Origin of the sequence: Tangfeifania diversioriginum (genome assembly GCF_900141875.1) — a bacterium.
Classification (GTDB): Bacteria; Bacteroidota; Bacteroidia; order Bacteroidales; family Prolixibacteraceae; genus Tangfeifania; species Tangfeifania diversioriginum.
Window position 1 is genome coordinate 57,672 of record NZ_FQZE01000016.1, and the last position, 55,531, is coordinate 113,202.

General features: G+C 42.9%; 40 protein-coding genes (1 of these 40 running past the window's edge). 18 read left to right on the forward strand and 22 right to left on the reverse strand.

Annotated features, from left to right (window positions below; translation table 11 throughout):
* Together BUC07_RS11365 and hypD are read right to left on the reverse strand one after the other, a co-directional pair.
* A protein-coding gene (locus BUC07_RS11365) for a glycyl-radical enzyme activating protein (protein WP_073169476.1) crosses the window boundary here: on the reverse strand, nt 1–835 show its 5' portion. 71 nt of this gene lie to the left of the window's left edge; only the first 835 of its 906 coding nucleotides appear in the window; it begins with the start codon at nt 833–835; the stop codon falls past the left edge of the window.
* Nucleotides 836–1,051: 216 nt separating this feature from the next.
* Nucleotides 1,052–3,511 carry a trans-4-hydroxy-L-proline dehydratase gene (gene hypD / locus BUC07_RS11370; protein ID WP_073169478.1) on the reverse strand — a complete coding sequence of 820 codons (2,460 nt, stop codon included), beginning with the start codon at nt 3,509–3,511 and terminating at the stop codon, nt 1,052–1,054.
* A 294-nt stretch (nt 3,512–3,805) separates the two neighbouring features.
* Here hypD and BUC07_RS11375 point away from each other — a divergent pair, with 294 nt between their 5' ends.
* From BUC07_RS11375 to BUC07_RS11405, 7 genes are all read left to right on the forward strand, one after another.
* Nucleotides 3,806–4,210, forward strand: coding sequence for a DoxX family protein (locus BUC07_RS11375; RefSeq protein WP_073169557.1), 405 nt, complete (start codon nt 3,806–3,808; stop codon nt 4,208–4,210).
* Between the two features lie 242 nt (nt 4,211–4,452).
* Nucleotides 4,453–4,947 (forward strand): hypothetical protein, encoded by a 495-nt coding sequence (locus BUC07_RS11380; RefSeq protein ID WP_139279551.1) that lies wholly within the window; start codon nt 4,453–4,455, stop codon nt 4,945–4,947.
* A 241-nt stretch (nt 4,948–5,188) separates the two neighbouring features.
* A complete protein-coding gene (locus BUC07_RS11385) occupies nt 5,189–6,334 on the forward strand; it encodes a glycoside hydrolase family 130 protein (RefSeq protein ID WP_073169482.1) in 1,146 nt (381 codons plus the stop codon).
* 105 nt (nt 6,335–6,439) lie between these two features.
* Nucleotides 6,440–8,854, forward strand: a complete 2,415-nt coding sequence (locus BUC07_RS11390) for a hybrid sensor histidine kinase/response regulator (RefSeq protein WP_073169484.1) — start codon at nt 6,440–6,442, stop codon at nt 8,852–8,854.
* Between the two features lie 55 nt (nt 8,855–8,909).
* Nucleotides 8,910–10,253, forward strand: a complete 1,344-nt coding sequence (locus BUC07_RS11395; protein ID WP_073169486.1) for a sigma-54-dependent transcriptional regulator — start codon at nt 8,910–8,912, stop codon at nt 10,251–10,253.
* 229 nt (nt 10,254–10,482) lie between these two features.
* Complete coding sequence (locus BUC07_RS11400) at nt 10,483–11,412, forward strand: Cbp1 family collagen-binding glycoprotein adhesin (protein ID WP_073169488.1); 930 nt, start codon at nt 10,483–10,485, stop codon at nt 11,410–11,412.
* Nucleotides 11,413–11,453: 41 nt separating this feature from the next.
* Nucleotides 11,454–12,416: a DUF4382 domain-containing protein gene (locus tag BUC07_RS11405; protein WP_073169558.1), complete on the forward strand. Its 963-nt coding sequence runs from the start codon at nt 11,454–11,456 to the stop codon at nt 12,414–12,416.
* 186 nt (nt 12,417–12,602) lie between these two features.
* Here BUC07_RS11405 and BUC07_RS11410 read toward each other — a convergent pair whose 3' ends face one another.
* Nucleotides 12,603–14,282 carry a DEAD/DEAH box helicase gene (locus tag BUC07_RS11410; protein WP_073169490.1) on the reverse strand — a complete coding sequence of 560 codons (1,680 nt, stop codon included), beginning with the start codon at nt 14,280–14,282 and terminating at the stop codon, nt 12,603–12,605.
* Between the two features lie 258 nt (nt 14,283–14,540).
* Here BUC07_RS11410 and BUC07_RS11415 point away from each other — a divergent pair, with 258 nt between their 5' ends.
* From BUC07_RS11415 to BUC07_RS11430, 4 genes are all read left to right on the forward strand, one after another.
* On the forward strand, nt 14,541–15,335 hold the full coding sequence (locus BUC07_RS11415) for an outer membrane beta-barrel protein (protein ID WP_139279552.1): 795 nt from the start codon (nt 14,541–14,543) through the stop codon (nt 15,333–15,335).
* 3 nt (nt 15,336–15,338) lie between these two features.
* Nucleotides 15,339–16,103, forward strand: coding sequence for a creatininase family protein (locus BUC07_RS11420; RefSeq protein ID WP_073169494.1), 765 nt, complete (start codon nt 15,339–15,341; stop codon nt 16,101–16,103).
* A gap of 80 nt (nt 16,104–16,183) precedes the next feature.
* Entirely contained in the window at nt 16,184–16,906 is a 723-nt protein-coding gene (gene pepE / locus BUC07_RS11425) for a dipeptidase PepE (RefSeq protein WP_073169496.1), read from the forward strand.
* 136 nt (nt 16,907–17,042) lie between these two features.
* Entirely contained in the window at nt 17,043–18,629 is a 1,587-nt protein-coding gene (locus BUC07_RS11430; protein WP_073169499.1) for an aspartate:alanine exchanger family transporter, read from the forward strand.
* A gap of 11 nt (nt 18,630–18,640) precedes the next feature.
* Here BUC07_RS11430 and BUC07_RS11435 read toward each other — a convergent pair whose 3' ends face one another.
* The 3 genes from BUC07_RS11435 to BUC07_RS11445 form a co-directional block, all read right to left on the reverse strand.
* A complete protein-coding gene (locus BUC07_RS11435; protein WP_175552521.1) occupies nt 18,641–20,092 on the reverse strand; it encodes a glycoside hydrolase family 32 protein in 1,452 nt (483 codons plus the stop codon).
* A gap of 61 nt (nt 20,093–20,153) precedes the next feature.
* On the reverse strand, nt 20,154–20,801 hold the full coding sequence (locus tag BUC07_RS11440; RefSeq protein WP_073169502.1) for a response regulator: 648 nt from the start codon (nt 20,799–20,801) through the stop codon (nt 20,154–20,156).
* A gap of 5 nt (nt 20,802–20,806) precedes the next feature.
* Nucleotides 20,807–22,327: a response regulator gene (locus BUC07_RS11445; RefSeq protein WP_073169504.1), complete on the reverse strand. Its 1,521-nt coding sequence runs from the start codon at nt 22,325–22,327 to the stop codon at nt 20,807–20,809.
* Nucleotides 22,328–22,649: 322 nt separating this feature from the next.
* Between BUC07_RS11445 and BUC07_RS11450 the strand changes: the two genes are divergently transcribed.
* The 5 genes from BUC07_RS11450 (at nt 22,650) to BUC07_RS11465 (ending at nt 30,269) form a co-directional block, all read left to right on the forward strand.
* Nucleotides 22,650–25,103: a T9SS type A sorting domain-containing protein gene (locus BUC07_RS11450; RefSeq protein ID WP_073169506.1), complete on the forward strand. Its 2,454-nt coding sequence runs from the start codon at nt 22,650–22,652 to the stop codon at nt 25,101–25,103.
* Nucleotides 25,104–25,156: 53 nt separating this feature from the next.
* Complete coding sequence (locus BUC07_RS21470; protein ID WP_262509496.1) at nt 25,157–25,279, forward strand: hypothetical protein; 123 nt, start codon at nt 25,157–25,159, stop codon at nt 25,277–25,279.
* Nucleotides 25,280–25,535: 256 nt separating this feature from the next.
* Nucleotides 25,536–28,010: a T9SS type A sorting domain-containing protein gene (locus tag BUC07_RS11455; RefSeq protein ID WP_073169508.1), complete on the forward strand. Its 2,475-nt coding sequence runs from the start codon at nt 25,536–25,538 to the stop codon at nt 28,008–28,010.
* A 268-nt stretch (nt 28,011–28,278) separates the two neighbouring features.
* On the forward strand, nt 28,279–29,181 hold the full coding sequence (locus tag BUC07_RS11460; RefSeq protein WP_073169510.1) for a prephenate dehydrogenase: 903 nt from the start codon (nt 28,279–28,281) through the stop codon (nt 29,179–29,181).
* Nucleotides 29,178–30,269 carry a chorismate mutase gene (locus BUC07_RS11465; protein ID WP_073169512.1) on the forward strand — a complete coding sequence of 364 codons (1,092 nt, stop codon included), beginning with the start codon at nt 29,178–29,180 and terminating at the stop codon, nt 30,267–30,269. The genes BUC07_RS11460 and BUC07_RS11465 overlap by 4 nt, the downstream gene beginning before the upstream one ends.
* A gap of 53 nt (nt 30,270–30,322) precedes the next feature.
* On the opposite strand, the gene rnpA is transcribed toward BUC07_RS11465, so the two are convergent.
* From rnpA to BUC07_RS11530, 13 genes are all read right to left on the reverse strand, one after another.
* Nucleotides 30,323–30,736 carry a ribonuclease P protein component gene (gene rnpA, locus BUC07_RS11470; RefSeq protein WP_073169513.1) on the reverse strand — a complete coding sequence of 138 codons (414 nt, stop codon included), beginning with the start codon at nt 30,734–30,736 and terminating at the stop codon, nt 30,323–30,325.
* A 63-nt stretch (nt 30,737–30,799) separates the two neighbouring features.
* Nucleotides 30,800–31,549 carry a uroporphyrinogen-III synthase gene (locus tag BUC07_RS11475; RefSeq protein WP_073169516.1) on the reverse strand — a complete coding sequence of 250 codons (750 nt, stop codon included), beginning with the start codon at nt 31,547–31,549 and terminating at the stop codon, nt 30,800–30,802.
* Between the two features lie 14 nt (nt 31,550–31,563).
* Complete coding sequence (locus BUC07_RS11480) at nt 31,564–32,436, reverse strand: DUF4271 domain-containing protein (protein WP_073169518.1); 873 nt, start codon at nt 32,434–32,436, stop codon at nt 31,564–31,566.
* 36 nt (nt 32,437–32,472) lie between these two features.
* Complete coding sequence (locus BUC07_RS11485; RefSeq protein WP_073169520.1) at nt 32,473–33,582, reverse strand: acyltransferase family protein; 1,110 nt, start codon at nt 33,580–33,582, stop codon at nt 32,473–32,475.
* Between the two features lie 111 nt (nt 33,583–33,693).
* Nucleotides 33,694–36,297 (reverse strand): sodium:solute symporter family protein, encoded by a 2,604-nt coding sequence (locus BUC07_RS11490; protein ID WP_217652684.1) that lies wholly within the window; start codon nt 36,295–36,297, stop codon nt 33,694–33,696.
* Nucleotides 36,298–36,427: 130 nt separating this feature from the next.
* On the reverse strand, nt 36,428–37,591 hold the full coding sequence (locus tag BUC07_RS11495) for a n-acyl-d-glucosamine 2-epimerase (protein WP_073169524.1): 1,164 nt from the start codon (nt 37,589–37,591) through the stop codon (nt 36,428–36,430).
* A 230-nt stretch (nt 37,592–37,821) separates the two neighbouring features.
* A complete protein-coding gene (locus BUC07_RS11500) occupies nt 37,822–38,751 on the reverse strand; it encodes a dihydrodipicolinate synthase family protein (protein WP_073169526.1) in 930 nt (309 codons plus the stop codon).
* Between the two features lie 46 nt (nt 38,752–38,797).
* Entirely contained in the window at nt 38,798–39,469 is a 672-nt protein-coding gene (locus BUC07_RS11505; RefSeq protein WP_073169528.1) for a D-alanyl-lipoteichoic acid biosynthesis protein DltD, read from the reverse strand.
* Nucleotides 39,456–41,597 carry a GDSL-type esterase/lipase family protein gene (locus BUC07_RS11510; RefSeq protein WP_073169530.1) on the reverse strand — a complete coding sequence of 714 codons (2,142 nt, stop codon included), beginning with the start codon at nt 41,595–41,597 and terminating at the stop codon, nt 39,456–39,458. The genes BUC07_RS11505 and BUC07_RS11510 overlap by 14 nt, the downstream gene beginning before the upstream one ends.
* The gene (locus tag BUC07_RS11515) at nt 41,594–43,570 is read right to left on the reverse strand and encodes a family 20 glycosylhydrolase (RefSeq protein ID WP_073169532.1); all 1,977 of its coding nucleotides are present in this window, start codon (nt 43,568–43,570) and stop codon (nt 41,594–41,596) included. Before BUC07_RS11515 ends, BUC07_RS11510 begins: the two co-directional genes overlap by 4 nt.
* Before the next feature lie 6 nt (nt 43,571–43,576).
* A complete protein-coding gene (locus tag BUC07_RS11520; protein ID WP_083578217.1) occupies nt 43,577–45,208 on the reverse strand; it encodes a sialidase family protein in 1,632 nt (543 codons plus the stop codon).
* Nucleotides 45,209–45,336: 128 nt separating this feature from the next.
* Entirely contained in the window at nt 45,337–46,899 is a 1,563-nt protein-coding gene (locus BUC07_RS11525; RefSeq protein WP_073169537.1) for a RagB/SusD family nutrient uptake outer membrane protein, read from the reverse strand.
* A 27-nt stretch (nt 46,900–46,926) separates the two neighbouring features.
* Nucleotides 46,927–50,265, reverse strand: coding sequence for a SusC/RagA family TonB-linked outer membrane protein (locus tag BUC07_RS11530; RefSeq protein ID WP_073169540.1), 3,339 nt, complete (start codon nt 50,263–50,265; stop codon nt 46,927–46,929).
* Between the two features lie 152 nt (nt 50,266–50,417).
* Between BUC07_RS11530 and BUC07_RS11535 the strand changes: the two genes are divergently transcribed.
* Nucleotides 50,418–51,128 carry a FadR/GntR family transcriptional regulator gene (locus BUC07_RS11535; protein WP_073169542.1) on the forward strand — a complete coding sequence of 237 codons (711 nt, stop codon included), beginning with the start codon at nt 50,418–50,420 and terminating at the stop codon, nt 51,126–51,128.
* 4 nt (nt 51,129–51,132) lie between these two features.
* On the opposite strand, the gene BUC07_RS20935 is transcribed toward BUC07_RS11535, so the two are convergent.
* Genes BUC07_RS20935 through queD form a run of 3 tightly spaced genes read right to left on the reverse strand, consistent with a single transcriptional unit; the run spans nt 51,133 to nt 54,535 of the window.
* On the reverse strand, nt 51,133–51,300 hold the full coding sequence (locus BUC07_RS20935) for a hypothetical protein (protein ID WP_175552522.1): 168 nt from the start codon (nt 51,298–51,300) through the stop codon (nt 51,133–51,135).
* Nucleotides 51,301–51,302: 2 nt separating this feature from the next.
* Nucleotides 51,303–54,074 (reverse strand): DNA polymerase I, encoded by a 2,772-nt coding sequence (polA, locus tag BUC07_RS11540; RefSeq protein ID WP_073169544.1) that lies wholly within the window; start codon nt 54,072–54,074, stop codon nt 51,303–51,305.
* Between the two features lie 11 nt (nt 54,075–54,085).
* The gene (gene queD / locus BUC07_RS11545; RefSeq protein WP_073169546.1) at nt 54,086–54,535 is read right to left on the reverse strand and encodes a 6-carboxytetrahydropterin synthase QueD; all 450 of its coding nucleotides are present in this window, start codon (nt 54,533–54,535) and stop codon (nt 54,086–54,088) included.
* 319 nt (nt 54,536–54,854) lie between these two features.
* Here queD and BUC07_RS11550 point away from each other — a divergent pair, with 319 nt between their 5' ends.
* Entirely contained in the window at nt 54,855–55,322 is a 468-nt protein-coding gene (locus BUC07_RS11550; protein ID WP_139279553.1) for a hypothetical protein, read from the forward strand.
* Nucleotides 55,323–55,531 lie beyond the last annotated feature (209 nt).

Consider the following 55,531-nt stretch of genomic DNA (forward strand, 5'->3'; position numbering starts at 1 on the left):
TTGGTTCGCCCATTTCTCCCTCATCATATGGAACTTCCAGTTTTTTATATTTCCCTGAGGCAATGTTGTGGTACGGCAGCAGGTTTACCACAGGTTTTTTCCCAGGAAAAGCAGAAACAAATCCAGCCATTTCCCGGATTTCTTCCTCGCTGGTATTCACATTTTTAATGAGCGGAATCCGGATGTTAATATTCGCTTCTTTTTCTGCCAACAGTTTTAAATTTTTCAGGATTAGACGGTTATCAACGCCTGTCCATTTTTTATGCTGAACCGGGTTCATTAGCTTTAAATCAAAAAGAAAAAGATCCGCGTGTTTGGCCACTTCCAGCAACGTTTCAGTGGAAGCAAAACCAGAGGTATCTACTGCGCGATGCAAGCCTTTCTCCCCGCATGCTTTCAGCATTTCAATTAAAAATTCCGGATGCATCAGCGGTTCGCCGCCCGAAAAAGTAACACCGCCGCCCGACTGGTCGATGTGTACCCGCTCCTTTTCAATAATCGCCAGAAGTTCCTCCACCGAATACAATTTTCCCGACATCTCGATGGCTTTGGAAGGGCAGGCTTCCGCGCATTTTCCGCAAAGTGTACACAATTCATAATCGGTAACAATTCCTTTGGGAGTTAGCGTGAGTGCATCTTCCGGACACACTTCAATACATTCCTGCGCTCCAATACACTTTGATGCGGTGTAGAGCTTTTGTACCTCCGGCGACTGGCTTTCCGGGTTGTGGCACCATTTGCACCGCAGCGGGCACCCTTTCATAAAAAGGGTAATCCGGATGCCCGGGCCATCGTTGATGGAGTAGCGGCGTATGTCGAAAATGAGTGGAATCATGTTTTAGTAGTGAGATGTTAGTAATGAGTAGTGAGAAAAAAATCCAAAATACAAAAACCAAATTTCAAAAAAGCTCCAAAATCTGAAATACAAAATTTCCAAATTCTTGCTGATTGTTTTTGACATTGGATTTTGATTACTGAGATTTATTTGTTTTTTGGAATTTGAAATTTGGTGCTTTAATTCTCATTACTCACTACTCTGTACTTTATCTGTCTAAAAATTTTCATTCTCCGTCCTGTCAATTATTTCCTGCTGCAGGTCGGCATTCATGTCGTTGAAATAGTCGCTGTAACCGGCCATTCGCACCATTAAATCTTTGTAGTCTTCGGGACAAGCCTGTGCGGCCAGCAAAGTAGCGGTGTCAACAACATTAAACTGAATGTGGTGGCCTCCCAACGTAAAATAGCTGCGGATGAGGTGACCCAGTTTTTCCACGTCTTTTTCGCGTTTTAGCAAACTCGGCACAAAACGCAGGTTCAGCAGAGTTCCGCCCGATTTTACCTGGTCGAGTTTTCCGAGTGACCGAATGACGTTGGTTGGCCCGTGGGTGTCGCAACCGTGCGACGGCGATGTTCCATCGGAAATGGATTTGCCCGAGAATCGTCCGTTTGGAGTGGCGCCCAGCATTTTTCCAAAATAAACATGACAGGTGGTGGAAAGCATGTTTAAATGATACTGCCCGCCTTTTACGTTGGGTTTTCCATCGATGGCAGCAAGCAAATCATTGTACACACACACTGCAATTTCATCTGCATATTCATCGTCATTGCCAAAAAACGGGGTGCGGTTGATGATGCGCTGCCGCAATTTTTCTTCGCCTTCGTAATTATTTGAAATGGCATTCAGCAGTGTTTCCAGGCTAAATGTTTTGTCCTCAAAAACATGTTTTTTCAGCACCGAAAGACTATCGGTAACCGTTCCCAAACCGGTGCACTGAATGTAGTTGGTGTTGTACCGTGGTCCGCCATTGTAGTAATCTTTTCCTTTCTGAATACAGTCGTCGATAACCACCGATAAAAACGGCGCCGGAGCATATTTGGCAAACATCTGGTCGATGTAGTTGCTCACCCTGATTTTCTGATCAATTACAAAATCCAGCTGTTTCAGAAATGCGTTATATAAATCTTCAAAATTTTGGAAGTTATGCGGATCGCCAGTTTTAATTCCTGCCACTTTTCCAGTTAATGGATTAATCCCATTGTTGAGCGTAATTTCCAGAATTTTCGGAACATTCAGATAACCGGTTAACAAATAAGCTTCTTTTCCGAACGCACCCACTTCAATGCATCCGCTGCACCCGCCTTCGCGGGCATCCTGAATCGATTTTCCCTGTCGCAGCAATTCCTGAATATACGCATCCGGATTAAAAACCGACGGGTAGCCATGACCCCGCCGAATCACTTTGCAGGCAGCATTCAGAAAGCGATCCGGTGTTTTTGCACTGATGTGCACCGAGTTGCCGGGTTGCAAAACATGCAGCTCTTCAGCCACTTCCAGCATGATGTAGGAAACTTCGCTCACGCCATCAGAACCATCGGGTTTCACACCACCAATGTTGATGTTGGTAAAATCGTTGTAGGTTCCACTTTCGCGGGCGGTAATTCCCACTTTGGGAGGTGCAGGGTGGTTATTCACTTTTATCCAGAAACAACTGATTAATTCCTTAGCTTCATCGCGTGTGAGTGTTCCTTCAGCCATCTCTTTTTCATAAAAAGGTTGCAGGTGCTGGTCGAAATGACCCGGATTCATGGCATCCCAACCGTTTAATTCGGTAATGGTTCCCAGGTGCACAAACCAGTACATTTGGATGGCTTCCCACAAATTTCGTGGTGCACGGGCAGGTACCCTGCGACAAACTTCGGCTATTTGTTTCAACTCTTTTTTTCGTTCCGGATCGGTTTCTGTTTCAGCCATTTTTTCGGCCAACCCTGCATGCCTTTCAGCAAAAATAATGGCGGCATCGCACGAAACAGCCATTGCTTTTAGCTCTTCCAATTTTTCGGTTGCTTCAGGATCATTTAGAAAGTCAAGGCGCTGAATGTGTGCTTCAATCTCTTTTTTGAAATCGAGCAAGCCCTTTCGGTAAATTTTCCCATCGAGTGCGGTGTGGCCAGGTGCGCGCTGTTCCATAAATTCGGTAAACACGCCGGCTTCATAAACAGCTTTCCATTCTTGTGGCACATGACTAAAAATCCGTTCACGCATAGTGCGTCCCTTCCAATAGGGAATCACTTCACGTTCATAAGTATCAATATCTTCCTGTGAAATGGTGTACCGTTGCTGATCACGCGAATTTAACACGTAAAAGTCTTCCACGCTGTGGCAGGTAAGTTCCGGGAAGGTCGGTACTGATTTAGGTGCCGGACCGCGTTCCCCAACAATCAGTTCCTCTTTGCCAATATATATTGTTTTTTGTTTGCAGATTTCCATGAAGTTGAGTGCGCGCATCATGGGCACAGAGTATTTTCCTTCGTTTTCTTTATAAAAACGGGTGGTAATCAGTGCGCGTTCAATGGAAAGCGATTCCTGTGTTTCCACGCTTTGTTTGCGCAGCTTCCGGATACGATCGTTCATTCCCGGTCCGTTGTTTTGTTTTTCAGTTGAACTGAAATTGGAAACAGCACCAGCGGGCCGTTCCGGGATCTTTTCGGTTTTTATTGTTGAAGATGTCATTTCAAAAAATAATTTGAAAAATTGAAGAAAGGTTTATAAAAAAGCAGGTAAAATGCGACAGAGTTATTTCCCTCTCACCCCTTAGGGAAGGCAGGGAATGGGCTGTAAAACATCCTGCAACTGAACAGGCAGCGGTATGAGCCGGGAAGGTTTGTTTTATGTGGTTTTTCAGTCATCTGATTTTTTGTTTTTTAACCTTGTAAATTTACACAATTGGCAGGGAAGTTCAAAAAATCAGTTTCAGAAATGATGAACCCAGCCGGTTATTATTTGTTTAACCAAAAAATATTAAACATGAAACAACAAAATATTCATTTCGGATTGTTAATACTGAGACTTACGCTTGGTGTCCTGATGCTTTTTCATGGATACACAAAAATTATTAACGGCGTAGAAGGAATTGAGAACACACTCATTGACAAAGGACTTCCCGGATTTATTGCTTATGGCGTTTATGTGGGCGAGGTAATTGCTCCGTTGATGCTGATTGTGGGCTTTCGCACCCGGCTGGCGGCATTTTTGTTTTCTTTCAATATGGTAGTAGCAGCAATACTGGCCCACCCTAACGATATTCTTGCACTTACCGATTACGGAACCTGGGCAATCGAAACCCTCGGGCTTTTCCTGTTTGGCGGACTGGCACTGGTTTTTATGGGCGGTGGAAAATTTGCCATTTCCAGTAAAAGCTGGTGGGATTGAAATCATTGTATGGATTTAATCAAACAGAAAGAGCTAGCTGCCGTGGAATTCAAGTTCTTCGTATTCCACTATAACACACCAAAATTCATGTCATGTTGTCCAATCGAATTGCAGGAACCAAGACTGAAATAAACAGGCGATAGCAACCGGAATAATGAAATCCCGCAGCAATAACCCAAATTTTTATATCCTTTTTTCAAATAATGTTCTACTTTTATATTTCATAAAAAATCAAAAACCCAATGAAAAGGACAAAAATTTTACTTCTGTGGCTTATGACATCCGGTTTATTTCTAAGTAGTTGTTCCATCTCGAACCGGACAATGAAAACGCCCAACTATCACATTGAATTTTATAAGTCGGATTTTGAATACTCCAAACAGGTGGAAGCCGAAGCCACATCGGTCAGGGTTTTGGGGATTGACTGGAAGCGTTTATTTAAATGGGAAAATGGCGAAATTGAGTCGGATCGTTTTAAAAGCGAACCGGCGCAATCGGAAATTACGACCAATTTTGTAACTGATAATATTGTTGGAACTCTTACTGCAGTAGTGCCGGTGATAGGCGATTACGGAAAAGGGAAAGTGAGTTCATACGCCTTATACAATTTAATGCAGAAGAACCCGGGCTACGATGTGGTAATTTACCCGCAATACGAAACCAATAAGTTTATTGTGCCTTTGTTTTATTCCAAACGCACGGTTAAAGTTACAGCACGCTTGGGACGTATCAAGTAATTAATAGCCGACAATCACTTAAAACTTAGCCCGGATTATTCACAAATAATCCCTATCTCGCGATAGCGACTAAGATCCAGTAATCCCGAGTTCTTGGGACAACTTCATCTAAGTCGGTCCGCCAATTGGCGGATGAACTTTATTCATATTTTCAAAATTTATGAATAGTTCAAGTTAGATTTTTAATCGTTTTATCAACGGGAATAATCCTTATCTTTACTGAAAATCAAACTAAACGACCATGAAACAACTATCAATCTTTCTCCTCGGTCTTTTTATTCTAACTGGTTGCAACACTCAGAATTCGTCTGATAACCAACCGGAATACAACGAAAACTGGACGTTCACCGATTTTGAAAAAGTGGACAGCCTCAACCCGATTCTGAAACCTTCAGCCGATTTGACTTTTGTTTGCCCGATAAACAACCAGTCGATTCGGTGGGAAGAACGAAACGTGCTGAATCCTGCAGCAATCGTAAAAGACGACAAAGTTTACCTTTTTTACCGGGCACAGGATGTCAGTGGTACTTCGCGCATCGGGCTGGCGGTGAGCAGCGACGGACTGCATTTTGATAAGCAACCTGAGCCGGTTTTTTACCCGGACAACGACGAGATGAAACAGTTGGAGTGGAATTACCTGAAAGATGCAGATTATGAATTCTCGGAAGAGCCCTCCTCAAAATTATTCGACGGAACTGAAGACCCGCGGATTGTGGAAAGTGAGGACGGAAAATACATCATGACTTACACTGCATACGACGGCAAAAACGCCCGGCTTTGCCTTGCTTCCTCCGGGGATTTGCAAAACTGGACCAAACATGGCCCGGTTTTAAGTGACGAAAAATATGAAGATACCTGGTCGAAAGCAGGTGCTATTGTGGTGAAACAGCAGGGAAATAAAATGATTGCCACTAAAATCGATGGCAAGTACTGGATGTATTTTGGCGACACCGATCTTTTTATGGCCAGCTCCTACGACCTGATTCACTGGGAAGTAGCTGAAGATGCCGAAAACGATGAAATGATTGAAGTGCTGCACCCGCGCCCCGGTTATTTCGACAGTCGGCTGGTGGAACCCGGACCGTATGCGCTGCTGAAAGACGAAGGAATTTTACTGATTTACAACGGAAGCAATGCCGCCAATTTCAACGATCCTGATTTGCCAAAATTCACCTACGCAGCAGGGCAGGCGCTGTTTGATAAAAATGCACCCTGGAAAATGATCGCCCGCACTGAAAGCTACTTTATTCACCCCGACAAAGCTTACGAGAAAGTAGGCGAAGTAAACGAAGTGTGTTTTGTGGAAGGACTCGTCAACTTTAAGAATAAATGGTTTTTGTATTACGGCACCGCCGACTCAAAAATAGCAGTGGCTGTTCATCGATAAAAAATCGAGCTTATCCTTTTTAAAAGAGTTTGGGAATAGCAGTAATAAAACACTCAAACAAATCATATTTACTAACGTTAGATTGGTACCAACTGGCTTTTAAAAATGGCAAAATTCAGAATTGAATCACAAATTACCCTGCTGGCAGTAATAATTGCCGCAGCAGTAATTACTTCAGGTTACTTTGCGTGGAAGAACCTTTCCCAAATTGTGGAATCTATTCACCAGGAAGCCAGGCCTGACAATAAATTGTTCCTGATAAAAGATATTGCCACCGATCTTTCTGCCATCGAAAATATTGTCAGGCTGTATGTGCTTACCAATAATGAAGAAAATTTAAAACCTTACGAAGAACTCCAGGTTGGTATTACCAACAAAATTCATGAATTGTACATGCTCACACCCCCAAAAACCGATGAATGGATCCAAATAGATTCAATTCGCAACCTGGCGGTAAGCAAAGTTCAACTCTGGGAAAAAGTGCTCAATCTGCACAAAGAATCGGAGGGGATTCAACCTGAATTTTCTGAAATCTATTCACAGCTTGAGCAACAAAGGTTTGATACCATCAAAAATGAAACAGTAAAAGAAGGATTTTTCCGCAAATTATTAGGAAAACAAAAAATTATAGTTGACACCACCATTGTGGAGCGTAACCTTGAAAAGGACGAAATCAGGGATCAAATCCGGAAGCTCGAAAATGAAATTACAGAACGCGGTGAAGAGACCAACCTGCTAGAATCGAACCTTATCAATAAGAACATCCAGATTACCAATAAGTTAAACGCATTAATTGCGCAGGCAGAGCAGGAGGAAACCAACAGCCTGATTGAAGAAACGCTTGAAGCCGATCGGCTGGCCAATTTAACCTACAAACGGCTGGCAGTATTTTCAATTGCAGCTGTATTGCTTTTACTGCTGGTACTTTACCTGCTTTTCAACTACCTGAAAAAAGCCCGTGTTTATGAGCGGGGACTGAAAAAGGCACGCCAGGAAGCCGAAAACCTGGCACAAGCCAAAGAAAAATTTGCAGCAAACGTAAGCCATGAAATGCGTACGCCGGTAAATGCCATTTATGGCCTGGCAGAACAACTGCTGAAACGAAAAAACAACGACAATTTAAATAAACAGATTTCGGTACTTGCCCAGTCGGCGCAGCACTTAAACCACATTATAAACGACACGCTTGACTTTACCAAAATACAAACCAATAAACTAAAACTCGACACCATTCATTTTTCGCCGGAAAAAGTTTTTGATGAAGTGGTGGCACTACAAAAATACAACGCAGCCCAAAAGAACATTTCATTGAAATACCACTCTTCGGAAAACCTGCCCGAAGCGTTGATTGGCGACCCGCTGCGGCTCAAACAAATTCTGATAAACCTGATAGGGAATGCCATAAAATTTACCGATAAAGGGGAAGTTGTTTTTTCAACAAAATCAGAAAAACAAGAAGACAGTTTGTGCAAACTGCAAATGGAAATCCGCGATACCGGCATTGGTATTTCGAAAGAAAACCTGGAAATTATTTTCGATGAATTTGTTCAGGCAGAAAACCCGGAGGGCAAAAAATACAGCGGCACCGGGCTGGGTCTGGCCATTGTGAAAAAACTGGTTGAGCTACAGGGAGGTGCTGTGAAAATTGACAGCAAACCGGGAACCGGAACCACCGTAAAAATCAATATTCCATTTCCGGAAGGCGATGAAAACAAAATAAAAGAAGTGGAATTCGATTCACCGGAAATTAACGATCAATTTAAACAACTCCGGATATTAATTGCCGACGATGAGGAATTCAACCGCTTCCTTTTTAAGGGAATTTTTACCAAGTGGGGAATTCAACACGAGGAAGCAACCAATGGCGAAGAAGCAGTGAAAGCCGCGTTAAACAATACGTTCGACATTATTCTGATGGATATGCGCATGCCGAAAAAAAACGGAATTGAAGCCACCAAAGCAATTTTAAAAGAAAAACCGGATGCGAAAATAATTGCCATTACCGCAACCAACGAAGAGAACGAACAAAAAGCCTGTCTCGAGGCGGGAATTCTTGATTTTATTCCCAAGCCATTTTCGGAAATGCAACTGTTTGCAACCATTCATTCCACCCTCAATTTGGAAGAAACCAGTTTAAAGCCCTCAGCAAAAACGGAAAGCATTGCTGAAATGGAACGGATGGCAAATGGCGACAACGAATTTCTGAAAGAGATGATTTCCATTTTCATCCGCTCAACTGAAAAAGGTATTGACAAAATGGAAACTGCGCTGAAAAAAAGCGATTGGAAAACCATTTCGGAAACAGCCCACCAAATTGCCCCGCAATGCAAACACACCGGCGATGTTGAATTGTACAATAAAATAAAAAACCTGGAAAAACTGACTGCTGAAACACCTGTAAATGAGACAAAAACAGAATACGCTTTTCAGCAAATTGCTAAAAAACTGGAAAAAATAAACCGCGAATTCAGCGATTATTTGAAAAATGATAATAATTTCACTCTTCGGGATAAAAACTAAGAAACTTTCAATGTGCTAAAAAGCATGAATAGTAACCCAAAAATCCGGTGCAAAAATGAATGAAAAACCGTTTAAAATATTTGTGGTAGAAGACAATGAATGGTACAACAAATTGCTGGTGCACAACCTTTCGCTGAACCCGGACTACGAGATAGAATCCTTTTCCACCGGCAGAGAGCTCATTCTGAATTTGCACAAATCCCCCGATGTAATTACGCTGGATTACCGCCTGCCCGATATTAAAGGGCTGGAACTGCTGAAAAAAATAAAAGCCGTAAATGAAGATATCCAGGTCATTCTGATTTCGGAACAGGATGATATTGAAGTGGTGGTAGAACTGTTAAAGCACGGTGCCTACGACTATATTGTAAAAACCGACCACATTAGGGAAAGATTGCTGAATACCGTGCATAACATCAGGAAGGGCGTTCGGTTGCAACGCGAAATTTTATCGCTGCGAAAAGAGGTAAAAAAGAAATACGGCTACGAAAACACTATTATTGGGAGCAGTGCGGCCACCAAACGCATTTACGATCTGATTGAAAAAGCCACCCGCACCAGTATTTCAGTAACCATTACCGGCGAAACCGGAACAGGCAAAGAACTGGTAGCCAAGGCAATTCACTACAATTCAAAACGATCGGCCAAACCATTTGTGGCGGTTAACATGGCTGCCATTCCCCGCGACCTGGCCGAAAGCGAACTTTTTGGCCATGAAAAAGGTGCTTTTACCGGAGCCAACATCCGGCGCATCGGGAAGTTTGAGGAAGCCCACGGCGGCACACTCTTCCTCGACGAAATAGCAGAAATGGATATTTCCCTTCAGGCCAAACTTTTGCGGGCGTTGCAGGAAAAAGAAATTGTAAGAGTTGGAAGCAACAAACCGGTAAAAACCGATTGCCGCATTATTGTTGCCACCAACAAAAAACTGCAGGATTTGGTGATGGAAGGTAAATTCAGAGAAGACCTGTACTACCGCCTTTTTGGTTTGTCGGTTGAACTGCCCCCGCTGCGCGACCGCGGAAAAGATATCATCACTCTTTCAAAACATTTTATAAAAGAATTTTGTGCCGAAAATGACTTCCCCCTGAAATCGCTTTCAAAAACAGCCATCGACAAACTGCTGTCCTACTCCTATCCCGGCAACATCAGGGAATTGAAATCGGTTATCGAACTGGCTGTTACTGTTACTGACAGTGACGAAATCACCGCCGACAATATTATTTTGGGGAACGAAGCACTCATTCCTGAAAACATTGACAAGGAAATGACGCTGCGTGAATACAACATCCGGATTGTAAAAAGCTATCTCAAAAAATACAACGACAACAACCTTGTGGCCGATAAATTGGGCATTGGAGTAGCTACTGTTTACCGAATGCTCAAAGAAGAAAAATAGCCCCTTTTTCAATCAAATTGCACCTCTCATTCATTTCATTTTGATAGAAATCTATCAAAATGATAAAAATTCCACATTCAACAAAAAACGATTAACTGCCTGACTTCAAAAACGATATGCGTTATTTTATTCAATGGCACATAAGTTGGCAAACTATAAAATGCCGGGAACAATAAAAATCACCGGTTAATTAAAAATGTGAACTAAAAAAAGTCAGGAGGAAAAAGTTATGAAAACTGAAAAGAAATCATTACTGACAAAAGTAGCGGTAGGTGTACTATTTGTTTTAGCAGTTGTGGTAGGAATTATTCTTATCAGCAACAAAAATTCAGAAATTGAAAAATTAAATGAACAATACACCAACCTCGATGACATGTACAAAGAACGAGATTCGCTGGTAAATGACATGGCGAAAACGTTCGACGAGATTGAAGAAAACCTGACGTTTGTACAAAACAAACGAAATCAGTTGAGAATTGATAACGAAGAAGGTGCCCGCAATGAAAAAGAAGCCATTGTGGATGACATTAAACTCATGAACACCATGCTGGAAGAGAGCAGCAAAAAGATTGACAGTCTGAACAAAAGACTGGAATCTTCCGGTATTCAAATCAATTCGTTTAAAACCCGTATTGCCCGGCTCACAAAAGAAGTGGAGCAGCAAAATGCCAACATTGCCAAACTGGAAAAATCGCTTGAAAAACGCGACAACCAGATTCAGGAACAGATAACACAAATTACTGAACTGGACCAGAAAGTGGAGGTACTTGAAACTGACATTTTGCAGAAAGAAGATTCACTGGAGGAGGCCTCTCAAATTTTAACCCAAAAGGAAAACGAGTTGAACAAAGCCTATTTTGCTTCAGGAACATTTAAAGAATTAAAAGAAAACGGAGTTGTAACGCGCGATGGGGGATTTCTGTTTATCGGGCGCAACGAAAAACTTCAGGACGACCTGAATGAAAGCTATTTCACTGAGCTCGATAAAAGAAACACCGATATCTTCCCTATTTTCTCGAAAAAAGCGGAAGTAGTTTCTGAACATCCCGACAGCTCGTATCGTTACATTTACGATGAAAACCAGATTGCCTATTTGAAAATTGAAGACCCAGAGGAATTCTGGAAAATCACCAAATATGCAGTCGTCCAGGTAAAATAGATTGTTAAAACATTCATACAATTAAATTAAAAATGAAAATTATGAAGAAAAGAAAATTATTATTCCCGGCTATTTTTATCATCTTGTTTTCAGCTATTGTTATTGGCTGTTCCGATGAAGATGATACTCCGGATGAAACAAAAGGACAACTCTCAGTAAAAATTACCGACGCACCATCTGACGATGCCGACATTGAGGGAACATTTGTAACCGTTTCCGATGTTAAAATCGATGGCCAGTCGGTTGAAGGTTTCACAAAACAAACGATAGAAATTTCGGCATATCAGCAGGGAAACGCCAAGCTGCTCATCAGCGACGAAGTGGAAGCCAAGTCGTACAACTCCATTTCGCTGGTACTGGATTATGAATCAGATGAATCGGGTAATGCACCCGGATGCTATGTTTTAACCGGCGACAGTAAAAAACATGACCTGGCAGCCGAATCGCAGGCCCAGGCTGAAATCACTGTCCAAAAGCCTTTTAATGTAGATGCCAATTCACAAACCTCGCTGGTGGTTGACTTCGATTTACGAAAAGCCGTAGCCCGCAACAACGAAAGTTCTTCAGACAGCGACTACAGGTTCGTTTCCTCAGCAAAAATAGAGGGTGCGTTCCGCGTGATCAATGAAGAAAATTCGGGCGAAATTCACGGACAAGTGAACAGCTCAATAGTCACCGAAGGCGAACAATACGTGTTCATCTACAAAAAAGGTGAATACAATGCGGCTGCTGAAACACAGGGAGAAGGCGACAGCAATATTCTTTTCGCCAATGCGGTAACAAGTGCGAAAGTTGAATCGGACGGAAGCTACAAACTTTCGTTCCTTGAAGAAGGCGATTATGAAGTTCATCTCGCTTCTTACGAGAATGATGAGGAAAAATCATTTTTCAAAGCCCTCTTAGAAGCAAACAGTGCGATTTCGGGACTTCTGTTGAATGACCTCTCTGTTTCAGCCGAATCTTCAATTGAGCTGGATATCAGCATCCTCGGATTTTTAAATTAATAAATTTCCTTGAAATATTTTAAACAATGTTTGCCCAAAACCTGCGGGGATTTCCTCGCAGGTTTTTTTGTTCTGTTAATACCGGCTTAAAATACCCCCCTCAATTTCAGCACATCGCTGTTTGTCAGGCACAAAAAAAGCCGGTAACATAAGTTATCAGCTTTAATATTCGAATTATTTTAAACTCTATTTCCCTTTGGCAAGATCAATTCCAATGCGCTGCCCTTTGAATTTGGCATTTTTCATCGATTTCACAATTTGCTTCTCGTAACGTTTGTCCACCTCGAAAAATGAAAAATTCTTCATTACCTCGATGTCGCCAATTTCGGCGCTTTTATTGGGCAGGTGCTCGTTTACAAGGTCGATAATTTTTCGTTTGTTGATGCCGTTTTTCTTACCCATGTTGAAAAAGAACCGTGAAAAATCGTAATCGCCGCGGCCTTTTTTACTGCGGCCTCCACGGTTGCTTCGCCCACCACGTTCACTACGTCTTCCTCTTCCTTCAGAATAGCGCGATTCATCGTGGCTTGTACGAGATTCATCCACATTGATATCGGGTGCATTTTCGTAATACTTCAGAAAACGATTAAACTCTACCGAAACAAAGCGTTTGATTAAATCCTCGCGCTCGAGCCAGGAAAGCTTTTTGTAGATAACAGGCATGAAAGACTCTATCTCCGTTTCTTTTACTTCCACTTTTTCCACCCCGTCAATCAGGTTAAACAGCTGTTTTTCGCAAATCGCTTTTCCTGACGGAACCTGTTGCTGAATAAATTTCTTATTCACTTTTTTCTCTACCTGCCGCAGTTTGCCTTTTTCGCGAAGGTGAATTAAAGTCACCGAAATTCCTCGTTTACCGGCCCGGCCTGTTCGTCCGCTGCGGTGAATATAAATTTCAGGATCGTCCGGAAGATTATAGTTGATAACGTGCGTGAGATCATTCACATCCAGCCCGCGTGCAGCCACATCGGTAGCCACCAGCATTTGCAGGTGTTTGCTGCGGAACCGCGCCATCACATGGTCGCGTTGGGCCTGCGAGAGGTCGCCGTGCAGCGCATCGGCATTGTAACCGTCGTGCATCAGTTTATCAGCCACATCTTTGGTTTCGGCGCGGGTACGGCAAAAAATAATTCCGTAAATGTTCGGATTCAGGTCGGCAATCCGTTTCAGCGCATTGTAGCGGTCTTTTGCATGAATTAAATAGTAATGATGTTCCACATTCTCAGCCCCGGTGTTTTTCTTGCCCACCGAAATTTCGAAAGGATTATTCATGTATTTATTCGCAATGGAAACAATTTCCTTTGGCATGGTTGCCGAAAAAAGCAACGTTTGTTTTTCGGCCGGAGAGGTTTCCAGTATGGCATCCAAATCATCTTTAAAACCCATGGAAAGCATCTCGTCGGCCTCATCGAGTACCAGCCAGCTAATTTCGTTTACTTTCAGCTTTTTACGCTTGATTAAGTCGAGCGTTCGGCCCGGTGTGCCCACAACAATCTGGGCACCGCGTTCCAGCTGGTTAATTTGCTTTTTAATGTCAGCTCCTCCGTAAACAACGGTGATGTTTATTTTGGAAAGATGACTGGCGTACTTCTCCAGATCGTTGGCAATTTGAAGTGCTAATTCCCGCGTTGGACTTAAAATTAAAGTTTGGGTTGCTTTTTTGGTGGTGTCAATTTGTTGCAAAATTGGTAACCCGAATGCGGCAGTTTTGCCGGTTCCGGTTTGTGCCAGGGCTACCAGGTCCTGCTTGTCATTCATTAAAAAAGGAACTACTTTTTCCTGTATTGGTGTGGGCTGCTCAAATCCAATTTCCTCAATTGCCAATTGAATTTCGGTATTGAGCCCCATTTCATTAAATAATGTCATTTAAAAACGTGTAAAATTTGTGGGCGCAAAGGTAACCTTTTTTAATGAATCTCAGGTATTTAAACAAATTCATTTGCAGTATTAACAAATTCATAATTCACTGTTAATTTACAACTGTGTTTCACGGGTCACTTCTGTATTTTACACTGAAATTGGCCTTTTTTCAACCGAAATAGGTTACTTTTGTTTGATGTAATATTCAATTTCAAGTTGAATTTTATGAACAAAATATTGCCATTGAAAACAAAATCAATCATTGTGAGGCTATTTTTATGCGTAGCCCTGACTTCCGGTATGGTCACCAATTTGTGGTCGCAGCAATCAGACACCATTGTTCCCGTGCAGAAAGATCCGGAAAAAATCCTGCGGAAAATCGATATCCGTAAAATGAACCAGATGGGTTTTAATTTTTGGCAGGATAATTTTAGCGGGCACTGGGCCGGTGTCGATTTCGGGTTCAACACATTTTTAAACCCCGATTATTCCGGCTACAACACTGATTTCATGGAAAACGATCTGCTCCGTTCCAATTCAACGTATATCAATTTAGTTGAACAGAATATCGGGCTTCAGCGAAACCGCAACACTATTGGACTGGTTACCGGCCTGGGGCTCCACCTGCAAAGTTACCGGCTCGATAAAAGCACCACCATTCGCCAAACCGAAAACGGGATTATTGAACCGGAAACGCTTTATTTCGATCAGAACCAGAAATCAAAACTTTCCATTGCATCGTTGATGGTTCCGCTACTTGCCGAATTTCAAATACCGGTAAACCATTATAAAAACCGGTTTTACATTTCTGCAGGACTGTTTGGAGAAGTCAGGATAAGTAGCCATACCAAAATTAAGTACCGCGCCGAAGGAAAAAAGGAAAAACTTAAAGTGCCGGGGCAATATGCCATTCATAATTTTAAATATGGCATTATGATGAGAACCGGCTATCGGTGGGTAAATATATTTGCCACCTACGACTTAGTCCCGCTGTTTGAGAAAGGGAAAGGCCCTGAGCTGACACCTTTTACAATTGGTATAACATTAATTAAATTTTAAATCATGAGACCTTATATTTTAGAAGAAACCAACTGGAAACAGATTAAAAATCAGAAATACGAAGTTGCCGTTCTGCCCTGGGGGGCTACTGAGCCGCACAACTATCATTTACCGTATGGAACTGATTCGCTGGAAACAGCCCGCATTGCAGCCGATGCAGCTAAAAAAGCCTGGGATAAAGGTTCAAAAATAATGGTACTTCCTGCTATTCCGCTGGGCATTCAAAACATGGGGCAGATTGAACTCCCGTTTTGTTTGCACACCCGTTTGTCCACTCAGCAAATGATTCTGGAAGATATGCTGAGTGCACTTTATAACCAGGGAATCCGAAAATTTGTGTTATTGAATGGCCATGGCGGCAACGACTTTAAACAAATTGTGCGCGACCTTCAACCCGAATTCCCCGACATGTTTATTTCCATTGTGGAGTGGTTTAAAATGTTTCCCCTCGCGCAACATTTCGAAGAAGAAGGCGACCATGCCAACGAAATGGAAACCAGCGTGATAATGCACTATTCCCCTGAACTGGTGCGTCCTTTGGAAGAAGCGGGCGATGGGAAAGCAAAAAAATTCAAACTGAAAAGCCTTCAGGAAAAAGTGGCCTGGGCACCACGCCACTGGGGAAAAGTTTCGGAAGATACCGGTGTGGGAAATCCGAAAAAAGCTTCGGCCGAAAAAGGGAAAAAGTTTTTGGATGATGTTACCACAAAAATTGGAGATTATTTGGTTGAACTGGACGAATGTGATTTGGATGATTTGTACGAATAAATCAGTAAAACCCAATAATTATCATTGAAAATTTCATTGGTTTTTCGGTACTTGCATCTTAAAATAAAACATGTACAATCATGAAACTACTATTGATAAGCAACTCAACCATGGCGGGGGAACCCTACCTGGATTATCCGAAATACGAAATACGAAAATTTTTGGGTGAAAAACCGGTTACAGCAGTTTTCATTCCCTATGCTGCCGTTACATTTTCGTTCGACGAATATTGCGAAAAAGTAGAAGAACGTTTTGCTGAAGTTGGCCACCACATTGTTGGAGTTCACACTTTCAAAGACCAGCCAAAAGCCATTGAAGAAGCTGAAGCCATTGTGGTTGGCGGGGGAAACACCTGGCAACTGGTACGCATGCTTCACGACAAAAAACTGATGAACCCGATTCGTGAAAATGCATTTAACGGCTCTCCATACATTGGCTGGAGTGCCGGTGCAAACATTGCATGCCCCACCCTGCGCACCACCAATGATATGCCCATAATCGATCCGCACGGATTCGACTGTGCCGGCTTGATTCCTTTTCAAATAAATCCGCATTACCTCGATGCAAATGCCGAAGGCCATGCTGGTGAAACACGGGAACAGCGCATAATGGAGTTCACAGAAATAAACCCTGACATGTATGTGGCGGGACTACGCGAAGGCACTATTCTTAAACTGGAAAACGAAAAACTAAAATTGATTGGTGAGCGCTCCTGCCGCATATTTAAAAAAGGCAAAGAACCTGTTGAGTTAGCTCCGGACGATGATTTCAGCTTTTTAATGGAAACCGGGTTCCTGGCCTGAAACAACAATTTTAATTCAGGCAAAAATTTGACCATAAGCCTTTATTAAGTTTTCAATCCGTTTTGTTCCTCTTTTTCACTGTTTTTAACTGGTAATGAACAATTCACTATCTTTGCAGTGAAAAACAGGAACAATAATGGATCTTCTTTCTAACAGCTATTTTGCACTTTTCCTAATCGTTGCGTTAGGCTTTATTCTCGGCCGGGTAAAACTTTTTGGCCTTACGCTGGATGTTTCCGCGGTGATTTTTGTTGCACTGGTTTTTGGGCACTTTGGAGTAATTGTCCCTACCGATTTTCAATACCTCGGCCTGGTGCTTTTTATTTTTACCATTGGAATTCAGGCCGGACCGGGTTTTTTCGAGTCGTTTAAAAAGGAAGGACGCCAACTCGCTTCTTTTGCTACCATACTTATACTGGTTGCCGGATTGATTACCGTGGGAATTGTTTTCGCCTTCAAAATTGATAAAAATATTGCCATTGGGTTATTTACCGGAGCGCTGACCAGCACACCGGGGCTTGCCGCTGCAATTGATTACACTGGTTCGCCGCTGGCCTCTATCGGCTACGGTGTGGGTTACCCGTTTGGAGTGATTGGCGTGATTGTATTCATCAGGTTTTTACCCAAATTAATGGGTTACTCATTAAAAAAGTCGGAAGAAGATTACCAGTCGAAAATTAAAGAAGAATTCCCCGAAATAGTCCGCCGCAACTTTGTTATTGATAACGAAAACGTGGTAGGAAAAACCATTGGAGATTTGCGCATTCGGTACATGACAAAAGCTGTGGTATCGAGGGTTTTGCACGACGGAAAGGCCGTAACACCTTCACCTGAAACGATACTCCGCAAAGGCGACCTGATAAAAGCCGTAGGAACCGAAGAGGCCCTGAAAAGAGTTGAACTGCTGATTGGAGAGCCCACCGAAGAGGAAATTCCGCTGGATCCCAACTACGATGTACGTTCGGTTTTAGTGACCAATAAAGAAGTGGTGAACAAAACCATCGGGCAAATTAACCTGCTGCACACCTACAATGCTACCATTACACGAATACGCAGGTCGGGGATTAACATTGTTCCTTCACCAAATTCAAAATTGCAGTTTGGCGATAAACTGATTATTGCCAGCAGCAAAGCCAATATGGGAATGGTGGCCAACATTTTTGGAAACGACCAGAAACGACTTTCGGATACCGATATTTTACCGGTTGCGCTTGGAATTATTTTAGGCGTTTTGGTAGGAAAAATAAATATTGCACTGGGCAATTTCTCTTTCAGCCTGGGGCTTACAGGAGGCGTATTGGTTGTTGCGCTGGTACTGAGCCGATTGGGGAAAACCGGCCCAATAATCTGGACTATGAGTGGTGCCGCCAATCAATTGTTGCGCCAACTCGGGCTCATATTTTTCCTGGCTGCAGTAGGCACAAGCGCCGGTGCCGAAATCGTTTCAATTTTTGAACAGTATGGATTCAAACTGTTTTTGCTCGGTGGCATTATAACCCTTATTCCCATGATTATTGCTGCGATTGCCGGAAAATGGTTTTTCAAGATGAATGTGTTAAGTATGCTCGGTGCGCTTAGCGGAAGTATGACAAGCACACCCGGCCTGGCTGCTGCCGATTCCATGACTGAAACCAACGCCCACTCAATTGCCTACGCTACAGTGTATCCGGTAGCCATGGTACTGCTTATAATTATTGTACAGTTGATTTCTCTGATTGGCTGACGTTGAATTTTTCAATCTGTTTGCCAGGCTGATTCAACCTCGTAAATTGAAAGTTTATCCACTCCAACTTCTCCTCCGTTATTGAAAAATATTAAATCGTCAGACTTTTCGCCTGGTGTAAAACAATTGGAAATAACGGTTTGCCCCCCGTTTGCATATACTTCAACAGAGGCCCTGTCAATCAGAATTTCCAGTGTGATTTTATTATCGATTGGAGCCAGCGGCGCGGTTGAGCCCAACACCGACAGTGTACCACGTTTTACGTTGTATAAAAGCTCGGTTCCCGGGTCATTTCTGCCTGCCCGAATCATAAAGCCAAAATTATTGCAGGTTTTAATATCAAATTCACCGTAAATGTGCAGGCAGTCCCCACTTACTCTTTTAACCAGGTTTTTGTTAATGCCCGGAATCAGGTTTTCTTTTTCCCATTGATAGGCTTTCCCGTGCAGCAGTTCAATTTCTTTTACAGGACGGCGGGTAACTTTATAACCAAAATTAAATTTTGTGAGTTCCAGTTCAGCCGGAAAAGTCATTTGCCCGTTAAACGGCATATCAGGAAATTCGCCACCGCGCATCCATGCTATCTGGATTATTCGGCCATCTTCTTCCGGAATGTTGCTCCAGGTTTGAGTAGCGTAATAATTTTTACCAAAATCACCTCGCATTTTAGCCGACTCAGGTGAAAATTCTTCGCCATCAAAATTACCAACCATGTAGCTTCCGTCGCCATCAAACAGCACCCATTTGGTTTCTTCAGGCCGGTTCGACACTTTCATGGGCACAAGGTCGGGACATTCGTAATACCCGTACACATGGCTTTTCCACTCCCAGTCAACCAAATTTTCAGAAACATAAAACGAAACTCCTTTCGACTTTTCTTCTTCTGAAGTTTTTCGGTACAGTGCCATCACGTATTTCCCGGTAGGTTCGTGCCAAACCACTTTAGGATCGCGTGCATCGTCGGTTTCATCATAAGGAATAATGGGATTCCCCTCGTATTTCTCCCACGTGCGGCCACGGTCGGTGCTGTATGCAATGCGCTGGCCGCAATGCTGGCTGGTGTAAAAAGCCACCAGCGTTTTTACATCGCCGGTTTGTTTCCCCAAAAGGTTATTTTTATCTACAATTGCTGACCCGGAAAAAGCGGTACAACGTTCTTTGTCTTCTGAGTTTTCATCGGGATACAATGCAATTGGCAGATGTTCCCAGTGTACCAAATCGGTGCTTACTGCATGGCCCCAGTGCATGTAACCCCACTCTTTGCCCTTCGGGTTGTACTGGTAAAAAAGATGATACTCGCCATCGTAGTAAACCAATCCATTGGGATCGTTGTGCCAGTTTTTTTCCGGTGTAAAATGAAACTGGGGCCGGTAGAGCTCATCGTAATAGTTTTTATCGGATTTAAATGAAGCAAGTAAAAGCAAAAATAGAAGTATTAATGCGCTGTTTCCTGTAGTTTTCATCTTCCTGTGTTTAACGTCTGCATTTCTCATCTTTTTGGGGTTAAAATACAAAAATTACCAATCACTGCAATTGAATTAGCCCTTCCTTGATGGCATATTTAACCATGTCGGCATTGCTTTTCAGATCCAGTTTTTCATAAATATGCTGTTTGTGCGTACCCACAGTTTTCACGCTTATAAACAGCTTTTCAGAAATTTCGCGGGTTGATTTTCCCTCCGCATAAAGTTTGAGGATTTCCAACTCCCGTTCCGAGAGTTCGTCCTGGTTACCTGCAACTTCCACTGCAGGATCGAGGTAGCCTTTAATGACCATTTCGGTAATATCGTCGCTCAAATATTTTTTGCCTTCAACCACCGACTTTATTGCTTCAATAAGCTGGCGGTAAGTACAATTTTTGAGCAGGTAACCATCGGCTCCGGCTTCCAAAACACCTTTTACGAATTGCCTGTCGGAATGCATGGACACAGCTATTATTTTAATTTCCGGCTGTTGTTTTTTTATAATCCGGGTGGCTTCAATTCCGTTCATCTTGGGCATGCCAATATCAATTAAAACCACTTCGGGATTTAAAGTTTTCACTTTTTCGGTAGCCTCTTTACCATCTTTGGCTTCGCCAATAACTTCAATATCGGGTGCAGAAGAGATCAAATTCATCAGTCCTTCTCTGAATAACTGATGATCGTCTGCTATTAAAACTTTTATTGCCATAATTTTTAATCTTCACTGATTGGAATAACTATTGATGCTTCAGTTCCTTTTCCTTCGTCAGAATTAATTTCCAAATTTCCTTTAATATTGTCGAGTCGCTCGGTAATACTAAGCAACCCGAAACCTCCTTTTAGCGTTGCTTTTGGGTTGAGTTTTGTTTTAAACCCCACCCCATTATCTTTCACTGTAATATAGTAATATTTTTTGTCTTTTTTCACTTCCAGTTCAATCAAATTTGCATTGGCATGTTTAATTGCATTATTTAATAACTCTGTTACTATACGGTATAAAAATATGTTGAATTCCTTTTGAATGTCAATTTCAGCGTTCTCACCCACCAATTCTGTTTGAATTCCGTGCTTATCCTGAATTTGTTCCAGCTTCCATTTAAATGCCGGAATCAGCCCCAATTCATATAAAATTGGAGGACTAAGATCGTAAGTAATGGTTCGCGATTCGGAAATTGCCATATTCAACATTTCCGATGTGTCATTAATTATCTTTTTCACATGTGGCGAGTAATCTTCCTGCACAATAGACGAAAGTTTAATATAAGCAAGCGAAAGGGTTTGGCCGAGGCTGTCGTGCAGGTTTTCTGCAATTCGCCTTCGTTCTTTTTCCTCGGCCAGGGTTAATTCGGTATTCAGGTTTTTAAGTTTTTTCTGGTAGTTTTTAATTTGTTTCATGCTCTTTTTCAGGGCAATTTCAGCTTGTTTTCTTTTGGTGATATCGTAACAAACCCCTCTGAAACCATAAAAACGGCCTTTTTTATCGAATGCAGAAAAACCGCTCACCGACAGCCAGGTTTTACTTTTATCGAACAGCTCAATTTCGATTTCGGAGTCATTAAAGCTCGATTTATTTAAAAAGCTGGATTTTATTATGCTCTTTTTTGAACTGCTGTTATTAAGCTGAAACAAATCGAGGTAACTTTTCTCGCCAACAATTGAATCCGGTTTTACGCCCAGTATTTTTTCAATTACCGGGCTAACATAAGTAAAGACACCTTTCGAATCTACCTCCCAGTAAAACTCCAGGGCATGCTCCGAAATCTGAAGAAAGCGCTCTTCACTTTGCAAAAATTTGTTGGTTTGGTTTTTTATTAACAGCTCGAGGCTTTCATTTCTTTTCCTCAGCAAATCTTCTACTTTTTTGATGCGGAGCACCACATCAATTTGCGCGCGCAATTCATCCTGGCTGAACGGTTTTGAAATAAATGCATCGGCACCGGCATTTAACCCTTTGGTGCGCTCAATTGGATTTTGCCCCAATGCCGAAATCATAAGAATTGGAATATGTTGTGTGGAAGATTGTTTTTTAAGGGTTTCACACACTTCATAACCATTCATTTCAGGCATTAAAATATCTAAAAGAATAATTTCCGGTTTTTGGGTTTCGGCCAGTTCAATTCCTTCTTTACCTGAGGTCGCTTGCAAAAATTCAAAATCAGTATAATACAGTTTGAAAATTTGATTTAACAAAACTAAATTTATTTCATTATCGTCAATGGCAAGGATTTTTTTCATAAAAGATTCCTCCCGGTTGATTTAATAATTGGTTTTCGCAGTTTTAAAACCCCTGAAAATTAACAACTTCAAAGATTACTGCTTTTACAAATGTATCATTTTTTGTAATGAATTCTTGTTAAGAGTATAAAAAAATTAGAAGAAAATACAATTTTGCTCATACAAAAACTTCAAAAACAGCCATTTTGCCTGTTGCTATATCAGTAAGATGCTGATAAAAAAATCAGCACATCAGGCGCCAATTTCAGCAAATACCTCCTGCATAATAACCTGATCATTACTACTTTAGTCATTGATTTACAAACCTTAATTACAAAATAAAATGAAGTGGACGCTTCTGGTGATCCTACTCGGATTTGCTGTCAGCAATTCTGTAGGGCAAAAATATTTTGGTGAAGAGCTATTTGACTATCCCGTAAATATTCCGGTAGATGAAGTCAATAAAACATTTGTTGCGCCTCCTGCCGAATTCAGTCGGTTAAAATCGGCCAGTACCAACCAAACCAACATTGAAGTAGCCTACATAAATTTTCCTGAAGAGGCAAAGCAGGCCTTTGAATATGCCGTTTCAATCTGGGAAAGTTTGCTTACTACCAATGTACCCATTCACGTGCAGGCCGAGTGGAAACCCCTTGAAGGGAACACAATTGCAATGTCACGCCCATCAATTTTTTATCATAACTTCGACGGGGCGCAGCTGCAAAATGTGTATTACCCCGTTGCACTGGCCGAAAAATTAAGCGGAAGAGATATTAATCCGGGCCAACCGGATATCATTTGCAGTTTCAGCAGTAATTATTCATGGTATTTCGGAACCAACGGCAATACTCCGGTTGCAAAATACGATTTTGTCACATCCGTTTTACATGAACTCACGCATGGCCTCGGTTTTTCAGGCTTCCTAAAAGATAGCGAAGGAACAGGTTTTTTCAATAATAATCGCAACATACCCAGTATTTACGATTATTATGTGTTTAATCAGTTGAACCAACAAATTTCTGACAAATCGCTATTCGAAAGCCCCTCGGCCGAATTGCACGAAGAACTTACTTCCGACCAGTTAAAATTATATTCTGCCGAAATTGAACCAGAAGAACAAAAAGCCATTGGCTGGTTATATGCTCCCCCGGTTTGGGATGAGGGCTCAAGTTTGTATCACCTGAAAAAAACCGACGAATCTGACGAAAACAGCCTGATGAATGCTTTTTTTTACAAAGGAGCTGCTTTTCATAGCCCCGGAGAAGCCACACTTAATTTATTGTCGGAAATTGGATGGGCTGCACCATCGTTCTATTTTGAAAAACTTAAAGACCTGGAAGAACCATGTGCTGCCATTCCGGTGGAATTTCAGATTACCGGAACCAGCGAAGCTGAATCTTTCGATGTAACAGCTGTTTTCTCAACCGATTACTTTTCGTCTGCTGATACGGTTTTTTTGAAGTACAATACTGCAACCGGAAAATTTTCAGGTGAAATGCCTGTTGATTTTTATTCAGGGAATATTCAGTATTATTTTACCATAGAAGATGACACCAAAAAAAACTCCTATACACACCCGGGAAATGCACCCGGGAAAAAGTTTACCATGCGCGTTGGTCCCGATTACTTTGCACCTGAAATCAATCACAACCCGGTGAAAATAATTTCGGAGAATACCTCAACTGTTAATTTTTCGGCTTTAGCCACTGATAATATGGGCATTGGCACAGTAAAAGTTGAATACAAATTAAACGGTATTTTGCAGGACCCCCTATATTTATCTGACAATGATAACGATATTTACAAAGGATTGCTTAACCTGGAAAAAAATACAATAAATGAACTCGAGTACAGGATTGTTGCAAAAGACATTTCATCGAACAAAAACACGAAAACTGTTCCTAACAGCGGGTTTTATTCTGTTCAACTTTTCAATCCATTTGAGCCGGTTGAAAGCTATGTGAACAATTTCGAGAAAAACAGCAACGATTTTACACTGGCCGATTTTAACATTTCAAAAGCGCCCGGGTTCCCGAGTGGCATTTTGCATACGCATAATCCATATCCGGTATCGGAATTGAAAACCGAAAACAACAACCTGATTGCCCAATTGAATTATCCAGTGATTTTACAACCGGGTGGTCAAATGCGTTTTGATGAAGTTGTACTTGTTGAGCCGGGTGAAAAAAATCAGAATAGCGCCGATCAGGCTTTATGGGACTTTGTAATTGTTGAAGCCAGCAACAATAACGGATTAACCTGGCACCCGTTAACCGAAGAATATAACTCAGGAAAAAACACCAATTGGTTTTCGGCATTTACAAGTAACCTAAAAAGCACTAAATCGGAAGCTGCGGCACAGGAAAATATGCTGGTTGCCCGCACCATTAACCTTACCGAAAATACTGACTTTAAAGCAGGCGACACCCTGATTTTCCGCTTCCGGCTGGCTTCTGATTATTCAGTTAACGGCTGGGGATGGGCAATCGACAACCTTTCAATTCAGGAATTTAATACCAGCCCCGATGATATTTTTGCAGAAAGCACTGCCGGTGTTTATCCCAACCCATTTAAAAACAGCTTTTTTGTTGACTGTCCGGACACTCAGGAAAACACCCCGGTTGAAATTGTAGTTACAGACTTATACGGAAAAACAATTTACAGGGAAACGGGAATCGACCCCGGCTTCTCGCCCAAAACAAAAATTGACCTGTCGGGAAAAAGCGCAGGTATTTACCTGGTTAGCATAGATGATGGCAGGGGAAATGTAAACACCAATAAAATTGTAAAAAACTAACAACAATACTTTCAGGGAGATAAAAATATTTCAAAACACTAAAAAAAGAAGAAATGGACACTTTGTTAATTGTAATTCTTGTGGCAGCGTTTACTGGTCTTGTAGCATCAGTAATTGCTTTGTACAATACCTTGCACTCAGGAAAAAGAAAAAACAACTGGATTAAAGCGCATTAACCTTAAAATGAATGAATAATAACGTATCCCCTCGGGGATTGAATAATATTATTGGGTTCCAAACCCAAAAGTTTGTTTGTCTGAAACTTAGCGATTTTCTTGTCATATTCTGCTTTTTTCCAAACCAAAACCTGTCATGCTTAATGTAATATACTCCGCCAAAAATCACTAATTAGCAAAAAAACTTGCCAGGTCCATTTTTATTTCAAACATTTAGCGCCTAATTCTTGTATTTACATTGAGCAAAATTTTAAGCATGCAAAAACTGGTAATATTTCTATTGCTGCTAACCGTAGCAATTAACGCAACAGGTCAGAAAAAGTGGCAGAAATCGGGGTTGAAACCTGTTTATCCGGTTTGTTATGCAGCCGACAGAACTGAAAAATCATATATCCCTCCTTCGAAAGAGGTTATGAATTTACTCAAATCAGCGGAAAAGAAATCAGAATTTATTGTCGATTATAACTATTTTCCACAGGAAGCAATAGATGCTTTTGATCATGCCGTTGGCTTGTGGGAAAGAATTATTGAGTCGCCGGTGCCAATCCATATTGAAGCTAACTGGACGAGCCGGGGGGAAAATGTTTTGGGCAGTTGCGGGCCAAGTGATTATGAAATGAATTTTGAAGGAGCACCCCGAAAAAATGTGTACTACCCAATTGCAGCGGTAGAAAAAATTATGGGTGAAGAACTAACCGGCTCTGAAAGACCTGACATGAATGCATATTTCAATAAAGATATTCTGTGGTATTTTGGCACTGACGGGCAAACTCCCGATTCGCTCTACGATTTTGTTTCGGTGGTACTGCACGAAATCGGGCATGGACTGGGCTTCACCGGCTTTTTTTATGTGGATAACAGACTGGGAGGTTATAGTTACTGGGAACAGGGTGATATTACCTCGTTCGATCAGCTTGTGGGGAAAAGCAACGGCGAACTCCTCACCGATACCACAATTTACGAAAATCCTTCAGCTGCCTTGTATTCCGCCCTGGTATCAGGCTTTCTTTACGCCCAAAGTCCCTCGGCATTCGTTAATGATTATCCGCGCCTTTATGTTCCCTTCATCTGGGACGATGGTTCCAGTATATATCACCTCAATGATGCCACTTATTCTTCCAATGACCCCAACTCGCTCATGACACATGCTATGGGAAGAGGCGAGGCAACACACGACCCGGGACCGATAACAACAGGAATTTTGGACGATATTGGCTGGAAAAACATGCAAATAGATTTCACCCAACTGAAGGATATGGAAGAAGTTGACACCATTCATTTCAGTGCCGAAATTGAAAGCGATTACGAAATTGACACCACTTCCCTTTTCGTGGTTTATTCAACCGATTCGTTTAAAAATCAACCCGACACAATCCCCTTGCTGCCAACAGGAAATAATTTATATGAAGCACAACTCTTACCGTTAGCAAGTGCAAATTATCTCAACTACTACATATCGGCAGGCGATATAAAAAACCGTACCTTCAGACAACCCACGGAAGCCCCAAACGAGTTTTTTACCATTAATTTTGGCGAAGACAATTTGAAACCTGAAATTGAACACGAACCAATTCCTTACTTTTTCACAGCGAACAATAAACTCAACATCAACGCCACGGTAAACGACAACCTTGGAATTGATACCGTGTATGTTGAATACGCCATAAATGGAGTTCCGCAGCCCTCTTTTGGCTTATTGCCCGGCACAGCATCCAATATTTTTGTGGGAGAATTTGAAATTTCAGAAACCCAATTGGAAGATGGCGATGAGATTACATACAAAATAGTTGCCCGCGATGCTTCGGTTGCCCAAAATACCAGCATGTTGCCCGCTAAAAATAATTTCAACTTTAGGGTTGAAAAAGTTTACAACCCGATTAGTGGATACATTAATAATTTTAATAATTCCAACCCCGATTTTATTCTGACCGATTTCGACATTTATCCCGAAATCAATTTTAAAAACGGGGCGCTGCACAGTCCGCATCCCTACCCCAGCCCGGATCAAGATGACACAGATTTCAATTTTACTACCATTTTAAAATATCCCATAATTCTCAATGAAAACGCCAAAATGACTTTCGATGAAATTGTTTTGGTTGAACCTGGCGAGTTTGGAACCGTTCACGGGGACTTCGATTTTTGGGATTATGTGATTGTTGAAGGAAGAAAAAAATCGGAAGAAACCTGGCTCCCGCTTGCTGATGCTTACGATGCCCGCGCCAATTCAACCTGGGAAGAAAATTTCAACCTGGATTTTAGTGACATGAATTCCACTACCATAGGCCAGCCGGAGTGGTACGTAAACCGTGAAATAAACATGCTTGAAAACAGCAGTTTCTCGGCAGGCGATACCATTTTAATCCGCTTCCGCCTGTATTCCGATCCTTATGCACACGGCTGGGGATGGGCTATTGACAATCTGAGGATTCAAACCCCGGTAAGCTCTCCGCAACCAATCCTTTCGCCCGGGAATATTACAGCGTACCCCAATCCTTTTCAAGACGAGTTCAATGTAAGAATTGAACCCAAATCACCGGTTAAAAAGCTTCAACTGGATGTGTACAACATGTTTGGGCAAAAAGTAAAATCGGTTGAGCACCAAAACCTGCCGGGCCGATTTTCAATAAAAATTTCACTTCAAAATCAGGCTGATGGCATTTATCTGCTTTCGGTAAAAGAAAACGGAAAACAAATTCTTACCCAAAAGTTGATTAAAAAATCAGATTGATAACAAGTCAAAAAAAAACAGGCAGGAATGTTAAAAATCTGCTGAAAAGGAATTCAAAAGGCAAATAATCTTTCAATTTTAAAATATATCTCTATCTTTGTTTCCAAATTAACAGAAAAATGATTTCGGCAATTAACAATACCTATTTTTACTTTTATTTTTATTTTGGTTCTGAAGACGGGATCATACAGTAGAGTATTGTTAAAGCTATAAAATATTTTACGAAAGGTCCCGGAAATTCCGGGACCTTTTTTTATTTGATAGTAGTATGAAGATAACAGTTATTGGACTTGGGTTAATAGGCGGATCGCTGGCAAAGGATTTACGGGCTTCACATTTTGGAAATGAGTTTATTGGCGTGGATGCCAATGAAAAGCATGCTGCTGAAGCTCTTGAACTTGGATTGATTGACCGCATTGAACCGCTGGAAGAAGGAATAAAAAATTCTGACCTGGTTATTATTGCCATACCGGTTGATAAAGAGCTGGACGTGCTGCCTGCCGTGCTCGATGGCATTGACAGGAATACAACGGTTGCCGATATGGGTTCAACCAAAAAAATGATAACCGCGCTGGTAGAAAATCATCCCAAAAGAAAACAATTTGTGCCGGCCCACCCAATGTCGGGTACCGAAAATTCAGGCCCTTCAGCCGCAATTGAAGGGCTCTTCAAACATAAAATTGCCATAATCTGCGACCAGGAAAACTCAGGCCCGCAGCATTTGGCGCTGATAGAAAAAATGTTTCAAAGCCTGGAAATGGACATTGCCTATATGACATCAGACGAGCAGGACCACAGCACGGCTTTCGTTTCGCACCTTCCGCATGCTGCTGCTTTTGCGCTGGCCAATGCAGTGCAGTCAAAAGAAGACCGAAAAATAATTTTCGATTTAGCCAGCGGCGGTTTCCGGTCAACGGTAAGGCTGGCCAAAAGTTCCAGTTCCATGTGGAAACCCATTTTTGAACAAAACAATAAATATGTGGTTGATTCGATGGACGTTTACATCAAGCATTTAAAAGAATTTCGCGATTGCATGAAAAACAAAGAATACGAAAAGCTGGACGAGCTGATTTTAAGTGCCAATAAAATACGGACTATTCTGGATGGAGAAAACCCGCATTTTTTTAAAAACGAAGAAAAAATTGTAAAACTTTATACTAAGCAACAATGAAAACAACTTTTGAAATTAATCCGATAAAGGAATGGCTGCCAAACCTGAACAATCCGCTGCTTATTTCAGGGCCCTGCAGCCTGGAAACGGAACAGCAAACACTTGAAACAGCACGTTTACTGGCCAAAGATCCGCGGGTTTTTGTGTACCGCGGAGGTATTTGGAAACCCCGCACACGTCCCGGTTCTTTCGAAGGCGTTGGTTCAATTGGATTGAAATGGCTGCAGATGGTAAAAAAAGAAACCGGTCTGCCTGTGGGCACCGAAGTGGCCAATGCTCACCATACCGAAGAAGCCCTGAAAGCTGACCTGGACGTGCTGTGGATTGGTGCGCGCTCTACTGCAAGTCCTTTTGTGGTTCAGGAAATTGCCGATGTTTTAAAAGGTTCGAACAAACCTGTTTTAATAAAAAACCCGGTAAATCCGGATGTTCAGCTCTGGATGGGCGCTATTGAGCGCGTTTACCAGGCAGGCATAAAAAGCATTGTTGCTATCCACCGCGGCTTCACGCCATTCCGCGAAACCAAATACCGTAACTACCCCAACTGGAAAACGGTTATTGAACTGCGCCGGCTTTTGCCCAATCTGCCCATTATTTGCGACCCCAGTCACATTGCCGGCAAGCGCGAATACCTGTTCGAAATTGCACAAAAATCGTTCGATATGGGCATGGACGGACTAATGCTCGAATCGCATATCGACCCGTCGTGCGCACTGAGCGATGCCAGCCAGCAGCTCACACCTGCCGATTTGGGCAAACTACTCGACAGGCTGGTAATCAGGCACCAGGATGCCAATAACCCTGATTTTGAAAACCGTCTCGATATGCTCCGGAGCCGAATTGACACACTTGATGCCGAATTGCTGGAAATGCTTTCATCGAGGGTAGCTATTGTAAAACAAATTGGCCAGTACAAAAAACACAACAACGTTACGGCATTGCAAATCAACCGCTGGAGCCAGCTGATGGACAACCGGGTTAAGCTGGGGAAAAAGCTCGACCTGAACGAATCGCTTGTAAAAACTTTGTTCCAGCTCATCCACGAAGACTCGGTTCGCCTGCAAACCGATATTATGGATACCGAATAAAAAATATTTTGAAAAATAGTATCCATCCCGGAGAAGTATATTTCCGGGATTTTTTATGCCTGGATTTTTGTGGCAATTTTATCCAAAGCTGTTTTCATTGCTTTATCAACCCGTTGATATTCAACAATTCCTTTGCCTATATAAATAAAAATTACAGCTACTTTTTTCTGTTTGATCCGCGAATAAAACCCTGGTTTATTCAACCGGTAAGCCTCTCTCATGCGCCTTTTAATCAGGTTCCGTTTAACCGCTCTTTTAAACAGTCTTTTGCTCGCCGCAAAAGCCGCTTTTGCCGGATAAGATCCATCAAATTCTGTTTCTGTAAAAACCACTTTCAGCGGATATACCAAAAATGTATTCCCCTCAGCAAACAACTTGTCGAATTGTTTTTTACTGCACAGCCGTTCCTCTTTTTTCAGCGTAAAACGGGTTTTCAATTGCGATTCTCCAGCAGCTTCGTTTTTCATGAGCGATAAAAAAAGGCCATCCACCAAAGGGCGAACAGCCTTTCAAAGTTATATTTTTTCTACTTAATCTCCTTTGTTCATTTTTTTAATGTACTGTTCCAAAGCCATTGTCATTGATGGAGATTTGGCTGTTGGCGCCTGAATATCGAGCCGTAATCCGGCTTCCTTAACAGCCTTTGCTGTTGTTGGGCCAAAGCAAGCAATACGTGTGTTATTCTGTTGAAAATCGGGAAAATTATCGAATAAGGAACGTATTCCGGAGGGACTGAAAAATACAAGAATATCGTAGTTTACGTCTTTCAGGTCGGATAAATCGCTGCTTACGGTTCTGTAAAGAACAGCTTTTGTGTATTTGTAACCTCCTTTATCGAGCAAATCCGGAATTTGTTCTTTATGAATATCCGAAAGCGGCACCAGAAATTTTTCATCCTTATGCTTTTTCATCACATTTATAAGGTCAGAAAACTTCCCGTTACCATAAAATATTTTTCGCTTGCGGTACACAATGTACTTTTGCAAATAGAAGGCAGTTGCCTCTGAAATACAAAAATATTTCATTGAATCGGGAACTGTAAGGCGCATTTCCTGCGCAATGCGGAAAAAATGATCGATAGCAGTACGACTAGTAAAAATAACTGCAGAATGCTCCAGGATATGAATCCGGGTTTGCCGAAAATCTTTTGCTGAAACCCCCTCAACATGAATAAAAGGCCGAAAATCAATTTTAATATTGCTCTTCTCAGCCAAGTCATAGTAAGGAGATTTAGCCGTTTCAGGCTTAGGTTGCGAAACCAGTATACTCTTGATTTTCAAAATACGTATTTCTTTTAATTAAACTTACCCACTAGATCAAACAATAATTTGTAAACTAAAACCAAGGGTAAAAATTCAAGGGTACAAAAGTATAAAAAGAGATATAATATTGAAAATTGTTTCCTTAATAATATCATAACTCCCCTGAATACAAGTAAAAAATAAATTGCTGCAACAATCAAAATTCCAATAATTACCGGAATTTTCAAACTCGAAAAAGGCGAAAATGCCAGTAACGCCACAACCGGTATAAGCACCATCCCTGCTACGCGGTTGGTGTTATTTAAGTTAAACAAAAACTCACTTGTTTCACTTGTGTTTTCGAAAAGAAATCCCATGTATTTATACAATAGTTTTTTCCCCAGAAAATAAACAAAGGTTCCGGCAAGGCAAAAAATATAAAGTGTATAACCGCCGGCAGTGAAATCAAGCCTAAAAAAATTAATGAGTTGAAACAGGAATACTGAAAAAACCAGATAAAAAACTACATCGAGCCTGAAAGCCCCGTGCGAAAAGGAGTAGTTCCGCTCACGAAACATTCTTTCGGCAGTAGAGTAATTTACAATTGACTGAAATAAATTCTGAATATATTTTGACCATCCTGCTTTTACAGTGGCAAAAATTAACAGCACAAAAAGCAACAAGAACGAAAGCCACGTTGTGTTGTCACTGTTTAAATGCTGAACAGGCAAAACCAAATCTTTATTAATTGACGTGTCCGGATTAACCAGTTGCAACTCATTCCATCTTTGTGGTGTTGCAGCATCAGTTGCCGGCAAAACCTGTTCAGCCTGCCATGGTTGCCAGAGGAAAACCTGAGCAGTTGTTGGCTGTTGTGACTGCCCTTCAGCAACAATTCCCTGCATGATTGTGTTAATTCCATTCATTTTTCAGAATGCAAAGATACCAATTAGTTTAGTGATTTAAATGATCTTCCGCACACCCGGAATTTGCTTTATTCCCCAAGCCACCAAAAAACAGGCAATAAGGGAAACCGGTGCCAGCACAATAAATTTCAGCGGGGGAAAAACAGACCAGTGCCTTAAGGCAACGCTCAACGCCACAATTACCGGCGCATGAAAAACAAATACTCCGTAGGCACTGTCAGAAAGCTGCCTGGCAAACCCACTTTGCGCGTTGAACCGGTATTTGAAAATTCCGGCAAGGCCAATAATGAGAGAAAAACCGGTAAACTGCTCCCACAGGGCATACCCCAGGCTCTGCCAGTTCAGTCCGCCCATAAAATCATCTGCTCCGTTTTCGGGTGTTCCTCCCACCAAAAAAAGTACTGGAATACCAATTAAAATAAGTGCCTGGGCCGCCAAAAACCACTGTCTCCCCATTTTTGCAGAAACTGAACCGAACCAATTATTTTGCCAGGCCACAATTCCCAATGCAAAAAATAAAATATACTGTACGAAAAACGGAAACTGAAAATTGGTAAAAGGCATACTCCAACCTACCGGCAGCCAAATACGGATAATAAACTGCAAAAGCCCGGTAAAAAAGGCGGTCAGTAAAATTGCAGCGGTGCCGGGAAATTTCATCCGGACACGAATTTTCAACTTCCGAACAGCCAAACAAATCAAAGTAAACACCAGCAGCGCCTCAATAAACCACAACGGGCCAAAACCTCTGCCAGTTCCGTTCAGCCAATAATTGAACAGCGAAACATCCCTTCCTTCAACAAAACGATGATGAATAAAAACCGTAAGCGGTGAAAGGATAAAAAAGAAAAACAACAGGGGAAAACCCAGTCGCACCAAGCGTCCGGAGGAAAATTTCAGTATGCCTTTACGATTTAAGGAAGGAACAAGAAAAAAAGCAGAAACAAAAAAGAACATTCCCATAAAAAACGACTGGTTTGCCGCCACAAACATGAGCATGGGAAGAACAGCCGGAAAACCAACCTCCGCTTCGTTGTAATACCAGTCGCCCGGAGCGCCGTATGTTATTGACAAATGGTGGAGAACCACCAGGCTAATCAAAAAAATACGCAGATTGTCGATAAAATACAAACGGTTTATTGTCATCTCGAAATCAGTTTATTGGAAACTGAAACCAAAGATAAATTAAAAACCGAAAAAACCATTTACAATTATTTTTCCAATTTATCTGACAACCGCCAGCCATTTACAAATGACTTAACTGTTTTCCCGGCTCTTCCAGGTATAGCCCTTAATCGTTTTCCGGTTCGGAAAAACAAAGCTAAAAACCAGCGCCAGCAACACACTGGCAACCAGGCCCACAAAACCATACAGCAGAAACGAAAGTGAGGTGTTGTTTTTCACCAAAACCAAAATGACAATTCCTGTCAAAACGCCAATGAGCGCTGCTTTTCCTGAAATACGCGGAAAGAAAATCCCCATGACAAACAAAGCGCCCAAACCGGCAGTTAACAATCCCAAAAAGGTATTAAACTGATCCCACAGCGAAGCAATGTTCCAGGTAGCCAGCATCAGCGCCATCGTAATTCCAAGCACACCCACAATAATTCCCGACCAGCGTGCCACGGCCATGTTGCGTTTATGACCGGATTTCTGCGCCAGCACTTTGTAAAAATCAGAAGTAATTACTGCAGACACCGAATTGATGTTGGACGACAGCGTGGACATGGCCGCCGCAAAAATAGCGGCAATGAGCAAGCCAGCTACTCCTGCAGGCATTTGCGACACAATAAACTGCGGAAACACCGAATCGATGTTGGGATTGAGTACCGACATGTGTTCCGGGTTGGACGTATAATAGGCATACAAACCGGTTCCAAGCAAAAAGAAAATGATGGTCACCGGAATCGCCAGAATCCCATTCAGCCAGATACTCTGCCCGGTAGCTTTTTCATCTTTGGTGGTCATGTAGCGCTGCACCACACTTTGGTCGCTGGTGTAGGTAATAAGCGTGTTGGCAAGTCCTCCAATCAGCACCACCCAAAAAACCGGCTGCGAAAAATCGAACCGAAAATCGAAGGTGTGAAATTTCTGGTTCTGACCGGTTATTTCGAAAAAGCCGCTTAACCCGCCTTCCACTCCCGCCATCATAAAGGCCAGGGCAACAAATGCACCGCCCAGCAGAATAAATCCCTGAATCACATCGCCCCAAACCACAGCTTCCATACCGCCGCTGGTACAATAAATAATAGTCACCACACCCATAATAATAATGGCCCAATAAATACTGAAACCGGTAACAACATTCAGCGCCAGCGAAGGCAGAAATAGCACCACGGCAATGCGGCTCACCATAAAAAATACAAACAACGCAGAGGCCAGCCACCGCACAGCACGGTTAAACCGCGCCTCAAGGTACTGGTAAGCCGTATCGAAATTGAACCGCCGGAAAAACGGCAGAAAATACCGGATAACAATGGGTGCCACCATAATTATGGCCATGTTGAATAGGAACATACGCCAGTCGGACGCATACGATTTGGCCGGAATAGCAATAAACGTGATGGCGCTGAGCGTGGTGGCAAAAATGCTGATACCTGCAGCCCACCAGGGAATCCGGCCACCGGCTTTGAAAAAATCATCGGTGCTGTTTTCGCGGCGCATGAAGTAAAATCCCAGCAACAACATACCCACAAAATAAAGTGCCAGTACAATGTAATTCAGCCATCCAAAAACCGGTTTTACCGAAAACTGGATTTCGTGCAAGAACGGCGTTCGGGTTGCCGGTTTGATTTCGCCTCCGGGAATAACCACAACATCATTCCAAACAAGAGCCGGGGCAACAGCCACCGGAGTTCCCTGCCAACTTCCTGCAACAAACCATTCGTCGGTAACCGTGTTGTAAACTTTTATTTTTGAATTGAATCCGGAATGGTTTATCCAAAGTGAATCGCGCAGTTGTCGGGCTTCTTCATTTCCGTTTTGAAGGGCATGAATGGCCCTTTCTACCTGATTGAAAGTTTCGCCTGAATCGCCGCCTGTCAGCACAATGTGTGAAGCGCCAATCGACGCTGCCGAAGCCACTGCCAGCGGGATTTCCATATCTTTTTTCTGTTCCCATTTCCCCTCTGAAGGACGGAAGCGGAAAACGTGCGGATAAAACGTTGTGGTGGATTCACCTTCCTTTTTTGCCCGTCCGCCAAAAACGTGCAGACTCACCTCTTCGCCATCCATCTGGGCAACGGCCGAAGCACCCGAAACCGGAAGCGGAAAATCGGGTCGTTTTTGCCAGCCACTTTCAGGATTGGTGATATCCAGCGCCAAAAACTGACTGGTTGCACCGTTTTCACTTTCGCCCCCAATCACATAAACGGTATTCTCAATGGCCGCAGCAGCAGTACTTTTTACAGCTGCCGGCAATTCCGGCAATTCTGAAATTTTCACCGAAGTGCCGTTCCAACTCAGCAGATAAACCCGGTTGCTCAACCCATCGGGTGACTGGCCGCCAATGCAAAGCATACCCTGCGGCAACGAAACCGAAGCGCCCTCTCCCAGCGCAACAGGTAATTTTGATGAAACATTCAATAAATTCAAACCATCTGCAGAACGTTCATAAACCAGCACCGCATCGGAAAAATACTTTTCACCACCTTCCCACGGTTTTCCTTCGGGGAAAGCCGTTCCACCGGCCACCATCAACACGTTGTTGTGTACGCCGGCAAAAACTCCGGACAGCCCTTCGTTTCCAGTAATCTCAGATACATTTTCCAGCAACGGAAAACTATTCTGCTGCAACTGGTTTATTGGTGTTTCTTCAGAAGCACTACCTTTCCAAATAACTACGAAAAGGAGTAAAACCAATATTGTTGTTCTTTTAAAATGGCGCATAATGTATTGATTACAAGACTAATTCAAAGAATAATTTCCCGCTGATAGCGCTGATTTACGCAGAAAACAAATTCAAAATCCGCGACATCAGCGGGAGAAAATTTCACTTCAATGTTTCCAACGTTTTCCAAACCTGGTACAACCCGCGCGGCACATGAAAACAGCCTTTCCATTTTCCGCCTTTCAGCGGTAGCAGTACTTCGCCCCGGCGGTTGAGGTAACCAAACCACTCGCCGTGTTCGGGGTCGGCAAAATGCGACCAGGTGTAATCGTGCACTTTTTCAAACCAGGTGAGGCACTCTTTATTTCCGGTGAGCGCATACCCTTTTATCAGGCTGATGAGCGATTCAATGTGCACCCACCACAATTTCTGGTCCCACTCCAGTTGCTGCGGCGGATTTCCTTTAATGTCGAGGAAATAGAAAATCCCGTCGAACTCTTTGTCCCAGCCGTATTCCAGCGTGCGCAATACAATTTCCACTGCTTTTTGTGCCAACTCCGGTTTTTGCAATCGCACCGACAAATCCATGATAAACCACATGGCTTCAATGGCATGCCCCGGGTTGATGAGGCGGCCTTCGAACGAATCGGAAAAGCTGCCGTCGGGTTTTACATTTTCCAAAATCAAACCTGAGTCGGGCTGATAAAACACATCCATCACTTCGTGCAACACTTTTTCAATGGTTTCGTCCACCAGCTGTTCGGGCAGCAGGTGCTCGATTTCCAGCGACAGGTTGCACAAAATCATGGGCAGCGAAAAGCCCTTCAGCGGACGCGTTCCGGGAACCAGTTTGTTGTATTTTCCTTTGGGATTGTCGCTGCGTTTCAGAATGTTTTCGAAGGTGTTTTTGGCGATTTGCCCGTATTCCTCATTGCCTGTGGCTTTGTAAAGCTGGCCAAACGCCATGGTGGCAAAGCAGTCGGAAAAAATATTGTAGGGCTGCACCAATGGTTTTCCTTCACGGGTGAGCGAAAAGTACCAGTTCAGGTCTCCGTCGTGCCCGTATTTTTGCAGGAATTTCGCACCATGCAATGCCATGTCGAGCCACTGCTGTTTCTGCTCCACTTTATTGAACAGGGTGGAAAACATCCAGACTTCCCGCCCTTGCAACCAGATGAATTTATCGGTATCGAAAACCATTCCATCACGATTGAGACACGTAAAATAACCACCAAACTCCTCATCTTTTGAGTGGTTCTCCCAAAAAGGAACCACGTTTTCGAGGAGTTCGTTTTTGTATTGTTGTGCTAAATTTTTGAAGTCCATATTTAAAAGTTTATTTTATATCCGGCAGAAATATCTATAATCATATTAAATTGTCAATCCTTGAAAGCTGTCATTTCGACGAGTATTCGAGGAGAAATCTGTTTCAATATTTAAGATTTCTCACCCGGAATACCGGGATTCGAAATGACAATTAATAAACATATGCACCTCCGGAAACCTTTTCCTTCACACCAAAATTAAAACTAACCAAATGGTTGCTAACCGATTGGTTAGTTTTCAGCAATTCTTGAGAATTCCTCTTCCATCGCCAACGCTTTCACATCTTCGGTAAATTTCCGGTAATCGTCGCGATTCATGTTTTTTATGGGCGAACGGAATTCGCCGCAATCGAAGCCAACATAGCGCATATATGCTTTTCCGGTGGCAATGCCGCCATATTTCCCCAACAGGCGAATCATGTTGATGGCCTTTTGCTGCAATTGGCGGGCAAGTACCAGATTTCCATTGTCAAAAGCATCAATCAGTTTATAGTACAACGGCGCTGCGTAGTTGAAAGTGCTTCCCACGCCGCTGCGGGTTCCCAGAACCAGCGCCGAAAGCAGGTTTTCGTCGCGCCCCCAGAGCATGTCATATTTACCATCCATAAAACTGATGCAGCTCTGGAAATCCATAAAATCTTCGTGGGTGTATTTGATACCGGCCAGGTTGGGAACGGCAGGCGCAGCTTCTTTCAGAAAATCGAACATGGGTACATTACAGCCCGTAAGCACAGGAATGTGGTAAAAATAAACCGGCAGTTGCGGAACGGATTCGGCCACGCGAGCCACAAACTCTGCCAGTTGTGCGGCACCCGACGGTTTAAAATAGTAAGGCGCAAGCAGAGCAATGGCATCCACACCGATTTCTGCCGAATGCTGCGCGTTTTCAATACATTCCATGTAGGAAGTACCACCCGCAAGATTGATAATTTTCACCGACGAGTCGGCTTTGGCTGCCGCCACCCACTGTTCGGCGGTTTTCATCCGCTCTTTTTGGGTGAGCGACACGCCCTCCCCGGTGGAGCCGTTGATAAACGCGCCCACCACTTTGTTCTGTTTCAAAAAATTGTAATACGGCGGAATCCGTTCGTAAACCACTTCTCCCTTTTCATTCATGGGTGTGAACGGCGCGGCTATCAGTCCTTCAAATTTTGGTATCATTTCGGTATTTGTTTTTTAATTGTTTCTGAAAAAATCTATTATCGGTTTACAACAGAGGCTTTATGATTTCTGCCCATTTCAGGTAACCTTTGCCGGTGAGGTGCAGGCCGTCGTTTGTAAACTCAGGATTCATAAAATCATCGCTTTCATTTGTAAAATGCGTAAATAAATCAACATACTGAAAGCCGTGCTGCGCACAAAATTCTTCCAGCTTATTATTTATCCATTTCACTTCTTCTGTTTTTGAACAATGCCCGGTAAATTTATCAAAAGCGGGATTCACCGGCAGAATGCTTTGCACAAACACCCTGGTTTTTGGCGATTGCTCCCTGATGGAGGTAGCAATTCCGGAAATGTTTTCAAAAACAGTTTCTTTGGAAATATTGCGGGCCAAATCGTTGATTCCAATCAGCAAAAACACTTTGGCCGGTTTCGATTCAGTAACTTCATTCAGTCGATATAAAACTCCTTCGGTAACATCTCCGCTGATTCCACGGTTTTTAATGCGTTTGTTTTGAAACAGTTCCGACCACTCACTGCCATCGGTGATGCTGTTTCCCAGAAAAATAATTTCCTTTTTTGTGTTGGGAAGTTGCTCAAACAATGTTCTTCGCTGTTCGTAATAAGTGGATTGAAAAGCCTCCTGCCCGTAAGCTGTCATTGCAAAAAAATGACTTGCGGCAAACAAAACCAACGTTATTAATTTAATGATTCTCATAGTTATATTTTTTTAATTGATAAGGTACATCAACCCGAAAAGTAGATACCGGCCAGCCGTTTTCGTTTACCAAATTCCCTCTGGAAAAAGGTTTCCAGCCGTACCTGATGCTTTTCACAGCCATATCTTTTGAATTAATCAAAATTTGATTTCCCTGAATTTCAGCTTTTACATTGCTGAAAAGCCCATCTCTGCCTGCCACTTCCAGTTCGCGAACGGGTTCATCGTCTGAAGTTTCTATCCGGCCGGCATTTAAAAAGGTGAGAATAACTTTTCCATTCTTTTGAATGACTGAATTGAGTTCCGGGCCTCCTTCTGCGAAACCTTCAACATTGTAAATATTTGATAAAGCGATGTTGGCAAACCGTTCGCCCACTTCGATTTTTTGTCTCGGATGCACATCCAGTGAATCGCCCAAATCGCTGGTTACCACCATTTCGGTGTTCGGGATGCTTTGTGCCAGTTGTCGCTGAACATCCCTGAAATAAGGCCACGACGGCCGGTTGATGCTCGATAACTGGGCAAAGTAAAACGGCATCTCCGGTTGATTAAATGCAGTTCGCCACGACTGAACCAGCGCCGGAAACGCATTCTGGTAATGTGCTGCATTATGGGCATTCGATTCACCCTGGTAAAAAATTACGCCTGCCACCGGAAAACCTGCGAGCGATTGCACTCCGGCCTCGTAAATATAAGCCGGCTCGAAGGGGTGACGCTGTTGTTTGTTTTCTGTCAATTCCAGGTTGGTAGCAGCACGCTGGCGGCACCAATCCTGGATAAAATCGTTGTGTTTCCAGTTGTTCAATACATCCACCAGGTGTGGGTCAAACTCCAGTGTTTTGCGGTCGATGAACGCCTCAACCGGAGCACCGCCCACACTTATCTGAATCAAACCAACCGGCACATCCAGGTTCTCCCTGAGCATTTTCCCGAAACTGTATCCAATGGCCGAAAATTCAGCAGCCGCATCAGGTGTGCTCTTTTTCCATTCGCCTTCAAAAAAATGAAGTCTGTTGACCTTTTCCAGGACGGTTGAATCCCACTTTGTATTATCGGGACGTACAATTCCCTTTTTATTCAGCAGCCGCAGGTTTTCGTCTGAAGCTGCAGAAACCACGGCCGATGCACTGGCGGCGTGTTTCAGCTCAAATTCCATGTTCGACTGGCCGGCGCAAATCCAAACTTCCCCCACCAAAATATCATCGAGCAAAATGGTTTGGTTCTTTCCTGCAGAAACCTCAAGCTGGTATAGCCCTCCGGCCGGTGCGGGTCTAAAAGTAAGTTTCCAGTCGCCCGAAGCGTTTGCCACACATGTTTGAACTTCACCATTAAAAGTTGCTGTAACTGTTTCTCCTGCGTTGGCTTTTCCAAAAAAAACGTGAGGAGAATTTTGCTGCAATACCATGTGGTTCATAAAAACCTGTGCCAGCCTCAATCCGCCAAAGTCGCCCGTAATGTTTTCGTAAACGGTTTGTGCAATAATTCCCGCTCCTTCCAGATTGGGGTGAAGGGCATCGGCAAACAAATCGGGACGGCTGTACAACGGCTCATGTAAATCAATCAGCCCGGTTTTGCTGTTCTGTGCCACTTGTTCAATGGCATCCTGAATTTGCCAAAACCAGTCGCGCGTGCCCGACTTAAACCGTGGATGCCCGTGAAAAATGGGACTCATCCGGCAAATGTAAATCTCCGGGTTATTATTTTTTCTGAACGATTCCACCAACTGCATGTAATCCCGGATAAACTCATCCCTGAAATTGGGCCAGTTGCGGGGGTCGGTGTCGTTCAGGCCAAGGTGAATGACAACAATGTCGGCTTCAAATTTTAAAGCTTCGGAGTACTCAAGCGTTTCAATGTATGGCCGGTGACCTTTGGAAAGCAGCGTGGCCCCGCTGTGCCCAAAATTTTCAACTTCAAAACCTTGTCCAAGCAATTCCTGCAGTTGCGCAGGATACGAATCCTTTTCAGGAAAAAGCAATCCGTAGCCACGCGTAACCGAATTGCCCACGCAGGCTACTTTAGTTTTTTCAGAACCGTTTTGCGGGAACGACACACCGAACACATTCTGCGGAATACTCAACACGAGCAGCAGCCAACCAGCTATCCAAACTGCAAAACGTTTTCTCATTTATTCAATTTTTTTATTTCAGCAAAAAATTTTAATTCTTCTATTTCGCTCACATTCCCAGCCTCCACCTGAACGGGCACAAAAGTAAACATCCTCTTCCAGGTTTGTGGAATAACAGGAATCTTTAAAAGCACCTCGTTCCAGCCTTTTCTCAGTTGAATTTTGGTCGGTTCGCGGAAATAATAATTCTCATCCGAAAATGGGATTTCTGAAGAACTGTCTTCCAGTCCGGGATTGATCCATTCTGGAGGCTGAATAATTTCGCCGTTTAACCATACCTGCGGATTGGTGTTGTGCCACTGCCCCTGATTTGGGAATGGCCCGCCACGTCTTCCCCCTGAGCGCGACCAGTCATGAAAACCAATCCAGGAATTCACCGTTTGATCTTCAGGCGACCAAATGCGGGTAAACGCGTAATACGTTCCCGTTTCTTTGGGAAACAAAGAGGGATACCCAAAAAAGTGTGAAAGATGCACCGTGCCACCAATTACCGGTTCAGACCAGGCATATCTTTCTGAATCCACTACATATTCAGCAGCAATGGAATCCTCGGGCGGAAATTTTTTATTCACATCTCCTTTGTGATTGAACGGCCCGGCAATGCGCCATTTTATGTGGGTTTGTTTCACATAGGGAAACGGTTTATCCTGAAAGTACAAATCGCGGTGTTTGATCAGCCGTTCTTCAAAATCAGTATATTTCTGAAATGCCGAAGAATTTCTCTCCGGAAACTTTGCAAGGTACTTTTCGCCAAAACCTTCGGACTGACCGGTCCACGAAGTTTCGCTGTAGGTGACAATTCCCGGGTAAACCGGATTATGCAGGACAGCATCGTATTGGTTGGCAACGAGGTTGTCGTTCCAGTTGCACAAAATACCGCCCATACGCAGGGAATCGCCGTGTGCAGCGCCATTGATGCGTTCGAAATACAACTGCGGAATTCCGGCCAGCGGGTCGAGGTGGTTGAGGTAATTCAGCCTTGAATCGAGATAGCGGTGGCCCGGTTTTGGGTGGCCATTTGACGACCAGAGTTGCGTGATGGAAACCGAATCGCCTTCGATGTGCTGACCCGGTCGCCAGACGATGAGTTCGCGGCCGTGATATTGCGTTACCCGCTCCAAAAGCGCCGGCAAAAGGGTTGGCGAGGGTTCTTCGTAGCTGTGCCACACCTCATCGGTGCCCAGGTGAATGTACGGCATTTTTTCGGGAGGAACCAGGCTCACTAGTTCATCGATTAAATCGATTAAAACCGGCTGCACACGCGGGTCATTCATCGATTCAAACCCGAAAGCTTTACGGAATGCCGCACTGTGCCCCGGCAAATCGAATTCCGGGATGAGCGTTATTTTGCGTTCATAACAATAATCCACCAGCACTTTAAACTCTTCCTGTGTATAATATTTCCCCGGCCATCGGCTCATGGATTCCGGAGAATTCAGTTGCGGATATTCTTTACTTTCGAGGCGCCAACCCGGATTATCGGTAACGTGAAAATGAAATGCATTGAATTTGTAAGTCGCCAGCACGTCAATCTGCTCCTTCAGCATTTCCACCGGCTGAAAATTCCGGCCCACATCCTGCATAAAACCGCGCAGCCGAAATGCCGGCCAGTCACGGATGGAACAGCCAGCAACAAACCGTTTTCCGTTTTCAAAATACGTCAGTTGTTTTACCGTTTGTAACCCGCGGAACAGTCCTTCTTCTGTCAAAGCAGATAGAATCAGCGAATCGGATGTTACATCCAATGAGTAGGCTTCGTTTTCATTCAACGGAATTTCATTTAAATGTGGAACTATTCGCTGACCAAACCGCGCACTGCTGTCGACCATGTTAAATGCCTCGCCGTTCCACTCCAGATTTTGCGGCATGGGAATTAATGCTGGCTGTTCTGCTTTTTCAGATGTGCACTGCACCATTAAAAAAGCAGAAAAAACCACCAAAAGCACCGTAATATTTTTTCTTTGTTTCAGCACGATTAATTAATTCATTACGTTACCCAGTAACTCATCAACCGGAACTTTTTGAAAATAAAGCTCTTTGGCTCCTTCATACAAAATTCCCACAGTATTTTCATCCACCATGGTCATACAGGAGTAGCCAAAACCCGGGTTTTCATTCAGTAAAACCTGGTTTGTTTCAGGCCAGGTGTGCCCACCGTCGAAGCTGGTTTTTATGGTCATGTTAATTCTTGCCTCTTTGTCGTTGGGATTGGAGAAGAAGAGGATCTGCTGTTTTTCTCCGTTTAATTCCACATCGGCAGCAATGAGGCTGGCCATGCAGTTGGGTTCGGGTAATGCTGAGTTGGAAGACGGATGGATTGTCCAGGTCTTTCCCAAATCGCTGGTAACAGCTACTGCCCGTCCGTTGGTTTCGTCTTTCACGCGGCGGTTGAGGTCGTCGCGCATGTTGAGCATCAGGCTGCCGTCGGCCAGTTGCACCACCTGTGCTTCGGTGGTGTTGGGTTTGGCGCCGGTGCCGATTTGCCAGGTTTCGCCGCCATCTTTGCTGTAAACGATGGTGGAATGAGCAGTGTACTGGCCGCCATCCAGCGCTTTTTGGCCAATGTCGGCCTTGAATTGCGCCGGAAAAACCAGCGTACCGTCGTTGAGGGTAATTCCGCGGCCGGGTCCCTGGAACAACAACTGCCAGGCGGGGTCTTTAATCTGTTCGGTAATATTGATGGGGTCCGACCAGGTGAGGCCGTCGTCGGTGCTTTTTACCAGCACAAACTGCCCGGTTTCGGTGGGTTTCATTCCCGGCTTCGAGGCCCACCAAAGCATATCTTTTTCGGAGAAGCCGCTGATCCACAATGCGGCCACCCAAATGGTTCCGGTGGTGTGATCGTACAAAACAGCCGGGTCGCCTATTCCGTTGAGGCATTCAGGGTTTCCACCCCATTCGCGCATATCCATAATTACGCGCATGGGTTCCCAGGTTTGCCCGCCGTCGGTGCTGCGGCTCATCCCCACATCGATGTCTTCCTGCAAATCCTTACTGTTGTTGTAGCGGTTGTCGTACACGGCAATGAGCGTTCCTTCGTTGGTGGTTACCATTCCCGGAATGCGGTAGGTATCGCAGTTGTCCTGCCCTGCAGCGCGAACGACATTAGCTGGCCGATAAGCAAATTCAGATTCCGGTTCGAGATTCAACACCGAACCATCCTCAAATTGCAACTCCACATGTTGAATGGAGAAACTTTCGGTAAGAATTGCATCATCTTTCACCTGAAAACCAAAGGAAAGGGTATGATTTCCGGGGCCAATTTCGGCTGTTGCATCAATTTCTGCCTTGTTGTCTTTCAGTTGCAGACCATTATCTGTAATTGGCTCGAATTGTTCTTCGCCGTTTTTGGAGTGATTTATTTTCACCGATTCCAAAATAGAGGGGCTGCTATTTTCTGTAAAATATAATATTGTAGTGGTGAGCTGGTAAATTTTCCCGGTGTCGGGAACCGAAATTTTAACCTGCAACACATCGGGGTTTTCGCGGCCAACAAATAACGGAACGCGATTGAGATGGATTGAACTGGCGCTGAATTCGGGAACTTTCTCTTCTATTACGCAAGCGAAAAAAAGGATTGTTATAAAAAATAAAACTGAAAATTTGTTCATGATGGTTTGCTTTACTGAGCGATGAAAATAGTGAAAAAATAAGAGAATTGAAGGTCCGATTCGAACCTTCAATCCATACCAAACTAAATCTATGAAAAATTGAAATCCTTTTCTCTGTTTCACCCGGATTAATAACCAGGCGTCTGTTCCAGTTTTGGATCGACATTCAATGTATTCACATCAACCGGCCACAGTAATTTATGTGCTTCTCCTGTACTTAATACAGCTGGATTTCCGTAATTAACAGCATCGGAAAATACCAATGGGTCTCCAGAAGCATCGTGCATGCGACGCACGTCGAACCAGCGCTTGCCTTCACAAACAAATTCTTTATCGCGCTCAGCTAAAATTGCCCGTTCGTTGGTGGCAAAGTCGCCATTGGTGTAGGCATGTTCTGCCGGGCTGTAATTGTCGCCATAAGCTCTTTGGCGAATCATGTTAATGTACTGTGCAGGATTTCCGCCTTTCATATTTTCCACTTCTGCCAGCATTAACAATACATCAGCATAACGATAAACTGGGATGTCGTCAGAATAAACACGGTTGCCATCAGCATTAATCAAGCCCAAAAATTTACGCATGATTGTTCCGCCGTCGATCAACTCCCCGGTTTCTTCATCCTTATCGTAAATATCAAGGAAAATAGAATACTTGCGTGAATCGAGTTCATCGTAACTTTCAAACAAAGGGAAAATATATTCGTGACGTAACAAGCCGTTTCCCTTGGTATTAAGGGGGTCGGAGCTTTGCGAACCATCAGCTAAATATTTTCCAGCTATCAGGTTTTGCTGATACCGGAACAAGTAATGAAAAGTAGTGGCTTCTGTTTCCAGAAATCGAAGCGCAAATATAATTTCGTCATTTCCTTTATTGTCATATTCGAATACAGATGAATAATCGTCGAGCAAAGAAAACTTCCCTTTCACTTCATTCAGTGCACTTTCAGCAACAGTCAAATCATTTGAAGCAGGTGTCTGATCTCCTGTAGTAACTTTTGCTGACCACAGATAGATATCGGCTTTCAGCATTAAAGTAGCGTATTTTGACCAGGAACCTTTTTGATTTTTAATTTCAATGTTGGAACCAAAATAATTCTCGGATTTTTCCAAATCACTTTTTATAAAATCCAGAACTTGTTTTGGCGTGCTTCGCTCTGTGTATAAAGGCTCTGCACTGTTTTCGCCCTGCATCACTTTAGGTTCAGTAACAACAGGAACCCCACCGTAAGTTTTATACAAATAGCTGTACAAAAATGCTCTTAATCCGTATAATTGTCCCAGGTAATAATTTTTACTGTCATCAGTTAAAAAATCAGCCTCGTTCTCCAGCTTATTGATTCCCAGGTTTATCGAAAGAATGCGTTGATAAAATCCGCCCCATCCGCTGATACCGGTTTTGTCTTTGGTAAAATCCTGGTCTTTAACCGGGCTTGAATCATTTAACGAAGTACCTGTAGATGATAATCCGTGTTTGTGAAGTCCTCCTCTTGCCTCTCCAAGAAGCCATAATGTTGAGTGCAACCCACGAACCTGGCTGTGTACGCCAAGTACATAACCTTCTACCTGGGCTTCATTTTGCCAGAAGTTCTCACTTCCATAGTAGTCAAGCGGGCCCAAATCTAGCGAATCGCAAGACACTAAGGAAACCAAAAATAAAATTAGAACCTTAATTGTTATTATTTGCTTTTTCATTTCTTTTCAATTTTAAATTAATGTCTTTTAAAACTTCACATTTACTCCAAAAATTACAGTTCTTGGACTTGTGTATCCGGCCCACTGCATACTTGAGCCAAATATTTCAGGTCTGTTCAGTTTTGATGCCGTCAGATATCCGAGATTCTGACCAGTAACTGAAAGTGTAACAGCCTTCATGCCAATATCTTCCATTAAATAATTTGGTAACCCGTACGACAGGGAAACTTCTCTGAATGCCAGGTAGTCACCTTTATAAACCCATCGTGAAGATTGCCGGAAATAGTTCCTTGATCCCAACTGGTCGGCCCAGCGGTATTCAGCAAATTCTGCTGTTGGATTGTCGGGAGTCCAGGTGTCTCGTGTTTCAACAAGGGTATTGAATGTACCCTGGCCAAAACCCATGAACCACGGGCGTTGAACATCTAACTGCACAAAACCAAGCGAGTAGTCCATTCTTGCATAGAATGTAAATCCTTTATAAGAAAGGTTTGAAGTAATTCCACCAAACCATTTCGGACGGGTATTTCCCATTTTTACCTGGTCAAAGTCGTCAATAACACCGTCTTCGTTTACATCCAGGAAGTTCATATCACCTGGTTTTAGAGGAAGTCCGTTGCCTTTATCATCACCCAGGGCATCCCAGGCATCCGGGCCATAAACCGGTCGGCCATTCGACCACCATCCGGTTGTAATATCTTTCCGGTTGGCAGCTTCAGCATTCACTTCGTCCCAATCATTGAAAACGCCCAGTGCTTTAAATGCATATAAATCTCCTGGTTGCTGTCCTTCCTGGTATCCGCCAACCCAAATCAGGTTACCGGTTGTTCCGTCGTACACCTGGAAAGCGCCCTGACGGTTGTTTTCCAAACCATTATCCGGTAGCTTCTCAACAATGTTTTTACTGTATGTAATATTGGCAGAAACATCCCATGTCCAGTCTTCTTTTCGCAATGCTTTTACCGACATGTCAACTTCTAACCCCTTGTTTCTGAACTCTCCGTTGTTAGAACTGATAGAGCTGATACCGGATGAGATTGGCAGGGGAATATTTGCATATTTATCCAGTGTCAAACGGTTGTAGTAAGTAAAATTTGTATTGATTTTGTTTTCAAGAAAACTCACATCAATACCTACTTCAGCTGTTTTTGAGCGTTCCCATTTCAGACCCGGATTTGGGATATTCCCAACAACATATCCAACAGTATTATTATAATTAGTATTGTTATAACTTCCCTGAAGTACGTATGCGTCAATATCATTCGGATTTCCATTCAAATCGGAAACATTACCGTTCAAACCGTAACTCGCTCTTACTTTCAAGAAAGAAATCAGCGAATTATAATCTTTCATGAAGTTTTCCTTATTTACTATCCAACCGGCTGATACCCCTGGAAAAAATCCCCAGCGATTATCACCAAGCAAACGCGAATAGCCGTCTTGCCTGAATGTTCCTGAAATCAGGTATTTTTCAGCATAATCATAATTTAATCTCCCAAAATATGAACGTATCCTTTCCTCAATGTGATAGGTATCAATCGAACGTTTCCCTTCGTCCTGAGAAGTAAGTTCGAGGTCGCTAAAATCGTCGGTTGGCGCACCGCTGCCACTGGCACTCAATCCGATCCACTTCTTGTCGTAGAATTCATATCCAACCAGGGCACTGGCCGTGTGATTTCCTTTGGTAAGATCGTAGTTTAATACGGCGTTATACGTTTGGCTCAGCTCTTTATTATAACGTGCCGATGAGCTGCGCGTAGTATTAATAACGCCGGGCCTTGACCGATAATCCTGGTTAAAAGCCTCATAATACCCTTGATCCAGCAACCAGTGAGCATTAACTTTCAAACTTAAATTCTGTAAAAAATCAATCTTGAAACTTTGGCCCATTATAAATTTATTGGTGTTGTTATCCCTTTTCAGCTTGTCGATATTAACAAGTGGGTTACCATCGCCGGTATTGTTTCCAAGAATTAATTCCCCATCCGGATTGTATTCCCTTTGAGTTGGTGGCGTACTCAGCATTCTGCCAAAATAGTTTTGCTCACTTGTTGTGGGAACATCGTACCATTTGGCATCGGTAAACTGAAAATTGCTATTTGAGGTAAACCAGGGACGAATTTTGTACTCGCCGTTAAAGGTAAAATTTAACCGTTTATACCAGGTTTTTGCAGGTTGTCCTTCTGCATCATAATAGCCAATACCGGCATAATATTTTCCCCGTTCGTTGCTGCCGCTAAAGCTTATGTTGTAATCTTGCGTTAAAGCCGGATTGTTAAATGCCGTTTTTTCTTTTATAAATTCCGAGAAAATAATTTCCTTTCCGGTTACCGGGTCAGTCATGGTCTGCCAACCTTGATCCAGCAAGAAAGACAAGTCAGAGGTATAAATCATTGGACTGTAAACGGCCAAAGAAGTTTGGTTTCCATCCAATGGATTTCCATTGTCGTCGAAATAACGGTTACCGGTTCCAAAAGGCTGGGCCTGTCCCAGTTGAGCGATATTGGAATATCCGACCCAATCCCCCTGAGAATCCTGGTACATTTGAGCGGCATTTTGAATACCTTTTCTTAACCAATACAGGTATTCTTCGGCTCCAAAAAACTCATAAGGATTATTCAAATAGTTTAAACCGTATTTTACATTTAACACAACCTCAGGTGCTCCCCCTTTTTTAGTGGTTATAAGAATAACTCCATTATTGGCGCGAGCTCCGTAAAGAGCAGTTGCACCCGCATCTTTTAAAACTTCAATCGATTCAATGTCGTTCGGATTGATGTCATTAAATGCACCCACCTGGCCATCAATCAAAACCAAAGGCGAGCCGGTGCCGTCAAAGTTAGTCCCTCCGCGCAGATAAATGGAAGGTGTTGCTCCCGGATTACCGGAAACATTAGTAACCTTTAACCCGGAAACCGCGCCAGTAAGCGCCTGTGCCGGGTTGGCATGAGTTCCTTTAGTGAGCGTTTCTTCTTTAACTGAAGCAATAGAGTTGGTTAGCTTGGAACGCTTCTGTGTTCCGCCATAACCTGTAACAACAACCTCTTCAAGGGCTTCTACACTTGTTGCTAATTCTACGTTAATAGAGGCTCGGCCATTTACCTCTACCTCTTGTGTTGACATACCAATAAAAGAAAAAATCAGTATATCATCGATTGAAGCATCCAGTTGATATTCTCCATCAACATTAGTTACCGTACCGGTTGTAGTACCTTTAACAACCACAGAAACACCCGGAAGAGGCTCACCGGTATCAGCCTCAGTCACAGTACCCGAAATTGTTTCTTGTGCAAACACCTGCCCGCTGATGAGCATTATTAATGCCAACAAGCATAAGCTAAGCAATTTTTTAGTGAAAGTCTTCATAAGCTGTTTTTTTTAATTATTTTCTTTATATATTTGCATTATGTATTACATAACACAGCACAAATATATTTAATAATTTTTTAATTCAAAATTTTTAAGAAATTTGTGTTCAATTTTTTTATAGCTGAAAATCAATTAAATTTTTCGGAAGCATGAACTCACAAGGAAAAGCAGAATACTTATCGACAATTGACACAAGAAGCCTGGTAGATAAAGTTGAAATGAACCTCGTTGATTTTTTCATTAAAAAAGAGTACAAACCCGGTGATGTGATCCCCAAAGAAATGGAATTGGCCAATGCCATGGGCGTGAGCCGCACGGTTATCCGGGAGTCGCTCACCCGGTTAAAAACACTGGGAATAATTGAATCCATAAAACACAAGGGAACCATCATTAAAAGTCCTGATCTTTCCGCTCTGTTGGGAAAATCAATGATTCCGCGTATGCTCGACAATACCACGCTCAAAGATATTTTTGAACTGCGTCTGGTAATAGAAATCGGGATGGCTGATTTGATTTTTCAGCATGTTTCACCCGAAGATATTGCAGATCTGCAACGCATAATTAATAAGGAACCGGAAAAATCGGACGATGTTTTGTTCGACATCGATCATGAAATTAAGTTTCACGGTAAACTTTACGAAATTGCCCACAATGATACGCTTTTAAAATTTCAGCAAATTTTACTGCCTGTTTTTAACTACATGTACGACAGCGGCCTGATAAAAAAACCTATTCAAAAGAAAACCCATGTTTCGCACCAGGGCCTGGTCGATATATTAAAAAATGGTTCTCCCGATAAATTCCGGTCGGCAATGCGCAACCATCTGGAAAACCATTTTCAACGATTATACGGAAAGTAAATTTTCAGCTATCCCTGCAATTTTCACGTTCGTATTTTTCCATTAAATCGGTGAGTAGAAGCAACTCTTTTAGATCTTCATCGGTTTTTTGGGTTTCGCATAATACGATGAAGCGGTTGAGGGCCTCCCTGTAATCGTCTTCAGTTTCTATTTCAATTATTCTTTGTTGCATAATTAATGGGCATCGAGCCAATTGTCGGCAGCATTCATTTCAACGGTTAACGGAACATCAAAATGAACAGCATTTTCCATCTCATTTTTAACAATCTTTTTTACCTCTTCAAGTTCCGTTTTAAACACATCAAAATTCAGCTCATCGTGCACCTGCAATATCATTTTTGATTTTAATTTTTCGTTTTTAAACGATTCAAAAATTTTAATCATTGCCATTTTTATTATGTCGGCGGCCGAGCCCTGTATGGGCGCGTTTATGGCGTTACGTTCTGCCATGCCGCGGACGGTACCATTGGCTGAATTAATGTCATTTAAATAACGCTTACGCCCTTTAATTGTTTGCACATACCCTTTATTTCTGGCCAGTTCTATTTGCCTGTCCATGAATCCTTTAATTTTCGGGAAATTTTCAAAATAACCGTCGATCAACTCTTTAGCTTCTTTCCTGGGAATGTTCAGCCGTTGCGAAAGTCCGTAGGCTGAAATTCCGTAAATGATCCCGAAATTGGCGGTTTTGGCTTTCCGGCGCATGTCGGATGTCACTTCATTTTCGGGAACTTTGTATATTTTGGCGGCTGTAATGGAGTGAATATCTTTCCCTTCGTTGAACGCTTTCAGCATCTCCTCATCTTTGCTCAGCGCGGCCATAATGCGCAGTTCAATTTGCGAGTAGTCAGCCGAAAGAAAGGTGTGTTCCTCGTCCGAAGGAATGAACGCCCTCCGGATTTCACGCCCGGCTTCGTCGCGGATGGGAATGTTTTGCAGGTTGGGGTTGATGGAACTCAACCGCCCGGTGGACGTAATGGCCTGGTTAAACGAGGAGTGAATTTTCCCGGTTCTTTTATTGACGATTTCGGGCAACGCTTCCACATAAGTAGAAAGCAACTTTTTCAGCCCCCTGAATTCCAGGATTTTATTCACAATCGGATGCCTGTCGGCGAGGCGCACCAATACTTCTTCTGAAGTGGAATACTGTTTCGTTTTGGTTTTGCGGGCGTTGGTATCAATTTTCAGTTTTTCGAAAAGAATAGGCCCCAACTGTTTGGGCGACGACACATTGAACTCCTCCCCTGCCATCTCGTGTATCTCTTTTTCAATCTCAATAATCTGCTTCCTGAGTTTTTTGGCATATTCCTTTAATACTTCCGAATTAATTTTCACCCCAGCATTTTCCATGTGCACCAGCACCGGAACCAATGGCATCTCCATTGTTTCGAACAGTTCGCGCATTTCATATTCATCCAGTTTCGGGTCGAGTGCCTGTTTCAGCTGAAAAGTTAAATCCGCATCCTCGCAGGCATAGTCGCGCAGTTTTTCTTTTCCAACCGAGCGCATGCTCAACTGGTTTTTCCCTTTTTTGCCAATCAGGTTTTCGGTGGGTACTTTTTCGTAATTCAGGTAAATGTCGCACAAATAATCGAGGTTGTGTTTTTGCTCGGGTTGAATGAGGTAGTGCGCCAGCATGGTGTCGTACAGCTTTCCTTTCACCTCGATGCCATAATTGCTCAGCATCAGCATGTCGTACTTAATATTCTGGGCAATTTTCAGAATATTTTCATCGGCAAAAATGTCGCGGAATTCATCCATCACTTTCTGCGCCTCCTCTTTTTTTGAGGGCAGCAAAACACAGTAAGCCTCGTGTTTGCGGAATGAAAATGAAAGGCAAACAATTTCGGAAGAATGGGTGTCAAGCCCCGTAGTTTCGGTATCGAAACAAAACGCTTCGGTTACAGAAAGCTCGGCACGCAGACTGGCGCGCTGCATTTCGTTTTCAACCAAATAATACTGGTGGGGAACCGATTCCAGGTTTTCGCGCTTTTGAGCAGCGGGTTGCGCTGCCTCCACATCTCCAAAAAGCGACTGCTGGGTCGCCACACTTGGCTTCACCTCTTCAAGTCCCAGCCGCTGGGCCAGTGTGCGGAATTCCAGATCTTCAAAAATGGCTTTCAGCGCTTCTTTATCAGGCTCATCGCGGGTAAGGCCTTTTTTGTCGAACTCGATGGGCACATCCTGGATGATGGTCACCAGTTTGCGCGATAAATAAACCTGGTCTTTAAACTCCAGCAAGTTCTCCTTCTGCTTGCCTTTCAGGTCGTCAATGTTCTCGTAAATCCCATCGATGCTACCGTATTTGGCAATCAGTTTTTCAGCTGTTTTTGGCCCGATGCCCGGACATCCGGGAATATTGTCGGCACTGTCGCCCATCAATCCAAGGATATCGATTACCTGATCCGTATCTTCTATTCCGAATTTCTTTTTCACTTCTTCGGGGCCCCAGACTTCAGCGGAGCCTCCCTGTTTGGCCGGTTTGTACATTCGCACATGATCTTCCACCAGCTGGGCATAGTCTTTATCCGGTGTCATCATAAAGGTGTCAAAACCTTCAGGTTTGGCTTTTTGAGCCAGTGTACCGATTACATCATCGGCTTCAAAACCTTTCTTTTCAATAATTGGAATATTGAATGCTTCAATAATTTTGCGGATGTAGGGAACTGATTTTCGCAAATCCTCGGGCATTTCTTCGCGATTGGCTTTGTATTCCTTGTACATCTCGTGGCGAAAAGTGGGCGCCGACACATCGAAAACAACCCCGATGTAATGTGGGTCTTCGGCTTCGAGCAACTGCGTGAGGGTGTTTGTAAAACCAAGCATTGCGGAAGTATTTACTCCTTTAGAATTAAACCTCGGGTTACGAATAAATGCATAATAACTTCTGTAAATCAATGCGTAAGCATCGAGAAGGAAAAGTTTCTTCGGGCTGTTTTCTGTCATACTATTTTGTTTTACTGATTATCCTCTGCAAACCACTCGGCAAATGCGGTTACGGTTTCAAAAAGCCGGATGCTGAAAAGCGAAACGTCGGGCGGTAGTTTTTCCTGAAGGATTTCGGCAATGTAACTGACAATATTTTCGGTAGTGGGTTGAAAATCGACCAGGATAATTCGTTCCGAAGTTTTTCGCAGCAACTCAGTTTGTTCTTCAGGCACCAGTTTGTTTACCATTAATGAGTGATCGAACCGGTTGACAATCTCCGATTTTACGAGGTGCTTCAAATCGGCAAAATCCATCACCATGCCGTCTTTCGGATGACCGGGCTGGTTGCGCGGCTCGCCGGCCAGCGTCACTTCCAGGTTGTACGAATGCCCGTGAATATTCCGGCACAGGCCGTCGTATTCGTGAAGCGTGTGTGCCATCTCAAAATGAAACCGTTTGGTTACCCTGATTTTTGCCATCTGTAAACTGTTTTAGAAATCGCAAAATTACAGAAATTCGGACGGAAAGGTTAAGTATCGGGGAAATAATTCAGGATTAAGGTGTAGGCCCGGGAGTAATCCTTTAGCTTCCGTACGATTGCATCATCAAAACTTCCTTTTGTTGATAAAAAGTAAAAAAGCCTGATCAAAAAATCAGCTAATAGTACCATTTCTTTCAGCATTTTACATTACAGCCTCCATGTTATATTAATCTAATTTTGCATTGAGCGATTATATTCACTGCTGTGACCTGGTAAAACAACAGTTGCAAGACAGGATAATTGAAAAAAATAGATTTATGAAAGTTAAAGGAAGAAGACTTTTTTCATTAGTGCAAACAGATACTGAATATTTTAACGATAATCAAGATAAAATTGAACTTTTGGATTGTCAGCAAGATGAGAAAATCTGCAAAAATTATCTTCCGGAAATTAATAACTATTTTCATGAATCGGACATGTATTTTAGAGATAAGCAATTCCAAAAATCAATTGAAGCCTTAAAAAACGCTTTTTACACAACTGAAGAATTCCGGGAGTCTTCCTGCTCAAAATGCGCTGAGTTTATTCAATCAGTAATTATTCAATCGCTGGAAAACATCCATGATGAACTACGAAAAATGTCAACCGGATTGTTTAGCACAAAACGATACCAATTGAGTTGCAACGAAGCAGAAAAAGTGCTAAAGGAATTCAAATCCAGTGGGAACCAATCGGATTACACAAGCAGAAGAAAAAAAAAGAATGAATTTGCGTATGCAGGGTAGATTATCAACTTTTGCTACCCATACTTCTGTTGTAAAATTTAAAAATTGACATTGATAATTTATAGCGTGTTTCCTGCAATAAATTAATTTATTCCACTCTTTTTACTGAATATTTTTAGTTCAAATTAGAAACCCACGTTCTCTGAACGTGGTCAGAGTCGTTTTACGGGTTTGCCTATAAAAGACTCATTGCTAACTTTCGAAAGTTG

Coding starts and splice junctions, on each gene's coding strand:
- BUC07_RS11525 (WP_073169537.1), bottom strand. CDS start 46,899: ATGAAAAAGCAAATAATAACAATTAAGGTTCTAATTTTATTTTTGGTT.
- BUC07_RS11390 (WP_073169484.1), top strand. CDS start 6,440: ATGGCAAAATTCAGAATTGAATCACAAATTACCCTGCTGGCAGTAATA.
- BUC07_RS11450 (WP_073169506.1), top strand. CDS start 22,650: ATGAAGTGGACGCTTCTGGTGATCCTACTCGGATTTGCTGTCAGCAAT.
- BUC07_RS11485 (WP_073169520.1), bottom strand. CDS start 33,582: ATGACAATAAACCGTTTGTATTTTATCGACAATCTGCGTATTTTTTTG.
- BUC07_RS11400 (WP_073169488.1), top strand. CDS start 10,483: ATGAAAACTGAAAAGAAATCATTACTGACAAAAGTAGCGGTAGGTGTA.
- BUC07_RS11410 (WP_073169490.1), bottom strand. CDS start 14,282: ATGACATTATTTAATGAAATGGGGCTCAATACCGAAATTCAATTGGCA.
- BUC07_RS11520 (WP_083578217.1), bottom strand. CDS start 45,208: ATGAACAAATTTTCAGTTTTATTTTTTATAACAATCCTTTTTTTCGCT.
- polA (WP_073169544.1), bottom strand. CDS start 54,074: ATGACAGAAAACAGCCCGAAGAAACTTTTCCTTCTCGATGCTTACGCA.
- BUC07_RS11455 (WP_073169508.1), top strand. CDS start 25,536: ATGCAAAAACTGGTAATATTTCTATTGCTGCTAACCGTAGCAATTAAC.
- BUC07_RS21470 (WP_262509496.1), top strand. CDS start 25,157: ATGGACACTTTGTTAATTGTAATTCTTGTGGCAGCGTTTACTGGTCTT.
- BUC07_RS11500 (WP_073169526.1), bottom strand. CDS start 38,751: ATGATACCAAAATTTGAAGGACTGATAGCCGCGCCGTTCACACCCATG.
- BUC07_RS11420 (WP_073169494.1), top strand. CDS start 15,339: ATGAGACCTTATATTTTAGAAGAAACCAACTGGAAACAGATTAAAAAT.
- BUC07_RS11440 (WP_073169502.1), bottom strand. CDS start 20,801: ATGGCAATAAAAGTTTTAATAGCAGACGATCATCAGTTATTCAGAGAA.
- BUC07_RS11445 (WP_073169504.1), bottom strand. CDS start 22,327: ATGAAAAAAATCCTTGCCATTGACGATAATGAAATAAATTTAGTTTTG.
- BUC07_RS11435 (WP_175552521.1), bottom strand. CDS start 20,092: ATGAAAACTACAGGAAACAGCGCATTAATACTTCTATTTTTGCTTTTA.
- BUC07_RS11405 (WP_073169558.1), top strand. CDS start 11,454: ATGAAGAAAAGAAAATTATTATTCCCGGCTATTTTTATCATCTTGTTT.
- BUC07_RS11385 (WP_073169482.1), top strand. CDS start 5,189: ATGAAACAACTATCAATCTTTCTCCTCGGTCTTTTTATTCTAACTGGT.
- BUC07_RS11465 (WP_073169512.1), top strand. CDS start 29,178: ATGAAAACAACTTTTGAAATTAATCCGATAAAGGAATGGCTGCCAAAC.
- rnpA (WP_073169513.1), bottom strand. CDS start 30,736: ATGAAAAACGAAGCTGCTGGAGAATCGCAATTGAAAACCCGTTTTACG.
- BUC07_RS11375 (WP_073169557.1), top strand. CDS start 3,806: ATGAAACAACAAAATATTCATTTCGGATTGTTAATACTGAGACTTACG.
- BUC07_RS11430 (WP_073169499.1), top strand. CDS start 17,043: ATGGATCTTCTTTCTAACAGCTATTTTGCACTTTTCCTAATCGTTGCG.
- pepE (WP_073169496.1), top strand. CDS start 16,184: ATGAAACTACTATTGATAAGCAACTCAACCATGGCGGGGGAACCCTAC.
- BUC07_RS11550 (WP_139279553.1), top strand. CDS start 54,855: ATGAAAGTTAAAGGAAGAAGACTTTTTTCATTAGTGCAAACAGATACT.
- queD (WP_073169546.1), bottom strand. CDS start 54,535: ATGGCAAAAATCAGGGTAACCAAACGGTTTCATTTTGAGATGGCACAC.
- BUC07_RS11505 (WP_073169528.1), bottom strand. CDS start 39,469: ATGAGAATCATTAAATTAATAACGTTGGTTTTGTTTGCCGCAAGTCAT.
- BUC07_RS11480 (WP_073169518.1), bottom strand. CDS start 32,436: ATGAATGGAATTAACACAATCATGCAGGGAATTGTTGCTGAAGGGCAG.
- BUC07_RS11380 (WP_139279551.1), top strand. CDS start 4,453: ATGAAAAGGACAAAAATTTTACTTCTGTGGCTTATGACATCCGGTTTA.
- hypD (WP_073169478.1), bottom strand. CDS start 3,511: ATGACATCTTCAACAATAAAAACCGAAAAGATCCCGGAACGGCCCGCT.
- BUC07_RS11535 (WP_073169542.1), top strand. CDS start 50,418: ATGAACTCACAAGGAAAAGCAGAATACTTATCGACAATTGACACAAGA.
- BUC07_RS11495 (WP_073169524.1), bottom strand. CDS start 37,591: ATGGACTTCAAAAATTTAGCACAACAATACAAAAACGAACTCCTCGAA.
- BUC07_RS11395 (WP_073169486.1), top strand. CDS start 8,910: ATGAATGAAAAACCGTTTAAAATATTTGTGGTAGAAGACAATGAATGG.
- BUC07_RS11460 (WP_073169510.1), top strand. CDS start 28,279: ATGAAGATAACAGTTATTGGACTTGGGTTAATAGGCGGATCGCTGGCA.
- BUC07_RS11530 (WP_073169540.1), bottom strand. CDS start 50,265: ATGAAGACTTTCACTAAAAAATTGCTTAGCTTATGCTTGTTGGCATTA.
- BUC07_RS20935 (WP_175552522.1), bottom strand. CDS start 51,300: ATGCAACAAAGAATAATTGAAATAGAAACTGAAGACGATTACAGGGAG.
- BUC07_RS11510 (WP_073169530.1), bottom strand. CDS start 41,597: ATGAGAAAACGTTTTGCAGTTTGGATAGCTGGTTGGCTGCTGCTCGTG.